We start from the raw sequence: 57,671 nt of genomic DNA on the forward strand, positions 1-57,671 counted from the left end.
TAGAAGTTTTCTCAATAGCAGATGTTTCTTTTAAACTAGAAGGTAAATCTGCAACAGGAGTTAGCTTTCTTGAGTCACAAGAGGTAGAAATTAATAATGTAAATAAGAGTAGGTATATATTTAAATTCATGATGTGTGTTTCTAGAATAAATTAAAGAGTTTTTCTTCGGAATAGAAAATTAAGACTCTTAAAGATTTGATAAAAATCATAATGTTGATATTTCTAGGGTTGAATTTTATACTTTTATGCCTTATGCAAAAACGACTTAAAATAGGTCATAGAGGCGCAAAAAATCATGTTGCAGAAAATACCATAGAATCCATTGAGAAAGCTTTAGAATTTGGTGTGGATGGTATTGAGATTGATGTACATAAATGTGCCTCTGGAGAATTGGTGGTGTTTCATGATTTTACTTTAGATAGGATGACTAATGCCTCTGGAGAAATTGGAAAATATACATTAAAGGAATTGAAATCTTTTAAAATAGAAAACCGTTTTTTAATACCTACGCTTCAAGAAGTTTTAGATGTCATTGATAAAAAATGCATGCTAAATATTGAGCTCAAAGGAAAAGACACAGCTGCCGAAACGTGTAAAATCGTGTCACATTACATAGAGAATAAAGGATGGACTAATGATCCTTTTCTAATCTCTAGTTTTCAAGAAAAACAGCTTGAAGAGGTGTTTAAAATTAATAAAAATTTACGATTAGGTGTATTAACAAAAGCTAATGTTGCAGATGCTATGGAGTTTGCTAAAACAATAAATGCTTATGCGTTACATCCTAATTATACTTTATTATCTAAGGATAATGTTAAGTTAGCGCAAAAAGAAGGCTATAAAGTAATGACGTGGACAGTCAATGATGATGAGTCCATAAAACGTATGACATCTTATGGTGTGGATGCAATAATATCTGATAACCCAGATCGATTATGAAAGAATATGATGTAATAATAGTAGGAGGTGGAGCTGCAGGTTTTTTTGCTGCAATTAATGTTGCCGAACAAAACTCAAGCTTGAAAGTGGCCATTTTAGAGCGCGGAAAAGAAGGTTTGCAAAAGGTGAAAATTTCTGGAGGCGGACGTTGTAATGTCACACATGCAGAATTTATTCCTTCGGAATTGGTGCTCAACTATCCAAGAGGTGAAAAAGAATTACTAGGACCTTTTCATCAGTTTATGACAGGTGATACCATCCAATGGTTTGAAGATAGAGGTGTTGAGTTAAAAATTGAAGATGATGGAAGAATGTTTCCCATCACAGATAGCTCGCAAACGATAATTGATTGTTTTCTCAAGGAAGCTCAAAAACATAATGTAGATATTTTGTATAATCATGCTTTAAAATCTGTAAAACACTTAGAAACGAATTGGGTATTAGAAACGTCACAAGGCGATTTTTCTACAAATAAACTAATGATGGCAACTGGAAGTAATCCTAAAATATGGAAACTTTTGGAAGATTTAGGTCATACCATTTCTCAACCTGTACCATCCTTATTTACGTTTGATATTAAAGACGAACGTATTAAAGATATTCCTGGTGTAGTAGCTTTAGATGTTGAGGTTAAAGTGGTGGATTCAAATTTGTGGAGTGAAGGTCCTTTATTAATCACTCATGTTGGGATGAGTGCGCCATCCATATTAAAATTATCTGCTTTTGGAGCTATAGAATTGGCTAAACGCAACTATGATTTTGAAATTGAAGTGAATTTTATAAAACAATCTTTTGAGGATTGTATTGAGCAATTAAAAAATTTAAAACAAGATTTAGCTAAGAAAACAGTGCTTAAATCTGCTCAATTTGAATTGCCAAAACGACTATGGCAAAAACTAGTTTTAGCAGCACAAATGACTAGTGAAACACGTTGGGCAGATCTTAGTAAAATGCAATTAGAAGAACTAGCCTCTCAGCTTACACAAGCCATATTTCATGTCACAGGAAAAAGTACATTTAAAGAGGAATTTGTCACAGCAGGAGGTCTTAATTTAAAAGAAGTTAATTTTAAAACTTTTGAAAGTAAGCTCCATGAAAATTTATTTTTTGCTGGAGAAATTTTAAATATTGATGCAATAACTGGTGGGTTTAATTTTCAGAATGCATGGTCTGGTGCTTATATCGCAGCATTAGAAATGTCTAATGAGAATGGGCAACATTAGAATAAGACAAAATCGTATCTTTGAATTCTTCAAAATTATAAGGTTTGGTAATAACCTGATTTATGCCTACTTGATGCGCTTTTTCTTCAATTTCAGAAGAATTTAAAGCGGTCAATGCTAAAATAGGAATGTTAGGATTAAACATTCTGATATGCTTAGTAACCTCAAAACCATCCATGTCTGGCATATTTATATCCATTAAGATGAGATCAAAATTCTTTTCTTTTACAATAGAAATACTTTGACGACCATTAGATATGGTTTCACAAGTATGACCTTTAATTTTTTCAATGTTCTTTTTGGTAACAAGTAAGTTGATTTTATTATCATCAACAATAAGAATATGCGTTTCTGTGTTTTCTTGAGATATTTGAGTTTGAGAATCCTCAGGTCGTTTATTCACGATTTTAAAAGTAGCATCAAAAAAGAAGGTTGACCCTACACCTTTAGTTGAAGTGAAATCTATATCTGTATTATGACTTTTTAATAATGTTTTAACGATATAAAGACCTAATCCAGAACCACGACTATTTTGGTCTAAAAATGTTTTGTTTTCAAATGCATTAAAAACTATCGAACGATGTGACTCCTCAATACCAATTCCTGTATCTTTAATTTCAAATAAAAGAGTGACGTCGTCTTTTGTTCTAGTTTTTTCTTTTACACTAATAGTAACGTGGCCTTTTTTGGTGTAACGTATACCATTGTAAGCAAGATTAATTAATATTTGACTAAAGGCTACTTTATCAATTAAAATATACTCGTCCTCTTTAGAATCTTGTATTTCTGTATAGAATTTTAGTCCTTTATTTTTTGCTGCTATTTCTACGCTACTGGTTACATTTTTAATTAGATTATTCATCTTATCAGGCTTTAAGCGGAGATTTTTATCTTCAAATCTTAGTTTGGTTGCTTGTAAAACATTGTCAATAAGAATAGAGATGTAATTACTTGAAGAAATTAATGAGTTTAAATAGGATCGCTTTTTCTCAGTATCTTCTTCTTGTTTTATAAGTGTTGCTAAACCGCTAATTCCATAGATTGGAGTTCTAAGTTCGTGACTTAAGACTGAAAAGAATTGTAACCGCTCTTTGTCAATTTCAAGAAGCTTATTGTTAGTGTTTTTTAATTCACTATTAATTTTAGTAATATTTTTTCTAGCCTTGAAATAGAAATAGAAAATAAGAAGTGATAATAATAAAATGAAACTTACTATAATAGTAGATATCAGCAATATCTTAGATTTTTGCGCTTGATTTTTACGCGTTTTTTCTGTGAGTTGTAATTGCTGTTCTGTGTTGATTATCTTGTAAATAAGTTCACCATTTTTTTTATTTCTGTTTTCGTGAGTTTTAAGAGCTTCGTATTTGTAAGTGTCAGATTTTAATAAATAATTGACAGCAGAATCTAAGTTTTTTTCAATGTTTTGAAAGTAAAGGAACTTATAATAATTAAATGATGCCAGTTTTCGAGATTTATCATTCTCTTTAGATAAAGCCTTTTCGAGATCACTTTCATCTATTGTAAAAAAAAGGTCATAACCCTTTTTTTTAAAATTATTTAATCTCATTATTGCTATAGCATTGTGATATTTGTAATAGGTTTTTAATTGATCTTTATTAATTGAAAAACTATAATTTTTTGAAAAATTTAGTGTATTAAAGTTTGTGGTATCTAATTTTGAAATGGCATAATTGGTTGTGTATAAAAGGCTGTCATTTTCAAAATTATAATATTGTTTTTTAATTTTGTTTTCAAGATTTACAAATTGAAGTTCACTATTAAGTTTTGTTGAATGCGCTTGTGCAATTGGATAAATACTATCAAATTTTTTATAGTATTTACCGTTAGCATATACTGTTGTGAGACTAGCTAAAACAAGATCCTTTCCTTTGTTTGATTGTAAAGAATCAAAAATTGACAAAGCTCTATAATAATAATCCTCAGCATTTTTGTAATTTCCCATTTCGGCTAAAACATTACCTAGGTTGTAGTAGGTTTTAGCTTCAGAATCTTTGAGGTTATTGTTTTTAGCAAATGATAATGATTCGTTTAAAAGAATTGTAGCTTCATAAAGACTATCATTTTTAATAAGTCTGTCTAAGTGCTGGCTACTAAATGTGCAAATTGATTGTTCTTCTTTGTTTTCCGCTTGAGAAAAAGTATAAAAATTTGTAAATAGGAAAAATAAAAAAAAGACTGTTGAGTGTTTTCTTTCAGAAATTCGCATTATTTGTAGGTATTCAGGGATTTAGGAAGGGGCAAAATTACGATTTTTTTTAAAATCTTAGCATTTTAGTTTTCATAACGTGATAAATAGTGCCTTTTGTGATTAAGCCATGTGAATATTCTTACTTTTAAATTTATAAAGACTTACAAAAGATGATTAATTTTATTATACTTCTTAGAGGAATTAATGTTGGTGGACACAAAAAAGTGCCAATGGCAGAATTGCGTGATTTACTCGCTAAAACAGGTTTTGAAGCTATAAAAACTTACATTCAAAGTGGTAATGTTATTCTTCAATCTAAAGAAGATAAAAATGAAATAGAATCTAAAGTTAAAGCAGCAATACAGTCACATTTTGGATTTGATGTTCCGGTTATTGCTAAATCTAGAACTGAATTAAAGCGAATTTTTGATGCTTGTCCGTTTTCCGAAGAAAAAAAAGCAAACAGCTATTTTGTAATGCTGAGTGATATTCCTGAGGTAGAACTTATTGATGAGGTTAAGACAATAACTTATGATAATGAAGAATTTCAAATAGTCAACGACTGCATTTATTTTTACTCTTCTATTGGTTGCGGAAATTCTAAATTTAATACGAATGTATTTGAAAAAAAGCTAAATGTAAATGCGACGTCTAGAAATTATAAAACAATGGTAAAGCTCTTAAAATTAACTTCATAGATGAAAATTTGATTTCAACGAATAATTTACATGCTTTCTTAAGCATTACCTATATTTATTAAAAATAAAGTGAATTATGAAGATAAAATACAATTGGTTACTAAAAAGAATAACATTATTTACGTTATTTACATTAATAAGTTTGACTATTAATGCACAAGTTGGAGTAGGTACTACAACACCAGATGCACAGTTAGATATTGTTACTCTAGCAGCAACAGGAAATGCATTACAGGTTAATGACGATAATACATCAAATGCAAGTTCTTCGGCTTGGTTACTAAATTCTGGATTAGGGTTTGGCATCAACTTAAACACATTAAATGCAGCTAATAATGCTGCTAGTTTAAGAGTTTTGCAATTTGGAACTGGTGTATTAGCTCGAGGAATTGAAATTGATATGCAACCAGGAACAATTTCTGAAGGATTATCAATATTCAACAGTGGTAGTGGTTTTGGTATTTATAACCTAGTTGGTGGCGCATCTGTAGTTGGTATGTATAGTGATTTAAGTGACCATGGCGGTTTTGGCGAGTATATTGATTTAGACGTTAATGATGGGACGGGAGTTCTAGTCAATGCTGTAGATAATATAGGAGCACCAACAACTGGTGGAGATGTTTTTGCCTTTAATGGTACTGTGTATACAAGTACACCTACAGGTGCTTTTGTTAATGGTGCTGTTTTGTCAGGTCAACAATTGGGTACTGGACATGGAATAATTATAAATCACTCAGGTACAGCAGGTAGAAATGCAGAGTTTAATATAAATAATGCAGCCAATACAGATCCAGCAATCTTTTCTGTACATCTAGGACAAGGTTCAGCAATTCAAGCTCAAAATCAAAGTAATTTAATTACAGGTACTATTACTGTTGCAGATTTTGCTTATACCGGAACAGATATTGCTGATCATGTTGGTGCTTCTGGGTATTCTCAACCTACAGTGGGTTGGGGAATAGGAGTTTTAGGTGAAGGTGGTTGGTATGGTGTTGTTTCTCAGGGTGATTTTACCGCTACAGGGACTAAAGCATTTACTATAGATCATCCAGAAGATCCAGAAAATAAAATTTTAAAACACTTTTCAATAGAGTCTAATGAGGTTTTAAATATGTATAGAGGTGTTGAAACTTTTGATGCCAATGGTAAAGCTGTTGTGAGTTTACCAGATTATTATGATAGTATAAATAAAAATCCATCCTATCAATTAACACCAATAGGTGCTGCGATGCCAAACCTTTATGTAGAGTCTGAAATTGGTAATGGTCAGTTTGTGATTGCAGGAGGTGTGCCAAACAAAAAAGTGTCATGGCAAATTACAGCAGAACGTAATGATCCATACTTGCAACAAAATCCTGAAAAAAGAGAGGATGTGGTTACTAAAGAAGGAGAAAGAAATGGTAAATACCTTAATCCAGAACTGTATAATCAGCCTAAAGAAAAAGGAATGTTTTACAATGCTAATAATAGAAATCAAAAAGCAAGCAAAATTAAAACCTCTACGGTTAAGCAATTAGAGAATATAGAAGTGGTTCCTTCAGAAACAATTGAAGAGGAAACTGTTAAGAGTAAAATCTAATAATTGTTGACATTTATTTGTCTTTACATATGGCTCTAAAGACTTATATTTGAAAAAAAATTATATTGGATTTTAAATTTAAGTCAAGCACAAAAAAAATAAATGAGGGTAATGTTACTTGGTCTTCTCCAAGTAATATTGCTCTTGTTAAATATTGGGGAAAAAAGGAACACCAAATTCCTGAAAACCCATCCATAAGTTTTACTTTAAATAATTGTAAAACAACAACAACACTCAGCTATTCTAAAAAAGAAAACACAAATAATTTTTCGTTTGATGTATTTTTAGATGGAGATAAAAAAGAAGATTTTAAACCCAAAATAGAAACGTTTTTTAAACGTATTGAAGCGTATTTGCCATTTTTAAGAGACTATCATTTCAAGATTGAGACTTCAAACACGTTTCCGCATAGTTCTGGTATTGCATCGTCTGCTTCTGGTATGAGTGCTTTAGCATTGTGTTTAATGAGTATTGAGAAAGCGCTTTCCGAAGATATTTCAGAAGCATACTTTAACCAAAAAGCATCCTTCTTAGCACGCTTAGGTTCAGGAAGTGCTTGTAGAAGTATTGAAGGAGATTTAGTTGTTTGGGGAACTCATAAAGAAATTAATGGTAGTTCTGATCTCTTCGGAATTAAATATCCACATGACGTTCATGAAAATTTCAAGAATTATCAAGACACAATTTTACTAGTAGATAAGGGCGAAAAACAAGTAAGTAGTACTGTTGGTCATGATTTAATGTATAATCATCCTTTTGCAGAGAGACGTTTTGAGCAAGCTCATGAGAATATGTCTAAACTCATTTCAATTTTTAAAACAGGAGATTTAAATGCGTTTATCAAAATTGTTGAAAGTGAAGCATTGACGCTCCATGCAATGATGATGACAAGCATGCCTTACTTTATTTTAATGAAACCAAATACATTAGAAATTATCAATAAAATTTGGGCTTATAGAAATGAAACCAATTCTAAAATCTGTTTTACTTTAGATGCAGGTGCTAATGTTCATGTTTTATATCCTGAAAATGAAAAAGAGAATGTTATGGAATTCATTAAAGATGAATTGATTGTCTATTGCCAAAACGAACATTATATTAGCGACCAAATTGGCTTTGGCGCAAACCAAATACAATTATAATACGTATATTTGTTAAAGGAATTGCCCAAAACATATGAAAGGACCACTATTTTACTCTAAAATCTTACTCTTTGGTGAATACGGAATCATAAAAGATTCTAAAGGTTTATCTATCCCTTATAACTTTTACAATGGTGCTTTAAAGACTGATGAAAATCCGTCTCAAGAGGCTATAAAATCTAATGAAAGTTTAAGTCGATTTGTATCTTACTTAAGAGATATTGATGCAGAATTGGTGACTTTTGATATTGAGACTTTAGCGAGTGATGTAAAAGCAGGTATGTATTTTGATTCTTCAATTCCGCAAGGTTATGGTGTTGGGAGTAGTGGTGCTTTAGTAGCAGCTATTTACGATAAATATGCTCATGATAAAATTACAGTTTTAGAGAATTTAACGAGAGAAAAATTATTAAAACTGAAAGTTGTTTTTTCTGAAATGGAATCATTTTTCCACGGAAAATCGTCTGGACTAGACCCATTGAATAGCTATTTAAGCATTCCAATTTTAATCAATTCTCAAGATAATATAGAAGCCACGGGAATTCCTGCCCAACAAACAGATGGTAAAGGTGCTGTGTTTTTATTAGATTCTGGTATTATTGGAGAAACTGCTCCAATGGTTCGTATTTTTATGGAAAACATGAAGCAAGAAGGGTTTAGAAGCATGCTTAAAGACCAATTTATCAAGCATACAGACGCTTGCGTAGATGATTTCTTAAAAGGTGATGTAAAATCATTATTCAAAAACACAAAGCAATTATCTAAAGTCGTATTAAATCACTTTAAACCTATGATTCCACAGCAGTTTCATGAGCTATGGAAAAAAGGAATCGAAACCAATGAGTATTATCTTAAGCTCTGTGGTTCTGGTGGAGGAGGTTATATCTTAGGTTTTACAGAAGATATTGATACTGCAAAACAATCTCTTAAAGATTATAAATTAGAAGTGGTTTATAACTTCTAAAGCTTCTAAAAGAATTCTATTTAAATGAATTGTCAAATACTAAAATTTACAGACTAGTATGTTGTTCAATTCTTTAGAATTTGCGGTTTTTTTAACATTAGTCTTTATTTTGTATTGGTTTGTAATGCCAAAACAAGCAAAATTTCAAAATTTACTTGTTGTATTTTCTAGTTATCTGTTCTATGGATGGTGGGATTGGCGTTTTCTATTTCTAATACTTCTTAGCTCACTCATAGATTATATAATAGGTCTACAACTTCAAAAAAGCAATAATAAAAAAATACGAAAGCAGATATTGTTAATCAGTATTTTTGTTAATATAGGAACACTTGCTTTTTTTAAATATTATAATTTCTTTGCTCAAAGTTTTGTTGAAGCATTTACACTATTTGGTAAAACCATTGAATTATCTAGCTTAGATATTATATTGCCAGTAGGTATTAGTTTCTACACCTTTCAGAGTTTAAGCTATAGTATTGATGTCTACAAACGCAAATTAGAGCCTACCAATGATTTATTGTCATTTTTATGTTATGTTAGTTTTTTTCCTCAATTGGTTGCAGGACCAATAGAGCGAGCAAAAAACTTGTTGCCTCAATTTTATAAACTTCGGAAATTTAACTACAACCAAGCAACAGATGGAATTAGGCAAATGCTCTGGGGTTTTTTTAAAAAGATGGTTGTTGCAGATAATTGTGCTAGATATGTGAATCTAATTTTTGATAGTGCCGAAGATCAATCTGGAAGTACACTTCTATTAGGAGCTGTACTATTTTCTTTTCAAATTTATGGAGATTTTTCAGGCTATTCAGATATAGCTATTGGTAGCGCTAAACTATTTGGGTTTGATTTTAAGCAAAATTTTGCAGTACCCTATTTTTCTAGAAATATAGCTGAGTTTTGGCGACGATGGCATATATCTCTGTCTACTTGGTTTAGAGATTATTTATATGTTCCTTTAGGAGGAAGTCGAGGCTCAAAAACTCTGGCCTTAAGAAACATCTTTATAATTTTTATAGTAAGTGGTTTTTGGCATGGAGCAAATTGGACGTTTGTATTTTGGGGCTTTTTACACGCCTTGTTATTTGTGCCTCTATTTCTATTTAAGATTAACCGTAAGTATTTAGATGTCGTGGCACAAGGTAGGCTCTTTGCAAAACCTAAAGAATTAGTATCTATGCTTTGCACTTTTTCTGTTGTAACCATAATCTGGATTTTCTTTAGAGCAAATAGTGTTTCAGAAGCATTTATTTACATTACAAGAATATGCTCACGCTCTATACTCTCCATACCAGAATTTATATATGAAGAGAAGATGCTTATCGTACTCTTTTTTATCTGTGTTTTAATAGGTGTTGATTGGTTTGGAAGAGAAAATAACCATACCTTAGAACATATAAATAAACGATTTTCAAAACCAGTACGATATGTGTTTTACTATCTTTTGGTTATGACCATCTTTTTATTTGGCGCAAAAGATGAACCTTTTATATATTTTCAATTTTAAGATAGTAAGCTTGAAAAAATTTATAATAACAATATTGTTTTTTGGAATAGCAATTCTCGCTAGTATAGTAGGTGTGTTTTTAATGGCTGATGCTACAACAGATCCGTTTTATAAGAAATTCACCTCAAGTAAACAATCTTCATTGATTCTTGGATCATCTAGAATAGCAGAAGGAGTAAACCCATCAATAATAAATAAAGAATTAAAAGGAATCAATAGTTATAATTATGCATTTACATATAACACAAGTCCATATGGACCTACATATTTAAATAGTATAAAACGTAAACTAGATACCACTATTAAAAATCAAATTTTTATTTTAGGCGTAGATCCTTGGGTATTATCAAATGATAGTCATAATCCAAATGATTTAAAAACGTTTGAAGAGCAAGATGGCTTTTTAGGAACTTTAAAAACGGTGAATTCAAATCCCAATTTTGATTATTTAGTACATAACTATTCTGAACCTTACATCAAGATTTTATACAATAATTCACCATTAGTAGTACAGGATGATGGATTTACAAAATTGACTTTGACATTAACTGATGATTACATAGAAAATAAAAAAAAGGAAACACTGGTTAATTATATCGATAAATTAAAAGAATACAAATTTTCAACTCTACGATTAGATTATCTTAAGGAAACCATAACTTATTTACAAGCTTTTGGAGAAGTGTATCTTATAAGAGTACCAATAGATTTTCAGCTTTTAGAAATTGAAAATACTTTAAAGTCTAATTTTGATGAGGTAATAAATGATTTAACAACTGAATTAAAAGTACCATATTTTAATTTTTCAAATAGAGGTGATGAGTTTAATTATTCTGATGCTCATCATTTATTACCAGAGTCTGCAGATAAATTATCTATTGAAATTGCTACAAGAATTAAACAATTAAAGCATTAACATGAGCGCTATTTTTACAAGAAAACAAAAACACATCCTGCTAAAGTTTTTTAGCATGTTTTCTGTTGTTCGTGGTTATAATATTCTCGTTATTGTAATTGCTCAATATCTAGCATCTGTTTACATATTAGCACATGATAAACCTCTTAAAGAAGTTCTTTTTGACCTTAATTTATTGATGCTCGTTCTGGCATCTGCTTCAACAATAGCAGCTGGATATATCATTAATAACTTTTATGATTCAGAAAAAGATCTAATTAATCGCCCAAATAAGTCTAAATTAGATAAACTAGTGAGTCAAAATACCAAGCTCTCTTTTTATTTTGTGTTAAATTTTTCGGCAGTTGTGATGGCGAGTTATGTGTCATTTAATGCAGTGTTATTTTTCTCTCTTTATATCTTCTTGATTTGGTTTTACTCACACAAATTAAAGAAGTTACCATTTATAGGAAACCTTACTTCTGCCATATTAACGATTTTACCATTTTTTGCAATTTTTTTGTATTACAAAAACTTTGAACATGTCATTTTTGTACATGCTATTTTCTTATTTCTAATCATTTCTATGCGAGAATTGACAAAAGATTTAGAGAATATGAAAGGAGATTTGTTGCTCAATTACAAAACGATACCTGTTGTTTATGGAGAAAATGCATCAAAAATTATGCTTACGGTTTTAATCGGTTTAACTAGCGTTCCCGTGTATTTGTTGCTTAATCATTATGATGTAGGTCACATGTATTTATTTTTCTATCTCTCTGTAATTTTATTGCTTATTTTTCTACTATTACTTTGGAAATCGAAAACTAAAACCCATTACTTGATTTTGCATAATATTTTGAAATTTATTATTGTAGCTGGTGTATTTAGTATTGTTTTAATAAATGTGAATGTTGTATTAAATAGAATCTAGGATGAATCATAAACTCAAAGTTGCACTTGCTCAAATTTCACCAGTTTGGTTGAATAAAACAGAGACGCTTAAAAAAGTAGAGAACTCAATAAAGGTAGCTTCCGAAGAAAAAGTAGAACTCATAGTTTTTGGAGAAGGATTAGTTCCAGGATATCCATTTTGGTTAGCACTAACAGGAGGAGCAGAGTGGGACACGAAAGTGAATAAAGAGTTGCATGCGCATTATGTAAAAAATTCAATAACGATTGAAAAAGGAGATTTAGATAACGTTTGTAAATTAGCCAAGCATTACAATATGGCTATTTATTTAGGTATTATTGAACGTCCTATAGATAGAGGAGGTCATAGTATTTATGCGTCTTTAGTTTATATTAATCAAGAAGGTGAAATTCAATCTGTACATAGAAAATTACAACCTACCTATGATGAACGTTTAACTTGGGCTCCAGGAGATGGTAATGGTTTGCAGGTTCATTCACTTAAAGATTTTACTGTTGGTGGACTCAATTGTTGGGAAAATTGGATGCCTTTACCAAGAGCAGCACTTTATGGTTTAGGTGAAAATTTACACATAGCAGTTTGGCCAGGAAGTGATCACAACACCAAAGACATAACGCGTTTTATTGCAAGAGAATCACGCTCTTATGTGATTTCAGTTTCTAGTTTGATGTCTTCGGAAGATTTCCCAGAGTCAACACCACACATAGATAAAATATTAGAAAAGGCACCTAAAGTTTTAGCAAATGGCGGAAGCTGTATCGCTGGGCCAGATGGAGAATGGGTTGTAGAACCTGTATTACATAAAGAAGGATTGATTTATCAAACCATAGATTTTAATCGTGTACTTGAAGAACGCCAAAATTTTGATCCTGTTGGTCACTATTCAAGACCAGATGTTACTCAATTATCAGTAAATCGAGAACGTCAATCTACAATAAAATTTGTAGATTAGTTGAACTAATAGACTACCTTTGCGGAAAATTTACACATCATGAGCAGACAAGGACGAAACGGAAAAGCAAGCAGTAAGCCTACTAATAAAAAAGGAGGTAAAAGACGCGATGAAGCAAAAAGAGAAACTATTGCTCGTGAAAAAGCTCCAGTTAAGAAAAAGGTATCTAAGACAACTGAGCCAGCTATGCCAAAGAGAATTTCTGACTCTGATGAAATTAGATTAAACAAATACATTGCAAATTCTGGAGTGTGTTCTCGTAGAGATGCAGATATGCATATTTCTGTAGGGAGTGTAACCGTTAATGGTAAAATCATTAATGAAATGGGCTACAAAGTAAAATTTGAAGATGAAGTTCGTTTTGATGGAGCACGTATAAACCCAGAAAAAAAAACATACGTGTTGCTAAATAAACCAAAAGGTTTTGCAACAACAACAAGTGATAGTAAGGGTAAAACAGTTATGGATCTTGTCGCTAATTCAACTAATGCTCGTATAAAGCCTATAGGTAGATTAGGAAGAGGTTCAACAGGATTGTTGTTATTTACTAATGATGATTTGATTGCGAAAAAATTCACGAATTCTAAAACAGGTGTATCTCGATTATTTGAAATTGAATTGGATAAAGATTTGAAATATGAAGATTTCAAAAAAATACAAGAAGGTATCAAGCCAATGGGTAAACTAGTGGCAGTTGAAGAAATTAGTTATATTGATGGAGCGCCTAAAACAACTATAGGTCTTAAAATTAAAAACACAGGGAATTCTATTTTACATACTATTTTTGATCATCTTAGTTATGAAATTGTACGTGTAGATTGTGTGCAAATAGGTCAGCTAACTAAAAAAGATTTACCTCGTGGTCACTGGAAGCATTTGACAACGCAAGAAGTGAATACATTACAAATGATGTAATGAGTTTTCTTAACCTTTTACTTTAAAGGTGTAAGTAGAAATCAAATCGTCACCAATATATAGATGAACATCATAAAATCCATTAGTATCAAATTGATGTTCTAGTGTTAGTGATTGTTCATCAATACTTATGGAGTTTGGTTTGGTTCTCTTGTTACTATATCCATCATCAATTAAAAAACTTACGCTTTCTACATTAATAGTTTTTTGAAGTTGATATTTAAAGCTTATTTTTTCATCTTTATGTAACAAATGATGCATTTGTTTAGGTGTATCGTGTTCTACTAAGTTAGTGTATGCTTTTCCGTAGAGAATAGGTGCAGCTAGAAATTCATCAAATGAGTGTGTTTCGTTCTCTAAAAGTATCCATTTTTGGTCTTGTGGAAAGTGATTAATGATAAACAACTTTGGATTAGATAAAAAGTATCCATCATTATAATCAAATCTAAAAATATTGGTTTCGGGCTCAGGTATACCACTTGCCCAAGTTGGGTCACAGAGATACCATTTTCCGTCTAGTTTTATCGCATTCCAAGAATGGTTAGGAGGATCTAGTGATTCAATATTTGTCATACTCGTCTTACCATATCCATGAACAATCTCACAATCTAAATTAGCTAAATTAGCAAGTTGTTGAACAATGTAGGCGTAACCAGTACATATCGTTTTTTCTTGTTTTAAAAGCTTACGAAAAACATCTTTTTTAAAACGATCATTCCAAGCTTTGAGCTTAATGCTGTCATTTTTATACTTGTTTCTTTTACGCTTGTTTTTTAGATAAAGCGTGTAGTCATTTGCGATATTGTGGCAAACCCACATGTAGATAGCTCTAAAACGCTCAACATCTGTGTCTAATTCTGATGTGAGGTTGTACACGAGTTCAGGCATATTATCAAGCTCTTCGTTTTTGTGCATCAATGCTATTTGATCTGACTTTGAAAAATTAATATGATCAAAGTCAGATATTTGAGCATGAGACTGAAATGCAACTAAAAAGAGCAATAGATATCTCATTTTTGTATAATAATAAGTGAACGAATCCTTAATTAGAACGCTTAGATTTATAAGGCTTGTCTGTACTTGGAGCACCCATTATTTCAATAATATCATTAGACATCAACAAATTAATATAGGTAGTTTTACCATCAATTTTAATTTCTTGCTTATCATAACCCAAGAAGCTGAATATTAATACATCACCAGAACTTAATGACTTCGGAAATGTAAATTCTCCATTCACATCTGTTACAGCTCCAGTTTTACTTCCTTTAAGTACAATATTAACACCTGGTAATGGACCATTTTCATCCATAACTTTTCCTTTAATAGTGATGTCTTGACTTGTAACAGTTGACGAAGCAACATCTTTGTTCTGCGCATATATTGGATTAGAAAATAATGCTGTAATCATCATTATTCCTAAAAGCTGCGTGATTTTTTTAATTGTTAATGTTTTCATGATTATATATGTTTTGTTTACATCAAATTTAGGTGCTCATTAAAAGTTTTACTAAGTAGATTGAGTCAACAGCGAGTTTGACTTAGTGAAAACCCCTTTTAAATGAGGGAATTATAAAATTAAAGATTAAATAATAAATAGACTTAGTATTAGAGTTAAAAAATAATTCAAAAAAAAAGTAAAAATGATTTGTATGTCAAAAAATAAATTAAATTTGCGTCGCTTTTAGGGAAATTAAAATCTAAAGGTAAAGCACATAGCTGAACAAATTGAACAATGTTTATACGTTTGGGTTTTTGAAAATTAGGAAGTCATATTCAAAAGCAGCTTATAGGTTAAGTAACCAAATTTTAGAGCTAACTTCCGCTTACTACATTATTATGAGTCAACATCTGTTTGGCTTTATTCCTACGACTCATCCTCAACTGCAGGTATGATTATTCTTTTATTTTAGTTTTTTTTGATGTCAAAGTGATTTTATGTCATTATCTTGATATTAATTTTTTGATGGCTTAACACTATGTTATTTTTCATCACTTACATTTAACTTTTTTAAAAATAATAATGAATACTAAATATATTGACTTGGTGAATCAAACTTTTGATTTCCCTCAAGAAGAATTTAAACTTGAAAACAAAACATTAGAGTTTCACGGTATCAACCTTATGAAATTGGTTGAAGATTATGGAACACCTTTAAAATTTACTTATTTACCTCAAATTTCTAATAACATCAATCGTGCAAAAAAATGGTTTGCAGATGCTATAGAGAAGAATGATTATAAAGGTAAATACAACTATTGCTATTGTACAAAAAGCTCGCATTTTAAGCATGTCTTAGATGAAGCTTTATCTAATGATATTCATATAGAAACGTCTTCGGCTTTTGATATTGATATTGTAGAACGTTTAAAAGCTGAAGGTAAGATTACAGACGATACTTTTGTGATTAGCAACGGATTTAAACGTGCGCAATACGTCACAAATATTGCGAGACTGATCAATAATGGTCATAAGAATGCGATTCCTATAATTGATAACTATGAGGAGATAGAATTGCTTTCCGAAGAAATAAAAGGAAAATTCAATGTTGGAATTAGAATAGCTTCGGAAGAAGAGCCAAAATTTGAGTTTTATACGTCAAGGTTAGGTATTGGCTACAAAAACATTGTTCCTTTTTACAAGAATCAAATTCAGAAGAATAAAAAAGTAAAACTTAAAATGCTTCACTTTTTTATCAATACTGGTATTCGTGACAATGCTTATTATTGGAACGAACTTAATAAATGCCTCAAAGTTTATACGAGTCTTAAAAAGATTTGTCCATCATTAGATAGTTTGAATATTGGAGGCGGTTTTCCTATTAAAAACTCACTAGTTTACGATTTTGATTATGCTTATATGGTTGATGAAATCGTCAATCAAATTAAAACCGTTTGTGATCAAGAAGAGGTAGATGTACCAAATATTTTCACTGAGTTTGGAAGCTTCACAGTTGGTGAAAGTGGAGGCGCTATTTATGAGATATTGTATCAAAAGCAACAAAATGATCGTGAAAAATGGAATATGATTAATTCATCTTTCATTACAACATTACCAGATACTTGGGCAATTAACAAGCGTTTTGTGATGTTACCAATTAATCGTTGGTATGATAGTTATGAGCGTGTGCTTTTAGGAGGTCTAACTTGTGATAGCGATGATTATTATAATAGTGAACAACATATGAACGCTATTTATCTTCCTAAGTACAATAAAGACAAACCATTATACATAGGTTTCTTCAATACAGGAGCTTATCAAGAAACTATTGGTGGATTTGGAGGTTTGCAACACTGCTTAATCCCGTCGCCAAAGCACATTTTAATACAAAAGGATGATGACGGAAACATCACCACAAAACTATTTAGCGAACAACAAAAAAGTGAAGACTTACTTAAAATTTTAGGTTATGATGACACGAGCGATAGTAATAAATAAGGATAACTGTCAATTCATATTATCGCGAACTGCATTTTACATTAAAAAAACAATTAATATCAAAAATGAACAATAAAACTTACGCAGGAATAGAGGAGCAATATGCTAAACTAGATAATTCTAAAATTGTCTTAATCCCTGTGCCTTATGATGGTACAAGTACATGGCAAAAAGGATCAGATAAAGGGCCAGAGGCTTTTTTAAATGCTTCGGAAAACATGGAACTCTACGACATTGAAACTGAAACAGAAGTTTATAAGCAAGGAATTTACCTTGCTGATGCAATTACTGAAAATTCATCTCCAGAAAAAATGGTAGATGAAGTTCATCAAATAACTAAAAAGTATATCAAGCGCAATAAATTTGTGACGACTTTTGGTGGAGAACATTCTATTTCAATTGGTACTATTAGAGCATTTAACGAATGTTTTGATGATCTAACTGTTTTACAAATTGATGCACATGCAGATTTGCGTCAAGAGTATCAAGGTAGTACTTGTAATCACGCTTGTGCTGTTTACGAAGCAAGCCAAACTACAAACTTAATTCAAGTTGGGATTCGTAGTATGGATGTTATGGAAACGACTGTAATGGATAAGGAGAAAACATATTTTGCTCATGAAATGGCAGAAGATGACGCTTGGATGGATTCTGCAATTGATCAAATGACAGATAATGTATACATCACTTTTGATTTAGATGCTTTTGATCCTTCAATTATGCCATCAACTGGGACTCCAGAACCAGGAGGATTACTATGGTATGAGACGATTGAATTTTTACGTCAAGTATTTGAAGAGAAAAATGTAGTTGGATTTGATATTGTTGAACTGTGTCCAAACTCAAAAGAGAAATCTTCAGATTTTCTTGCAGCAAAGTTATATTATAAAATGCTAACTTATAAGTTTTTAAACGCAGTAGCAGGAGACGATTACGATAATACTATTAATGAATCTAAAGGAAACACGAATAAGGTTTCTAAATTTAACGACGACGATGACAACTAATAAAGGAGAAATTTCAAAATTTATAGAAAAGTACTACCTACATTTTAATGCAGCAGCTTTGGTTGATGCAGCAAAAGGGTATGAAGACCAATTAAATTCTGGTGCAAAAATGTTAGTATCACTAGCTGGTGCTATGAGTACTGCGGAATTGGGTAAGATTTTTGCAGAAATGATTCGCCAAGATAAAGTTCATATCATTTCTTGTACAGGAGCAAACTTGGAAGAAGATATTATGAATTTAGTCGCACATTCACATTACAAGCGTGTTCCAAATTATCGTGATTTGACACCTCAAGATGAATGGGATTTGTTAGAAAAAGGATTGAATCGTGTTACAGATACTTGTATTCCTGAGGAAGAAGCTTTCCGAAGAATTCAAGAACATATCGTAAAAATTTGGATGGATGCTGAAGCTAAAGGTGAACGTTACCTTCCGCATGAATATATGTACAAGCTTTTGCTTTCAGGAGTTTTAGAAGAGCATTATGAAATCGATTTAAAAGATTCATGGATGTATGCTGCTGCCGAAAAAAACCTACCTATTGTTTGTCCAGGCTGGGAAGACAGTACGATGGGGAATATTTTTGCAAGCTACGTGCTTAAAGGCGAATTGAAAGCAAGTACAATGAAATCTGGTATTGAATACATGACATTCTTAGCAGATTGGTACACAGCAAATTCTCAAAAAGGTATTGGTTTCTTCCAAATTGGAGGAGGTATTGCTGGAGATTTTCCTATTTGTGTAGTGCCAATGTTATACCAAGATATGGAGCGTACAGATACACCGTTTTGGAGTTATTTTTGCCAAATAAGTGATTCTACAACTAGTTATGGATCGTATTCTGGAGCTGTACCAAATGAAAAAATCACTTGGGGAAAATTAGATATTAATACACCAAAATTTATTATTGAAAGTGATGCAACCATTGTTGCGCCTTTAATTTTTGCTTATCTCCTTGATATGTAATGGAAGATCATAAAATTGAAAATATAGAATTAAAGTACCTAACGGTTGATGATTTTGAAGAGTTAAAATCTGCAACCTTAGAGTCTTATGGAGGTGTTTTAGATTCCTATTGGAAAAAGCATCACATAGAGCGCTTAACTACGATGTTTCCTGAGGGACAAGTCGTTATTAAAATTGATGGTAATATCGCAGGTTGCGCATTATCACTCATTGTTGATTATGATAAGATTGATGATCATCATACTTATGCAGATATTATCACTGGTGATTCTTTTAAAAATCATGATCCTCATGGAGATGTCCTCTACGGAATAGATGTTTTCATTAAACCTGAATATAGAGGTTTGCGATTAGGAAGACGTTTATATGATTACAGAAAAGAGATTTGTGAAAACCTGAATTTGAAAGGAATTGTATTTGGAGGTAGAATGCCAAATTTCCATAAACATAAGGACCTTACGCCAAAAGAATATATTGAAAAAGTTAAGCGTAAGGAAATTCATGATCCAGTTTTAAACTTTCAAATATCTAACGATTTCCATCCTGTTAGGGTTTTAAAAGGATATTTAGAAGGTGATACTGCATCTAATGAATATGCAGTTTTGATGGAATGGGATAATATTTATTATACCAAGAAAAGCAAAAAAGCGAGTACAGTAAAAACAATTGTGAGATTAGGTTTGATTCAATGGCAAATGCGTACTTACAATAGTTTGGAAGAACTCATGCAGCAGGTGGAATACTTTGTAGATAGTGTTGCTGCTTATAGATCTGACTTTGCATTGTTTCCAGAGTTTTTTAATGCACCATTAATGGCAAAGTACAATCACATGCACGAGCCAGATGCGATTAGAGAATTAGCAAAATACACTAAGATAATTGTTGAAAAAATGCAACAATTATCAATCTCATATAATATCAATATCATTACTGGTAGTATGCCAGAGGTTATTGATGATAAGTTGTTTAATGTTGGTTATTTATGTCGTAGAGATGGGAGTTTAGAGCGTTATGAAAAAATTCATGTAACTCCAGATGAGGCAAAGATTTGGGGAATGCAGAGAGGTCATAAACTACAGACTTTTGAAACTGATGCAGGTAAAATCGGAATTCTAATTTGTTATGATTCTGAGTTTCCAGAGCTTTCTAGATTATTGTCAGATGAAGGTATGGATATCTTATTTGTACCATTTTTAACAGATACTCAAAATGGATATTCGCGAGTGCGTTTATGTGCGCAAGCTAGAGCAATAGAAAATGAATGTTATGTTGCCATTGCTGGTAGTGTAGGTAATTTACCAAATGTGAATAACATGGATATTCAATACGCTCAATCAGCTGTATTTACACCTTGTGATTTTTCGTTTCCTAGTAATGGAATTAAAGCAGAGGCAACTACAAATACAGAAATGATATTGGTTGCAGATGTGGATTTGAGTTTGCTAAGAGAACTTCATTCTTTTGGAGCTGTCAAAAATTTGAAAGATCGTAGAAAAGATGTTTACGATGTTATACGTGTAGAAAAATAAATAGTATATTTAGGCTTAATTAGCTCCAATTATTATATAAAAATAATGAAACGTAACGATCAAAATTTAAAACGTGTTATTGTTGACTTCAAAAAGTTAACACCAGAAATTTTAGCTTTATTAGTGCAAAAGTATCCTGATGGATATGATGATGATAATGTCATCTCATTCAAAAATGCTAAGAATGAAAAAATAGAAGCAGTAGAGGTCATAACAGAAGATACTAAATATCTAGTCAAAGTGAGTACAAAACTCGAAATGACAATGGAAAATTATGACGAAGATGACTATGAGGATTTTGAGGATGATGATCCAGATGCGGTCACAGACCCAGGTTTAGAACCTTCGGAAGAAGATCCAGATTTTGACGAGGACTAATCAAAATTATATTTAAATTTTCAATAAGTAATTAATTAAAACCATCTTTTTTAAAACTCATTTGATCTAAATAGCTGTATAATACGTATATATGATATTCCACGTGTAATTCATAAGATGAAATTACTAAAAGCGCTCTCGGACTTGTAGTGGCAAATTTCCGAAGAAAATAAATTAATTTTCAACGCTTAAATTTTATTATCATGAAAATAAAATCAGTTTTATTTACAGGCTTATTGGGTGTATTTTTATTTGTGTTAACATCTGCAAATACATTACAAGACACAACAACTTTTGAAGGTGTTTATGATGGACACGAAGATTATGGTTACAATTTCATCGAAACTAATGAGGATGGAGATGAATATACTATGACACTTCAAAATATTGATGAATCGTTATTGAAATCGTTTGATTTAAAGAATGATAAATTAATAGGTTCAAAATTTTCAGTTACTTACAGCACTGAGATAGTAACGGAAAAAGATGAAGATGGATACGAAGATGAAATAGAAGTTTACACAATTGTAGCCTTAAAAAAACTATAATTTTTTTACCAAATTATGATTTAGCCAGCTCATTCGAGCTGGCTTTTTTGTGATTACAAATGACGTTCCTCACTCTATTTAACATTTTTTGTAAATTATTTATCATTAAAGTGTGACTTTTTTGATGAGTTGGTGTTTTAATAGTACTAACAACTACTAAATTGAAAACGATAACAGATATCAAGAATCTCACAGATGTGGAAATTGTTGATATTATTAAAAGCAAAAAGAACACTCAATATTTTGGAGAGCTTTATGACAGATATGTCAATAAGGTTTTAAATAAATGCCTTGGATTTTGTAAGTCAATTCAAGAGGCAGAAGATTTAACTCAAGACGTATTTATACATGCTTACACTAAACTTCACACGTTTAAATCACATATAAGTTTTAGACAATGGTTATTTGTTTTAACCTATAATTTTTGTGTCAATTACGTAAATAGGGATAAGAATAGAAAAATGAGCAGAGCCTCTGTTGAGCTTACAGATGCTAATGAATTACTTATAGATGTTGATGATAACAGCCTCTTTCAATTAAAAGAACAACAACTAGAAAAGGCGCTTGAGATAATTACTCCAGAAGATAAAATGATTGTGTTATTAAAGTATCAAGACGATTTATCCATTAAAGAACTTCAAATCATTTTTGATTTAGGTGAAAGTGCTATAAAAATGCGATTGAAACGTGCAAAATCAAGATTAATTCAAGCTTATAATACATTATAAAATGCAGAATAAAAACCCTTTTAAAAACCTAGGTCAGCCACCTGTTGAAGCTTCGGAAAAACTTAAGAAAAAAGTGATGGATGGTGTAGAAAGCATTGAACTTTTACGAGACTTAACAACACTTTTTACTGTTAATTATGGTTCTGCTTTGATTGATCTTTTCAATATTACAGAGGATAATAAAAAAAATAATAATAAAAATAATAATTCAAAAAATGAAAATTCATAAATTAATTACAGTATTGGGATTAACTCTTTTTATGCTACCGGTAATGGCTCAAAAAAAAGAAAAAATTAAAGGAAATAAGGAAACTGTTGATGTCTTTGAAAATTTAGAAGCCTTTAATGAAATTGAAATTAATGATGGGTTCGATGTGTTATTAATGCAAACCAGCTCTAATAGCTATTCTTTAAAAACAGATTCTAATTTAGTAGATGTTATAAAATTTGAAGTCATTGACAGTGTTTTAAAAATATATCAAACGAAAAGAATTACGTCTAGTAAAAAACTAGAGATATCTGTGACTTTTGATAAGATTAAAAAATTAACATTAAGACAAGGTTCTAAAATTGAGGGGCAAAATAAGTTCTTATTAGATACATTAATGTTAAATGTATTTGATGGTAGTGATTTTGAATTGGATGTTAATTCTAAAAAAACGGTAATTAATATTAATAATAATTCAAAAGGTAAACTTCAGCTTAAAAGCTATGAATCTATAATAACTTTAAATGATAACGCATATCTCAAAGGAAGTCTATCAATAGAAGATTTAAAAATGATTATAAATAAAAAGGCAGACATAAACATTGAAGGTAATGCTGATCAACTAAATCTAATAACAACAGGCTCAACAGATATAAAAGCTAAAGATTTGAAGGTTACTAATGCTAGTTTAAATGCTTCAAATTCATCTGATATTTATTTATATGTAAGTAAAGAACTTAATATTTATGCTAAAGGTAAAAGCTATATCTATGTTTATGGTACACCTCATATTACAGTAGAAGGGCTTAATGATAAATCACAAATTATTAAGAAATAAGATGAAATTAAAATTAATAATAGCAATAATTTTTGCAACTGTAATTGTTGTCTTTTCAATACAAAATGTGGAAGTAACAGATGTTAAGTTTCTGTTTTGGAAACTATCAATGTCTAGAGTATTAATCATCTTAGGTAGTTTTGTGTTTGGAGTTATGGTAGGTGTATTAGTTACAATGAAACGAAAATTAATCTCATCAGAAAAATAAGAATAACGGAATTAATAATAAATTATGGCTAAAATTTTAAATGTTAGTTTGCAGTCTATACCAGAAGTTATCATTATCAATGATGACGATAATGACTTAACCATTTTAACCGAAGTTGAGTTTCACGATTTAGATATTAAATTAAAAATGGAGTACTATCTACATCTTTTTGTTTACGATATTCATGGTGATGTAGATGCTCCACTTGTTATTCCTAATTGGGATGATGTAGAAGTGTTGTCAATTGCATTAGATAGAAAAGATGATTATTTAGGAGTAGCAAACGTAAGTGTTACAGCAGATAAAAAAAGAGTTTCAATAAAAACAGCTATGCGTTTAAAACTTGGGAAGCAAAGTAATACGAGTTCTCATTTTTCAAAAAAATTAAAAGTTTTTGCAACAATCGCACCTGCTATTGGTAGATCTTCAAAATGGTCTCTACCATTTGAGTCTCAAATTGAATATTGATTTCTAAATAACAATAAATCTTTTTGTTATTCCCGATTAGTAATGAAATAATAATAACTATCTTTTAAGGAAATTTTTTTAATAAATGATAATGTGTTAGAAGAACCAAAAACAGCTACTATAAATAGTTTTGAAACATACTGCGAGTCATACAAAGAAGCTATTTCCAAACTTGAAAATAGACAGGCTTTAAAATTGTCAATTTCTAAAGATTATGATACGCTTATTAGTGAATATGTAACTTTAGGAGATGAGATTAATGAAGATCATTTAGCATCTGTTGATGTATATATGATACATTATGAATTATCTCAACAATTTAAAGATCTCACAATTTTACATCGTGATGTATATTTAGAGCTAGTTAAAGGTGATGTTTATGAAGCTGATTTACAGATTTCTAGTCGAAAATTAGAAACTCATTTCTTGAGTTCAAAGACTCTTGTTTTAAATGCATTAGAAACATTTATTAGTGCAATGCAGCAAGCTCAATCTCGAAATAGTAAAGACAAGAATTTTCAAAAAAAAATATTGAAAATACAGTCGCTTCAAAAAGATCCTTGGGATATTTATAAAGTTCAACTTCAAACAATCCAAGAGCAATTAGTGATGCTTGAGAGTCGTAAAAAAGAATTATTAGAAGCGAGTTCCATATTTAATAAATTAAAAGATGTCGTTAAAGATGTCAATAAAAAGCATGATGTTTTTCAGGAAAAAATATTTGAAAGCATTAATTTTTTAGCAATTAAGGCAAAAGAAAGTACAACCTTTAAAGAGTTTTTAGTTCATGTTGAAGATCGGTTAAATAACCAAAAGTTTAGTTTAGAGAATAATCATCAAACGTTTTCTGAAGCAATTAATAACCATATTGCTGACCTTAAAAAAATTGAGGTACCTATCAAGACTCAGGAAGGATTGATAATGATGCGGGAAATTGATTTTAATAAACGTACCAATAAATGGTTCGATTATCAAATCTTACCTGGTTTTATGGATTTAGAAGGGTTAGAAACAAATCTATTGAGTCTATATAATGTTAACTTACTTAATCTTAAAAACACCATTCAACTTACAAAAAGTAATGATACTAACAATCATTTTGATAATGTTGTAACATCGTTATCACATTTGCAGGAAAATGTAGAAGATGTAAAGTTACAAGCAAAAAGTATTGCTAAAAAACTACATGAAGAAGTTAATAATGAACTTATAGTGTCTAATGCTTTTAAGAATAAGCCATTTATAGAAGTTCCTCTTAACTCGTCTTTATCAATTGAGGGTAATACAATTCTTAAAACTTTAATGGAGAAATGGAATAGTAGTTTGTCCTTTTTCAATTCAAAATATGAGAAATCAAAAAGCTATGAATCCCTATCAAACCTGGAGATTTCAACTCAATGTATGGCGCATCGTATGCATAAAGATGACAGTCAACATTATGACTCTTTGTTTCTGAATAAAAATTTTATTGGTGACTTGTTTTTAGTGTCTAGACAACTCCAAGAAGAAAAATTAGAAACAATTGTCAATCAATGGCAGAAAGGGTTTAATAAATCTGTTTTAGTTATTGGTAATAGGCTCTCTGGGCGAAGTACATTTTTAAACTATAGTTCAAAAAAGCGTTTTGGTAAACATACAGTGATATTAAAGCCAAATAGTACTGCAACTATTGACGGACGAAAATTCACGGTAACCTATGATTTGAAAGAAGCATTACAATATGTGAAAAACAACAATATAGAAAGTACAAAGCCAGCTTTAATAATTGATGATATTGAGCTATGGAGAGATAAAGAACATAGCTTATTGAGTAATATCCGTTCGCTTATAAATTTTATTGAAACAGAGTCTGATGATGTTTTTGTCATGATTTCAACATCAATTATGATGAAAGATCATTTGGATCAACGTCTAAATTTTTCTAATGCTTTTAGTCATGTATTAGATTTAAATCAAGCAGATAAAAATGAAATTTCACAAGCTATTTTGTTAAGACATGGTGCTGCTCATAGAGAATTGGTTGATGAAAAATTAGAACCAATAACACCTCAAAAAGTAATGCTTTTAGCTGCTAAAATGTCTAAAATAAAGCATTATAACTTTGGCGATACTTTGCAATCCTGGACCTACAATACCTTTGTTCAAGATGATGAAAAAGTAGTGTTTAAAGAATCGTATTTAGAATTTGTAGACTTTTTTACCAAATCAGAACTTATTATTTTAAAACAAGCTCTAATATTTAAAAATATTACCGAATACGGTTTAAAACGTGTTGTGTCAAATGCGTTTGATCAGGATTATAAATCTGCAATTAGACGTTTGGTAAATGTAAAGATATTACTAAGAGATCCAGATGGCACCTTGTTTATAAATCCAGTTGTAGTAAATAATATAAGTCGTATAATCAATAAAGAGCATTCAAATTAATTATGTTAGAAACATCTATTTCTTGGTTAGAATTTTTTAAGATTAATGGCATTCTCATTATTTTGTATGTGTTTATTAGCCTTTTTAGAAAATTTGTTCCTCAAATTTTTAATAGAAAATCAATGGTTGATAAGATTACAAATATTGTCAATCGTGTTTTAGAAATTTATAAACCAATTGCAATTTTAATAATCCTGCTAAGTTTTGTAACTATAAATTATAGAGTACATGGTATTTTGTTTTTACTGCTTATCATTGTCGCTTTTAATTATATTAAGAGCTATTTAAATGGAGTTCTATTTAAAATTAACCCACTAGTGTATTTAGGCTCTAATATCTCTACAGGTGAATTTAATGGTCGCGTAAGTAAGTTTTTGCATTTTGGATTTATTATAAATGAAACAGAAGGTGACCGTTTTGTTAACTACACCTATATTGATAAAAATGGATTTAGTGTAAGTCAGCATGATGAAAAGGCAATGCGAAAAACATTATACATTCATGATACCGAAGAAATCACTACTATTCTAGATTTGCTTTTTGATAATCCTTTAGTAGACTTCTCGCAGAAACCGTCACTTAAAAAGTTACCTGCTACTAACAAACTCCAACTCAATCTAACTTTAGAAAAAGGTGCTAAAATTGAAGCTTTAATTTCATATTTAGAGCAATATAAATTTAACGCTAGCCTAACCAAATAAACAATAACATGGAAATTTTATCATCATATAACCTCATAATAGAAGTATCTGTAATAATTATACTGTCTTTTGTGTTTAACGGGATATCAAAAAAAACCAATATTCCATCAGTTTTGATGCTCATTATTTTGGGTGTAGGATTGCAATATGCACTTAGTTATTTTTCTGAAGATAAAATTAATTTTTTCCCTATTTTAGAGGTTTTAGGTATTGTAGGTTTGATTATGATTGTCCTTGAAGCTGCTTTAGAATTAGAGTTAAAGCGAGAAAAATTGGTGCCAATTCTAAAATCTATGGCAATTGCCTTAATTGGTTTAATCGCTTCTGCATGGGTTGCTGCAATAATCTTGTATGAATTAATCCCAGAAATGACAATGCAATCTGCATGGTTATATGCAACACCTTTATCTATTTTGTCAAGTGCAATTATCATCCCAAGTGTGAGTGCTTTAAATGATAAGAAGAAAGAGTTTCATATTTACGAAAGTACGTTTTCAGATATTATGGGTATTATGATGTTCTATTTTTTAATAGGAAAATTAAACCCTTCAGAAGATTCTGGAGTTATAGGTTTTACTGGTAATATCCTTTTAACTATTGTTATTTCTTTAGTCGCCAGTTATGCTATAATTTTAATTTTTCAAAAAATTAAGAGTCAAGCAAAGCTCTTTTTATTGATAGCAGTATTACTCTTATTGTATGCTTTAGGTAAAAAAATGCACTTATCTTCTTTGATAATAATTCTAATCTTTGGATTGGTGATTGCAAATATGAAAGTGTTTTTTGCAGGAAAACTTAGCAAGTTTCTAGAATTTAAAAAAGCCCATCAAATTTATCACGAATTACACATTATCACTTTAGAAACTGCATTTGTTGTACGTACATTTTTCTTTGTAATATTTGGTTTAACAATCGCTGTAGGATCATTATTTAATGTAGATGTGGCATTGATTAGTATGTTAATTATAGCATCTATTTATGCTATTCGTTTTGTCATCTTACGTGTTTTTATAGGTACAGATATTTTGCCACAATTGTTTATAGCACCAAGAGGATTGATCACAGTATTATTGTTTTATGCAATTCCTAAAGAAGCAGAAATAGCAAGTTTTGAACCTGGAATTCTTCTTTTTGTTATCATAGGTACCAGTCTAATAATGACAGGAGCTATGATTTATGATAAAAAGCGAAATGCAAAAGCAACCGATATTGCCAATTCTAATAAAGTAGGTACTACAAAGTGGAAAGCGCCATCTATTGAAGATATTGCTGAGTAATTAACGTGGTTTTAAATCGTTTTTTTATACTTCGGAAATCGTCTCAAAAAGAACACTTCCCAAATAAAAACACCATAAACAATCACATACTCTAAAGCAATAATCCATAAATTTTCAGATTTATCTGCAGTATTAAGATTGATATAAGCCAAGTAGCTTAAAATAATAACGAAACTCCAAACCAAAGGGAATTTATAGTTTGTAAACACACTCAAAATTAAAAGTGTTGCAATATACCAAGGATGAACAGTAGTGCTTAAAAACAGATAAAAGGAGAAGGCAAAAAGCATGTGAGCAATCAATATTTTAGTATCTATTTTTCTTCGGAAGAACGTCAATCCCAAAACAAACAAAAACACCAAAATAGGCAAGATTTTTCCAATCACTGCAATCTCATTATAACCTGTAAACCAATAACCAATTTCACGAGCCAAATAATATATGCTAGCATTAAACTCAAAATTATTAAACCAAAGAGCCACGGTTTGAGAGTAGTTATCCACAAATTCCGAAGAGAAAAAGGGTGCGAATAATAGGATTGTGGTAATACCTATGATTGCATAAAATGAAATTAACTTTGTCATTCCTGCGAAGGCAGGAATCCACTTTTTGTTTCCATGATTAGATTCATTTTTAGAGGTCGAAACGAACCACCAAAACATTAAAGGTAAAAATAAAAGCGGTATCAACTTAACAGAAATAGACAAGGCAAAAACAACTGCAGCCCATTTCCATTTGCCACTATGTAAGAGATATAAACTCCACACTAAAAAGAAAATCATGACACCTTCAAAATGAAGATTCCCAGTCAATTCAATAATAATAAAAGGGTTGAGGAGATACCAAAATATGTTCTTTACAGGAATATTTAGTCTTTCTAGCAATCGCTTTCCGAAGAAAAAAGTTCCAAAATCTGCAGCTATGATGATAAGTTTAAAACCAATCACAGAACTTAAAATACTGTTTCCGGGAAAAAGATTACCTATAAAAAAGCATAATTGATTTATTGGTGGATAGTTCGTAAAATGACTTGCATTTAGAGCTCCCATTCCATTATATAATTCAACTTGATTAGGAAATCCAGAAAGCCCACCTAAACTCATTTGGTAATCTGGAGTGGTTAGATAAGGGTTAAATCCCATTGATAACATTTGTCCATCCCAAATAAAACGATAGAAATCCTGTGATAAATTCGGGATTGCTAAAATGAAAATTACTCTAGATATAAATGCAATTGCAGTTAAAAACTTGATGTTGTTTTTGGCGTATTTCAGCAATAAAATAAAGACAACCCAAACCGAACAGTATAGTATAATAAGTTTAGTATACTCGGTTCGTATTAAATCGTAAGCAAAAAGCCAATAGAGAAAAAAGCTAACAAATGTAAGCAGTAAAGGAACTTTGTTAAGTTTCCAGAATGGGATCAAACCTTAGACGTTATAGATTTAAAAAATACATAGCCAAAACCAATAAAAAGCATCAAGTGAAATGGGAATAATCCAAAATCACCACCTTGATCTCCAACCACGAAAGCACTATATAAACCAAATGCAAAATAAAGCATGAGAATGCCTTCTAAAATAACATGAGGAGATAATTTTTTCTTTAAATATTTATTGCCTTTCCAAGAATCTTTAAGAGTGCTGATATTGAATTTTGGTGTGCGTATAAATTCACTACGTTTACCAGCATGACCTTCTAAAACAGCAATTGAATTGTGTAGTGAAAAGCCCATGGCTATTGAGAAAAAAGTAAAAAACATAGCAATGTAGCTAAAGAATTTTTTGAATCCGCCACCATAAATTTCTTTGTACATAAACCAATAGCAAACAAAGAAAATCACTGTACTCATTACAAAGAAACTCATAAAGTAAAAGTAGAATCTCAGGTGTTCATATTCATTTTTGATGTACAACATTGGAATACTCAAAACAGCAACAATAAATACATTTAAAAACATGGTACTGTTTAGTAAATGAAGTAGACCATGTACTTTAGTTTTGGCAGAGATGTTTTTAGATTTGATAACACGAGAAAACATTTTTCTAAAGTTTTCTGCACCACCTTTATTCCATCTAAACTGTTGAGAACGAGCAGCACTAATTACTACTGGTAATTCTGCAGGAGTTTCTACATCTTCTAAATACTTAAACTTCCAGTTTTTAAGTTGAGCTCTATAACTAAGGTCCAAGTCTTCTGTAAGTGTGTCTCCTTCCCAGTTTCCAGCATCAATAATGCATTCTTTTCTCCAAACACCTGCTGTGCCATTAAAATTGATGAAATGACCTTTACTGTTACGTCCTACTTGCTCTAACGTAAAATGAGCATCTAGTGCAAAAGCTTGAATTTTTGTGAGTAAGGAGTAGTTTCTATTAATGTGTCCCCAACGTGTTTGTACAACACCAATTTGAGGATCTTTAAAATAAAGTATGGTTCGTTTTAACCAGTTTTTCTGCGGAAGAAAATCGGCATCAAAAATAGCAATGTACTCACCTTTAGCAATTTTAAGCCCTTCTTTAAGTGCTCCAGCTTTAAAACCACTACGATCTGTTCTCGTAATGTGAACAATATCAAGTCCAGTACTTTTAAGTCTTTCTATCTGCTCACGAGTCGTGTTCACCGTTTCATCTGTAGAATCATCAAGTACTTGAATTTCTAATTTATCTTTTGGGTAATCGATAAGCGCAATATTATCAAGCAAACGCTCCATAACATACATCTCATTAAATACAGGAAGCTGTATCGTTACTAACGGGATTTCATCTGCATTAGAAAAATCAAATGTCTCACAATCTTTGTTAGCTTTTTTAGATGATAAATAATTAAAAAGCAAGTTAAGTTGTGCCAATGCATACATGAAGATGAGCAGAATAGCAATAGTGTAAATAACGATTATAGTCGTTTCAAGAATCATTTTTTAAAACTGTATTTAAAAATCCAACCTAAGATTTTTACGCCTGCAAATATAGCACCTTTTACCGTACCTGAAACTTTTGAAACACCTATTCTATTTCGGTAGTTTACAGGCACTTCGGTGTAATTAAACTTTTTACGTAAGACTTTGAGTTGCATTTCTACTGTCCAACCATAAGTTTTGTCTTCCATTTTTAATTCTAGAAGGGTATTGTATTTGATGGCTCTAAAAGGTCCTAAATCTGTAAATTTTGCTCTAAATAGAATCGTCATTAATGTTGTTGAGAGCCAGTTTCCAAATATTTGAGGAACTGTCATCGATCCTTTTTCTCTGAGTTCTTTTACTCGTGATCCAATTACAAAATCAACATCATCGTTGATGATTGGAGCTATTATTTTTGTCAATTCTTCAGGATAATCACTATAATCACCATCCAAAAAGACAATAATATCTGGTCGCTCATTTTGATTAGCAATATAATCCATGCCTTTTAAGCACGCATAGCCATAACCTCTGTTGTTTTCTACGAGTACTGTTGCTCCTGCATTTTTTGCATTGATTTCGGTATCATCATTAGAATCATTGCTTACTACAATAATTTCATCAACAATTTTAGGGATATCATTAATAACATGAGCAATAGAATCTGCTTCATTATATGCTGGAATGATGACTTTTATTTTGGTCATTTAAAGAATTTAATCTGTTTTTCTATGCTAAAAAGTTTCAAAGCTAGCAATATGCATTTTTATATTATTTTTTTATAGTGATATCTGTATTTTTTTCTTCGGAAATTTTATAACTCATCCATTTATTACTTTTTCAGACTATTTTGAACGAAGCACATTTCAGAAATAAAAAAATAATTTAAGACAATTAGTGAAACTTATTTCTGATTCACAAAATCCATCAAGTCAACATCATTACCTAATAAAATTTCAGTTGGATTGATTCTTCCATCCTCAGGACCATTTTCTAATTTTAAAACGCCTCTTGGACAAACAGCACTACAAACACCACAACCAACGCAACTAGATCGTACTATGTTTTCTCCTTTTTGAGCATAAGCTCTTACATCAATACCTTGTTCACAATATGTTGAGCAATTACCACAAGAAATACATTGACCACCATTAGTTGTAATTCTAAATCTTGATTTAAAACGTTGTACAAATCCTAAATATGCAGCAAGCGGACATCCAAAACGACACCACACACGATTTCCAAAAATAGGATAGAAACCTGTACCAATAACACCTGCAAAAATAGAACCTATCACTAAACTGTAAATACTCTGTACGGTTGATGTTTTAATACCTAAAACAGTACCTGTATCGCTAAAAAAGCTATACAGAGTCATAGCAGTCATTACTAGAACAAAAAGTAAAACAGTATGAATTAAATAGCGTTCAACTTTCCATGCAAATAACGATTTGTCTGAATGTTGTCTGTAAGGATCACCAAGAGTTTCTGCTAAACCTCCACAACCACAAACCCATGAACAGTACCATCTTTTACCAAAGAAATAAACCATTATTGGTACGATGATTAAGGTTAGAACAATACCCCAAACGAGAATAAAAATTCCTATACCACCAGTTTCTATTAGAGAATTTAGATTCCACTGAAAAAAGAAATCGTAATCTAAAGGAAACGCATTTTTAAAATCATAATAAGGCATTTGCAGTCTTACCATGATCTCAGGAATGATAAAAGCAAAAACAATTTGAAAGAATAAAACCGATGTGGTTCTAAATACTTGGTAAATATTATGACGGTATTTTATATACATTCTTACTGCCATTACAGTCATAACTGTACAATACATAAAACCATAAACAAACCAATGTCCTGCAGGATTACCGCTTAGAGCTTCACTAATTGGATCGACTAGAAGTGTCCAATTGGTAGCATATTCTGATGCAAAATAAAGGACTAAATAAAATGAGACTAAAAAGATAAAAACCATCCAGCCAATCCAGCCACGATTAGTAGCACTATCATGATATATTCCATCGTTTTTGATGCCTTTTTTACCTAGTAAAATGACATTTGGTAAAATGAACATTAATGCACCAATGATACCTAAACCAAAGGTTAATAACCACATTAATCCCTTGTTATTAGCAATAAATCCATTTGCAGATTTCTTCCCAATCATAGCTGCCATATCACTAGATTTGGTGTAGATTTTCTTATCCCATTCCTTGTTTTTTGTATGTGCTTCATTGGCATTATCTAATGCTTTTGAAATTATTGGTGATAAGGTTTGCATGCCTTTAAAATCTTGACCTACGACATTTGTTTTTATATCGTTTATAAAAACCTCACTTTTAATATTTTGCTCCTTAACGATATTGTTAAAATCAGCTTCGTTTAAGTTGAAGGTTCCTAGAAGAGGTAAAGCGGTGAAAATGGCTAATCCTATTAAGAAAATAACCAATCCTATGTTTTTAATTGCTTTCATGTATTTCTGTAATTTAAAGAAGTTATCAAACGTTTTAATTAGGCTTTGCTAAAAATGCGTTTCCAACTCTTTTTATGTGATGTAAGATTGGTGTTAAAAGTATCGTTGTACTGTTTTAGAATTTCGTCTTCATAAACTTTATAGAATTCTGGATCAAAATTGGCATCTTTTAAATAGCTCATGACATATTCCATATCTCGTTTTTCGGTTAACCACTTATCAAAAATTTCATGGCGCATTCTAATTCCGAAGGTGTTAATCCCTATAAATTCTTTAGTGTCTTTATTAAAAGCGACTGTAATACAAATATCTTCTTTATGATGTTTCCAGTGAAAATGAGCTTCATGTTCTCTTGGTTGTGCAAACACCCAACCGTAAGTTTGATATTCAATATCTAAAAACTTAGCTGAGTTGAACCAATGGCCTGGTTTGTAAGCGAGACGATTTCCGCAGATAGTTTGAGCGAGCGTTTCTCCCATCATACGTCCTGTATACCAAACAGCTTCAATAGGTCTGCGATTTCCAATAGCTTCATGTTGCTCTGCACAATCTCCAATGGCATACACATCTGGAATGTTAGTTTCTAAGTAACGATTCACTTTTACTCCTCGACCTAACTCTATTTTTGAAGATTTTACAAAATCAATATTTGGTGTTACACCTGCAGTTAATCCAACAACATTACAAGCGATTTCCTCTCCAGTTTCTTCTATAATAACCGATTTTACTCTGCCATTCTCATCGCTTTTTATCTCCTTTAGATTCGTAGATAAACGTAAATCAATATGATGATTTTTAATGTGATTGTTTATCATTTGGCTTTCGCCTTCAGGTAAGACACCATTCCAGAAACTAGATTCTCTCACTAGAAAGGTTACAGGGATTTTTCTAGAATTCAACATTTCAGCTAATTCAATACCAATCAATCCACCACCAACAATGACAGCACGATTACAAACCTTATTATTTGGAGCGTAAGCTTCAAGATTATCTAAATCTTGTTTATGATACATGCCCAAAGCACCATCTAAATCTTGTCCTGGCCAACCAAATTTATTTGGTTTACTTCCAGTTGCAATGACGAGTTTGTCGTAATTAAGATTTCCACCATCGGCAAATTCTAGTACTTTTTGGTCTGTATCTATATTTTTAACAAAGGCTTTGAGGAGTTCTATTCTGTTTTTTTTCCAAAACCAGTTTTCATAAGGTTGTGTGTGTTCAAACTTCATATGTCCCATGTAAACGTACATGAGTGCTGTTCTTGAGAAGAAATAATCAGTTTCTGCAGAAATAATTGTGATTTTTTTGTCAGAGAGTTTTCTAATGTGTCTTGCTAAAGTAACACCAGAAATTCCGTTTCCAATAATGACGATATGCTCCATAAATTTGGTTTGGTATTTTAACTCAGTCGAAGGTTTTGTTAAAACCTTAACCAACTATTGGTTTTTTGTTTAAATTTAAAAATTAAATACTAGGTATGAGACTGTTTGTTGTATTGTTTGTGTCGTTATTGCTCTCTAATTGTGCGATGTCAAAACCTCCATTAGAAAAAATTAATGGCGTAAGTTTTGTTGCATCACGAGATATAGTTAACGAAACACATACTAATCCAGTAGTTAATGTTGGTGCTAATTATGCAGCAATAATGCCTTTTGGTTTCCTCAAAAATTTAGACCATCCAGAGATTACTCACAATACAGAAAGACAATGGTTTGGAGAAACTAGAGCAGGAGGTAAGCAATATATAGAAGCGTTAAGAAAAAAGAATATTAAAATAATGGTCAAACCTCAAATTTGGGTTTGGAATGGTGAGTTCACAGGTAATATAAAAATGACCAATGAAGAGAATTGGAAAGCATTAGAAGTGTCTTACTCTAGTTTTATTCTAGAATATGCAGAGTTAGCTCAAGAAACTAAGGCAGAAATTTTATGTATTGGTACAGAATTAGAAAATTTCGTTAAAGAACGACCAGACTATTGGCATGATTTAATCACCAAAATTAAAACCATCTATAAAGGGAAATTGACTTATGCAGCCAATTGGGACGAGTTCAAGCGCACACCATTTTGGGGAGAATTAGATTTTATTGGAGTTGATGCCTATTTTCCAGTGAGTGAAAAACAAACACCAAGTATTGCAGATTGTAAAATTGGATGGCAAAAACATAAGCCCGTGATTAAATCAATATCTAAAACATATGACAAACCTATTTTATTCACAGAATACGGTTATAGAAGTGTAGATTTTACAGGGAAAGAACCATGGCAAAGTGATCACACTTTAAAGTCATTGAACTTTGAAGGACAATCTAACACAACGCAAGCCTTGTTTGAAGAATTTTGGGATGAAGACTGGTTTGCAGGAGGTTTTGTTTGGAAATGGTTTCATGCACATGATAAAGTTGGTGGTGATCAAGACAATCAATTTACACCACAAAATAAACCGGTAGAAACAGTCATACAATCATTTTATAAATCTTAATTTTAATTAATCCCGTAAGGATTTGTGATGTAGACGACAAAAACAGTCTAACAATCATAACATGAAAACTCTATCAATATTTTTCTTTTTATTAACGAGCCTTGCTTATGCTCAAGATGCTACTGTAGCAGATTTAAAAGTTCAAGGTAATAAAAAGCTAAAATCCTCATTTGTTAAAAAGCTATCTAATATCAAAGCTGGTGCTAAATTAGATTCTACTATAATTGAAGCAGATATTAAACTTTTAAAACGTTTGCCATCTATCGCAAATGCAACTTATCAAGTTTTTCCTGTTTTAGATAATACCTATAATGTGGTTTATAATATTGAAGAAAACTTTACCATTATTCCATCAGCAAATGTATATACAACTAATGATGATGAGTTTGCCTATCGCTTGGGATTGTATGAGTTTAATCTCTTCGGAAGAAATATGACCTTTGGAGGTTTTTATCAAAAGGATATTTACAGTTCTTACGCTCTAAAATTTAAAGCACCATATCTATTTTCGAGACAGTTTGGATTAGCAGTAAACTATCAGGATTTGACCACTCAAGAGCCTGTTTTTTTTGATAATACCACAGCAGATTATAAGTATAATAACCAGTCAATTGAAGTTTTAGGCTTATTTCAGCTCGATTTTAAAAACAGTTTTGAACTTGGACTCAATTACTTTACAGAAGATTATGAGTACAAATTTGGAGCAACAAGTCCAGATGTACCACAAGACTTACGAGTGCATAAACTACTTTACAAGCTGATCTACGAGTATAATAATCTCGATTATGATTTTCAATATGTAGAAGGTTTTAGAAGCATTTTAAATTTTCAATATGTATCCTCAAGAAATGAAGCGCAATTGCCTTCGTTTTTGATTGGATGGAATGATTTCCAATATTTTAAACGCTTCGGAAATAAAGGCAATTGGGCAAGTCGTTTAAGGCTAGGGCTCGCTACAAATAACGATACTCCATTTGCGCCTTTTTCCGTAGATAATAATTTGAATATTAGAGGTGTTGGAAATTCAATTGATCGCGGAACAGCAGCCATAGTTCTAAATACCGAATATCGCCATACACTCTACGAAAAAGATTGGTTTGTTCTCCAAGGAAATGCATTTGTTGACGCAGGAAGCTGGAGAAAACCAGGAGGTGATTTTGGGAATTTTGGCCAGTCTAAAAACGTGCGAGTGTATCCAGGAGTTGGTGTGCGATTTATTCATAAAAAAATCTTCAATGCTATTTTTAGAATCGATTATGGAATTGGAGTTTCAGAAGGTGCTACTCAAGGATTGGTGTTCGGGATTGGGCAATACTTTTAATGAGACCTAAAACAAACAAGAGCGCTGCTCATAAATTGTTTTATTGGTTGAATTAATCCCATTGCAAAACTAGACCTCTTTCAAGATTTCCTTCCAAATTATTTATTTAGATAACAATAATATTTTATCAACCTCTTAGAATTATCTATATATTTGTGTCAATACTACACAAAATAAAATGGCATTACAACAAGATATCAAAGTAGCTGTAGACGCAGTTGTTTTTGGTTACGAATCAAAAGGAAATTTATCGGTTTTATTAATTCGACGAGGTGTTGATCCTTTTAAAAACACTTGGGCTTTACCTGGAGGTTTGGTTTTAGAACATGAATCTTTGGAGGCAGCTGTAAAACGAGAGCTTAAAGAGGAAACAGGTGTGACCATGGATTATTTGGAGCAACTTTATACCTTTGGAAAACCAAAACGCGATCCTAGAAATAGAGTTGTATCTGTGAGTTATTTTGGACTTGTGCGTCCCAATCATTTTAAAATCAAGGCAGATACAGATGCAGATGAAGCCAAATGGTTTCCTGTAAATGATTTGCCTAAACTAGCCTTTGATCATAAAACGATTTTTAATACTGCGGAAAAGCGCCTCAAAGGAAAATTGTTATACCAACCTATCGGTTTTGATTTGCTAAGTGCTGAATTCCCGTTTTCAGATTTAGAACATTTGTATGCTACTATTCTTGGTCAAGATATTGACAGACGAAACTTCCGGAAAAAAATAATGAGCTTTGGTTTTGTAGAAGAAACCAATAAAATACAGCAAGTAAGAAGTGGTAGACCAGCAAAACTCTTCAAGTTTAATAAGCAAAAATATGATGCGTTATTAGACAACGGATTCTACTTCGATATTAAGTTTGTGTAATTTTTACACAAAATATTTTGTCAATTAGTTTATTCCGTTTACATTTGCGTAAAATTAACGCAAATGATTTTAAATTTAGACCCTTCGTTTCAACCTTTAGGAAAAGAGAATACTATTCAATTTGAAAGTTTTACATTTTCAGGAGGAGAGCCACATATTAAGATTCAATCAGACTTAGATGAGATTACAGAAGTTACAGTAACTACAAGAATTCAGTCTTTTAAAGATATGGGATTGTTATTGATTGCGGTAGATGCATTGCGTAGAATGGATGTGAAAATAATTCATCTGTTTTTACCTTATATGCCAGCTGCTCGTCAAGATCGTGTGATGATTCCTGGAGAAAGCCTAACGGTAAAAGTCTATGCAGATTTGATTAATGGATTGGATTTAGAATCGGTTACGGTTTTTGATCCGCATTCTGAAGTCACTCCAGCGTTACTCAATAATTGTAAAGTGATTTCAAATCATATCTTTATTGAGCATGTGATTCAGGATATAAATTTCGAAGTCATTCTCATTTCACCAGATGGAGGAGCGCTTAAAAAGATTTATAAAGTATCTGAGTTTTTAGGAGGATTGCCAGTTGTAGAATGTTCTAAAAAACGAAATGTCAAAAACGGAAAACTCGAAGGCTTTAAAGTTTACGAGAATGATCTCTCAGGTAAAGATTGTCTCATCGTAGATGATATTTGTGATGGAGGCGGAACATTTATAGGATTAGCAGAAGAATTAAAAAAGAAAAACGCAGGTAATTTATACCTAGCAGTAAGTCATGGTATTTTCAATAAAGGTGTTGAGGTGTTAAATCAATGCTTTACTAAAATTTATACGACGGATAGTTTTAAGGATTTAGATGAAAAAGGTGTTGTGCAAATGAAGTTAACAGAATTAATAAAATGAAACTTAACATAAAACCATATATAGAACAACAAAAGGATTGGCCACAAACAGGTCATCACATCATGGCACAATATGATGACAATGAAATTGTAGTGTATCAATCCTACAGACCAGAAATTGGAAACTTTGCAGCACAAAATCAATATTTTGGAGGTGCATTTAGTCTCAATCGTATGACATGGATCAAACCCAATTTTCTATGGATGATGTATAGAAATGGTTGGGGACAAAAAGTAGGGCAAGAAGTCGTTTTGGCCATACATTTAAAGAGAGAAGCTTTTGAGCGTTACTTAAAACAAGCAGTTTACTCTAGCTATCAAAAAGATTTATATGAAACAAGAGAAGCTTGGCAAGAACAAGTGCAAAATTCATCCATACGTTTACAATGGGACCCAGATCATGATCCTTATGGAGCGAAACTTGAGCGTCGTGCGATGCAAATTGGTATAAGAGGTGAAGAAATAAAAAAATATGCGAAAGATGATATTTTAGAAATAGAAGATATTTCAACTTTTGTGAATGAGCAATATCAATTTGTTTTAAATAATCAACTAGATCAATTGTTGGTTCCTGATGAGCATCCGTTAATTTTAGAAGATGAAAGTTTAAAGCAACAATTAAGATTATAATGAAAACAATAACAAATATGTTTCTTGGATTATCCTTAGCAGATGCTTTAGGTGTTCCAGCAGAGTTTAAACCTAGAAAACACTTTACTGCTTTTCCGGTTGACACGATGTTGGAGTTTGGGACACATCATCAACCAAAAGGAACATGGAGTGATGATAGCTCGCTAACATTTTGTTTGGCAGAAAGCTTAATTCAAGGTTATAACCTTAAAGACATTGCTCTTAATTTTATTAAATGGAAACGTGCGCAACTTTGGACACCTCATGGAAGCGTTTTTGATATAGGAATTCAAACTAGAGGCTCAATAGATACACTTCAACGTATTATAGATAATGAAGATTTTGAAGCTTTAAATTTTTTAAAGTATGAAGCAGATGAGTTTACAAATGGTAATGGTTCATTAATGAGAATTTTACCACTCTTGTTTCTTATAAAAGGAAAACCAATCAAAGCACAATTTGATATAGTGTGGGAAGTTTCTGCATTGACGCATGGTCATATTAGAAGCGCTATTTCCTGTTTGATTTATCTGAAATTTGCTGAATACATTATTAATAATATTGAATTAAGAGAAGCTTATAGTCTCATGCAAAACGACATCAAGCAGTTTTTTAAAGAGGAATCTATTTCCGAATATGAAATCAAACATTTTAATAGAATCATTAATAATGATATTTCAATTTTAGAAGAAAGTGATATTAGTTCTGATGGTTATGTGATCAATACACTCGAAGCCAGCTTTTGGTGTTTGTTGACCACTAATTCTTATTTAGAATCGGTTTTTAAAGCTATAAATCTTGGAGAAGATACAGATACTACAGCTACTGTAGTTGGAGGAATTGCAGGAATGGTTTACGGTTTAGATGATGTTCCAAAGGATTGGATAAATGCTTTGGCACGAAAAAATGATATTTTAAAATTGAGCGAACAGTTTTCAAAAACATATTTACAATGAAAAGAACACTAGCAATAGGAGACATCCACGGAGGATTAAAAGCTTTAAAACAACTTTCAGAAAAACTTAAACTTACCAAAGATGATGAACTCATTTTCATGGGAGATTATGTAGATGGTTGGAGTGAATCTGCTCAAGTGATTCAATATGTGATGAACTTGTCAAAAACGAACAAATGCATTTTTATAAAAGGAAATCATGATGTGTGGTGTGAGCAATGGTTAAGAACTGGAGACATAAATGGTGTTTGGTTTAATCATGGAGGAAAAGAGACGATAGAGAGTTATAAGACGATTTCCGAAGCAGATAAAAAACAGCATTTATACTTTTTTGAAGATATGGATTTGTGTTACATTGATGAACAAAATAGATTATTTCTGCATGCAGGATTCACATCTATGCATGGTGTAGAACGAGAAATACATAAAGAGAATTTCTATTTTGACCGTACACTTTGGGAAATGGCTTTAACGATGGATAAGCGTATTAAGAAACACTCAGAGTTATATCCAAACCGATTAAAACATTATAAGGAAATCTACATTGGTCATACACCAACAACAAACTTTAATCAAGATCAACCTATGAACGCAATCAACGTTTGGAATGTTGATACAGGAGCTGCATTTACAGGTAAATTGTCTGCTTTAGATATAGAGACTAAAGAGGTGTTTCAAAGTGATGCTGTGATGTCATTTTATCCAGAAGAAACTGGAAGGAATAGCCAAACTTATAATGAAAAGAAGACTAAACTCTGAATGAAGATTATGAAATATACTATAAAGAGTATTCAAAATACAGGTAAGCCAATTAAATATTTACTGTTTTGGGGACATCAAAAAAGTAAAGACGGAAGCATAACTAAAAGTTGTTTTAGTCAATGGTGGGAAGCATATTTTAAAGTTGATGGCATTTTATACAAGACTGCTGAACATTATATGATGGCAGAAAAAGCAAAGCTATTTAATGATGGAGAGATATTTCAAAAAGTCATAGTGAGCAAATCTCCAGCAGCTGCTAAGAAATTAGGTAGACAAGTCAAAGACTTCAATCAACAACTATGGGAAGACCAAAGATTTGAGATTGTTAAGAAAGCCAATTATTTTAAATTCTCACAGAACCCAGAATTAAAAGATTTTTTATTAAAAACTAAAAAAAGAATTTTAGTTGAAGCAAGCCCAGTAGACAAGATTTGGGGAATTGGTTTAGCTTCAGATCACAACGATTCCGAAATTCCAAGTAAATGGAAAGGACTTAATTTATTAGGCTTTGCACTTATGGAAGTAAGAGATGAATTATTAAATGAAAAGATTACTAACTAAAAAATAGATTCCTGCTTTCACAGGAATCACAAAGCCCATGAATCCACTACTATACACAGACGGTTACAAAGTTGACCACAGAAGACAATATCCAGAAGGTACAACATTAGTATATTCCAACTGGACACCAAGAAAAAGTAGAATTGAAGGAGTTGAAGAGGTTGTGTTTTTCGGACTGCAATACTTCATCAAAAAATATATGATTGAAGATTTCAATGCTAATTTTTTCAACAAACCAAAAGCTGAAATTTGTAAACGCTACACAAGACGCGTCAATAATTATTTAGGTCCAAACCAAGTTGGGATTGAACATATAGAAGCACTTCATGATTTAGGCTATTTGCCAATGGTCATCAAAGCATTGCCAGAAGGTGCTCAAGTGCCAATTCGTGTGCCCATGGTAACGATGTATAATACAGAATCAGAATTTTTCTGGCTCACAAATTATTTTGAAACCTTATTGTCTACAACACTTTGGATGCCTTGTAACTCTGCAACGATTGCGAAGGAGTATCGTAAAATATTAGATGGTTATGCTGAGCAAACATCATCAGTTCCTGAGTTTGTAGATTGGCAAGGTCACGATTTTTCAATGCGAGGAATGGCTGGTTTGGAAGCTGCAGTCATGTCATCTGCTGCGCATTTATTAAGTTTTACAGGAACAGATACCATTCCAACCATTGACTTTTTAGAAACGTATTACAACGCCAATTCAGATACAGATTTAGTTGGAGGTTCTGTTGCGGCGACCGAACATTCTGTAATGTGTATGGGAACAAATTTAGGTGAGGAGGAAACCTTCAAACGTTTAATTACTGAAGTTTATCCTAACGGGATTGTATCCATAGTTTCTGATACTTGGGATCTCTGGAAAGTGCTCACTGAGTATCTTCCTAATTTAAAAAATGAAGTGTTAGCTAGAGATGGAAAAGTTGTGATTAGACCAGATTCTGGTGATCCTGTAGATATTATCTGCGGAAATGTAAAAGGCAAAACTTCCGAAGAGAAAAAAGGAGTCATAGAACTACTTTGGGAGATTTTTGGAGGGACAATAAATAGTAAAGGCTACAAAGAATTAGATGCACACATTGGAGCAATTTATGGAGATAGCATCACTTTAGATCGAGCAACTCAAATATGTGAACGACTCAAACAAAAAGGTTTTGCTTCAACAAATGTGGTTTTAGGGATTGGTTCATTTACCTATCAATATAATACGCGTGATACGTTTGGATTCGCAATGAAAGCAACGTATGGCGAAGTTAATGGCGAAGGTCGTGAAATCTACAAAGATCCAATTACAGATGACGGAACAAAGAAATCTGCAAAAGGTTTAATCAAAATTGAACTCCAAAATGGAGCCTATAAATTGATAGATCAAGTTTCTTGGGACGAAGAGCAACAAGGCGAATTAAAAGAAGTGTTTCGTGATGGTAAATTAGTCTTAGATGCGAGTTTGACAGATATTAGAAATCGAGTGAAATCTTAAAACTAATTGTCATTCTGAAGGAATAACAAGGAGGAGTCTCATTAGAGAAGTTTTTTAAATTTTAAAATTGTGAGCGATAATATCCTGCAAGGTTTCTAAAACCTTGTAGGTATCTTTAATAGGAAATAACATTTTATTTTTTCAATAGAAGTATGATTTGAATTTATAGCTTCAAACTTTAATTTATAGTCTTCAAACTACAAGGTTTTAGAAACCTTGCAGGAAAGAGGAAGTTTTAAATTCTAACAAATATACTTCTTATAATAAACCAATAATTCATCTGCACTAGCACCAAACCATTTTTTAACATAAATCGTCCAGAAGTGATATTGCAATTTCCAAACACCATGTTTACGATAGAGTCTTGCTGAGGTTTTTATTTTTTTATTAATGACCACAAATTCTTTTCTAGCATAGAGTTCGTTGATTAAAATATTGTCTTCATAGATAATATAATTCTCATCATAACCTCCAATCTCATCAAAAAGAGCTCTTGTAATAAACTGACTTTGGTCACCACCACGACAAGCTCTCCAAGAAAATTGGGTGAGCCAACTCGCTAATCGTAACCACCAATGATTACTATCAAATTTTAAACGAAAGCATCCAGCATTATTCCCTTTTTTTACTTCGGAAATGATCAATTCATCAAAATGTAGAGGCGGAAAAGAATCTGCATGCAAAAAATAAAGAATGTCGCCTGTTGCCATTTTTGCACCAAGATTCATTTGTTTGGCTCTACCTTTTGGAGATGAACGGATCTTAATTTTTAAATCTAAATTCTTAATAACATCTTGAGATCCATCAGTACTGCCTCCATCAACGACTATAATTTCTGAAATATTCATCAAAGACGAATGGTCTATTAAATGAAAAAGAAGATCTTCAATCGTTTCAGCTTCGTTTAAAATGGGAATAATAATACTTATCATAGTTCTATCTACGCAAAAATAGGATCCTTAGTTTTGTTCATTTAAACTCCAATTGTAATCCTTGTAACTCTTTTTTGCTTTTGAAGAAATCTTAACGTCAGTATACTTATTGAAAAAATCAATTAAATCTTGACCATCGTTTTTAAAGTCACCACCATACCATTTAAATATTTTTGATATTTCAATAGAGTCCTCACTAAACTCATTTTTTGTTGGATCATTTAAAAATCCTCGAGTTAATAAGTCTAAGTCAGTTTCCAAATTTTTTGAGGTAAACGCTTTATTGTATAATCTTGGGCAAGACACAGCAGCACATACTAAAGCAAAATGAATTCTAGGTTCATCCATTTTCCTAATAATTTTATGCTCAACATCATTTAATGTATACCATTTTTCACCTATTTTAATAAAACGTTGATTCCAAGGTCCATCAATATCTTTAATGCTTTTTGTTGGATAATTATCTAATATGAGCTTAACCGTAAATGCATTGTAAACATTCATCCAATAGGCTAAAGTTTCATCTTTAGTCCAAGAATCTTGAGGTGGATTTTTAGAAAGCATATCTAAGTACGTATTAAACTTTGTTTTGTCAGCTTTAAAACCTTTGTAGTTCACATTTCCTTGGTTTGAAACATGTTTTTGTAATAAATCGTTCCATTGAGAATGGTCTATAATAAATTTACCTTGTGTTATATATAATGTACTGTCTCCTATAATAGTAACATAATCTGTTTGAACGTCATCTTTAATTTCAGTATCTAATAAAACCGTTTCTTCTACTTCAGTTTTAGTTTCTTCTATAACTTCAGTAGCAGTTTGGGTTGAGGTTTCAATAACAGTTGTTTGTGCTTGAGTGTTTTCAGAAATAACAGTCTTTGCAGAGCAACAACCATATGTGCTGATACTCATAAATAAGACTGCAAAATGTTTTAAATAGTTCATGTTTGAATTTTATTATTGTCATAAACACTTACGATAAGCCTTAGCTTTTGGTTTTAAGCGGATATAACTCTTGGTGTAAAAAATCTTTCGGGAAGTGTTCATCACCTTCAAAACCTAATTCTATGTCTCGTCCATCATATGGAACATAGTTGGTTTTAAAGATGTAATCCCAAATACTTAACGTTAGTCCGTAATTTACACCAAACCTAACATGTTGAGGAAGTTCTTTTGCGTGATGCCAAATGTGCATCTTCGGATTATTAAAAATATATTTTAACTTTCCGTAATCCCAACCCAAATTAGCATGGTTGAGGTGACCAATAGCAATAGCGAAGAAATAGACAATAGCAACATCGTGCGAACTATAATTTGCGATGATCGCAAGAGGAATATATCTAATAGAATTATACATAACAGGCTCCATCCAGTGGTAACGCAAATGCGCAGCAAATCCCATTTCTTTAACGCTGTGATGTACTTTGTGGAAATTCCATAAAAAAGGAAAACGATGCAATAAACGATGTGTGTTCCATTGTACAAAGTCATTGACTAAAAAGAAAATAAGTAGACCCAACCACTTTGGTAAATCTGTAGAATCAAAAAGTTGAAAACTAGATAACGAAAGTCCAACAGCTCCAAGGATGTCATTAAGAAACTCTGCAACCGTATTTGATAAAGCGATGAGCACAATTAAATTGAGAATAAAAAAATTGAAGAACATGTAAAATGTATCCAACCAAAAATCTTTTCTAAATAAACTTTGATTTTTTCGCCACGGAAAAAGGGCTTCCAACAACCATACAATTAGTGAAATAGCAATTAGTCCATAGAAATAATTATCCCAATTGTTTGGTAGAAGAATCTCGTTCTTCAAATAATTCCAGTATCCCGAATAGGAGTTTTTTATGAGTTCAAGGTATTTTTCCACTTGATATTATAAATTTAATTTAAGTAATTGCTTTCGCATATTCCCTTGTCCTAAGATATGAATAATAGAATTAGATTTTACAGAGCTCTCAGCTCTAAATATAATTTCAGAATCTACATTTGGAAATACGATATTTGGTGCAATTATACCTTGTTCATTAACTGTAATATTATAAAAATTTGTCTTGTTAAGGCGTTTGTCTTGCTTTACAATAAGCTTTTCTTTATCAGGATCTATGTAACCATTAATAAAGATATTAATTTGATTGTTTGCAAAAAAGGTGAATGTAGAAGAATCTCTTTTATTAGATTTCGATTTTATTTTTTCTGTCTGTCTTAACTCTAGCACATTATCCCAATTGATAATACCTTGATCGTTTATTTTTCCGACTAAAATATCATCAAAAACCTTGTAGCTATAACTAATAGGGTTAATGGTTATAAATGCTGAAATAGCTCCAACACCAAACGATGCTATTGGAATCCCTATAGGTAAACTTTCTCTTTTTAAAATATAAAATTGACCTACAATATAGGTATTGAATTCATCGTCAATAAAAAGATTATTGATGTCTACACTGCGATTACCTATTAACCAACCAGAAAAATAATTTTTCGCTTTTTCATTGTAAAATTCAGACTGTTTTTGAGATTCCAATTCTAAAGATTCTAAATTGATTTTATAATAGGTAAAACCTTTATAACCTCCTTTTTTAGAATGAGAATATAAGCCAGCAATAATCATGTGATTATCTTTAACTTTAGAATTAATCAATTCATAACTGTCAACAGGAATTTCAATATCTAAAAAACGTTCTCCAGCCTGAGAACGCTCAATTAATCTGTAAAAGCGCAGATTGTCATCATTCTTGTCATGTAGTTGAAATAAAGCATAAACCTTGTTGTTTATAAATTTGGCATTGAGAAAACTGGTATTGCGATGTGATATATCTTCATCTGCAAATACATTGATTTGAGTGATTTCTTCTACATCTAAAGAAAACACTTTGACATAAGCAAACGTTGATTGATCCTCAACCACAGGGAAGTTTAAAACAAGGTTTGAAGATCGTTCTAAGTTAATGAGATAATTGTTTTTTAATGCTTTAAATAGAGGTTTATCGGTGTCTTTGTCTGTTTTTAATAGTTCTTTTTTTGTGAGTGATTTTGTTTTTAAATCTACAACATCCAATCTTAAACTTATGGTTTGATCTTCTCGTTCCTTAATGAAAATATGTGCTTTTTCGTTTAAAATAAACACATCTAAAATATCTGTTTCATTTTTTGTTTCTATTTCAAGACGCTCTGTGAAGTTAAGGCTATTAAAAAACTCAACATAATAATTTCGTAATGTGCCATTAATTCTATGTGGCCTAATTGAAATGAAGTTTCCTTGGTCGTCACTTGCGGTTATTTCACTTTTATCAATCAAAAATTGACGGTCTTTAACAATTTCTCCTTTTGCTATTTGTTGGGAAAACCCAAAGTAAAAACCAGAAAAAAACAATATAAAAATAAATGTCGTAAACTTCATGTGATTAGAGACTCTTAATCAATTCCTTAAATAGCGTAATCATATCTGGTTCTGCTTTACCAGCCATAGCAATGATTTCACTAATATTAACAGGTTTTAAATTATTTGGATCACATTCATCTGTTAAAACAGAAATTGCTGCTGTTTTTAAATTTAGATGATTAGCAACAATGATTTCAGGTACTGTGCTCATTCCAACAGCATCTGCACCAATTATTTTAAGCATACGATATTCTGCTCTGGTTTCTAATTGCGGACCAACAACACTTGCATAAACACCTTCATGTAGTTTGATGTTGTTTGCTTTAGCAATCGCTTTAAATTTTGTGTTAATCTCAAGATTGTATGGTGCGCTCATATCAGCAAAACGTTCACCTAATTCTTCAACACCTTTAAATGCTAGAGGAGAACTACCTTGCAAATTGATATGATCGTCAATTAACATTAATTCGCCTTTTTTAAAGTCTAAATTTATAGCTCCAGACGCATTTGATACTAATAAAGTGTTGATGCCTAATTGTTTCATGACACGAACAGGATAGGTCACATCTTGTAATGAATAACCTTCGTACACATGAAAACGTCCTTGCATCACAATGACTTTTTTGCCAGCTAAAGTTCCATAAATTAATTTCCCTTTATGAAATTCTACGGTTGCTGTTGGGAAGTTTGGGATGTGGTTGTAGCTCACTTCTGCAATCACTTCAATTTCATCGGTTAGTTGCCCTAGACCTGTACCAAGAATGATTCCAATTTCCGGATTCTCAAAACCTTTAGATTGTAAATATTCTGCTGTTTCTGTTATAAATTTAATCATGGATTTTGTAATATTTTTTTAGTTGATCATAATGCTTCATATCTTCAAAAGTATCAATATCGTTTAAAGATTCTAGTAAATGTACGTTACTATTTTGTAAATCATTCAAGGTGTCTTGTCTCACAGTTTCTGTTCCCCAATTTTTGTTTTTAAAAATAGCCTCTTTCATTTCTTTTAGACCTAATAAGTAATAGCCACCATCCTGAGCAGGACCAATAACCACATCATTAGTTTCTAGTTGATTAAACCCGTCTTCAATAAGGTTTTCATTTAAATCTAAAAGGTCACTGCCAATAATAATCACTTTTTTATAACCAGATTGTAATAAATCTAAAAATGCATGGTACATTCTTTCACCCAAATCATTACCAATTTGGAGTTTCCTATTAAATGTATCTTCACTCCATAAATCACTGGTATTTATTTCTTCGGAATAAAACACATAACGGTCAGCTTTTACTTTTTGTGCAACATTTGCAGTATGTTCTAGCAAGTGTTTATAAACATCTAAAGCAGCTTCGTCTCCAATTGTTTTAGCCAAACGTGTTTTACATTTTCCTAATTCTGGATTTCTAGTAAAAATGATAATGGCTTTTTGTGACGTCGGAAAGTGAAAATTAGCAACCAGATCTTGATCGCTATTTGTATTGTTATTGGATAAAATTCCCATATACTTTACTCAATTAATATTGTTTTTACAAAGGTCTATAAATGAAAGTAATTATGAGTTGGTTTTAACTTCATTTTCAGAATCATAAAAAGTTTTAAATTTAATATTTAACTCGAATATAAGCTCAATATACTTTTGTCCCTTTTAATAAGTATTTGCTCCAATGCTCAGAGAATGCATGAATACTATCGGTTTTTAGTTCTTCGGAATTATAGACTTCAAAATCTTTGTTTTTCCATTCAAAAATTCCTCCATAAAGGTTCTTAACGTTTGTATAGCCTGCTTTTTTAAGATGATTAGCAATGGTCTCAGATCTAATACCTAAAGAACAATACACGACAATAGTTTGATCTTTATCTTTTAGCTGTAACATTGTTTGTTCTAAGCTGAAATGATTGTATCCAACAAAAATCGCGTCTTTAAGATGACTTACTTCATATTCAGAGGGTTCTCTAGCATCCAGAATAATAGCTTCAGTTTTAGGCATTGCCAACTCTTGAACCGAAATATATGGCACACTATTTTTATTGTGTTGCTTCAATAAATCGTTTAAAGAATCTTGAGCTTGAAGTGAAAGCGATAGTATTCCGAAGAAAATGTAAAGTATTAATTTCATGTTTTTATAATTGAATCCCAAAACCTTGTAAACCGCTTTCTATTTCTGGTAAAATTTCGGTGTTATCCCAAATACCTGTGACAATTGTTCTTGCGTATTCTTGAGGTAATAATCCGTTGTCCATCAATTTACTTGTCAATTTGTAATTGTAATCTAAGGTATGATGTTTAAAGGTAAAGTTTTCTTGTGCATTGTCCAAAATAGCATACCAAACACTTGGGTTGCCATTATTAGCTGGCATACCAATTACACCAGGATTTAACCACAATTTATTGTCGTTTTCGTGATAAAAAGGTAATCCACAATGACCACCAATAATGACATCACTTTTTGTCGTTTCAAAGTTGGATTGCTTACGTTCCCAAGGAGTAGATTTAAATATAAACTCTGAAGTATTGTCGTAAGATCCATGAACCACAGTCACACGCTTTCCTGCATAATTAAATGTGATGTGATCAGGAATTGTTTCCATGAAATTTAATGAGCTCTTAGATAATTTGCTTTGCGCAAAAGGATACCATTGTTGAGAAAAGCCATCACAACGAGAACCTTTTCTAAAATCACATCCACAATCTTCTGCGCCTTCACGTAATTGGATTTCAACGTTGCCAGCAATACTTTTTGCTTTCCAAAGTTTAAATAATTGAACTGTTTCTTCAGGTTGCGCACAATAGCCAACAATATCTCCTGTGCAAATACAGTTTTCTGCGGAAATTTGTTCACGTTCAGCCACTTGCTTCAAAGCTTCTAAAGCTTGCAAATTACTGTAAACACCTCCAAAGAGAAGCACTTTCCCTTTTATGTTTCCTAATTTTTCTATTTTCTTATCCATTTCGGAATGATATATAAAATGATACAACTTAAAATTCCCCAAACATTTACCCAAAGCAAATCGGCATATTTACCTTTTGTAAATATTAATGAGTCTGGAAAAATCTCAAATACTAACATAAATCCAAAAACCAGTCCACAAATCACACTCAAGTAAAAACTAATTTTAGGGACTTTCATATTCCAAAACACAAAGACTGGAGTTAAACCAATAACCATAGTTCCAGAGATGGTTGTGGCAGATAAAATTGCAGCATCTAAAAATACCGGAAGTGTTCCTAAAACAGCAATTGCTGCCATAGATACACGACCAAAAGTCAAGTTTTTACCCATATTTAAATCGATCGCTAATAATTTAGAGAACGACGAAAATGTCGAATCTAACGTAGACGCAGCAGATGTAATCATGATAAAATTAATGACTAGTAAAATGACAACACCAAAAGCTTTTCCAACTTCTACAGCTGCCTGCCCTTTCATGCCTTGAGTTTGTGCGTAAACACCAATAAAACTAAATAATACAATACAAAGCGCACCCAAAATACTAGCTAGTAAAAAGCTTTTCCGTGTTACTTTTGGTGAGGTTATAAATGCACGATCTGTCAAAACAGGATCATGAAACGGATAACTAAACGATTGAATAATTGCAGCAAAAAATAAGTTTAAACCTAATTCAAAACTCCAAGTTCCTGAAGTTGCTATGTCTGTAGGTGAAAAGTCTTCCGAAGAAAAAATAGTGCCTAAAATGACAATCAACAATACCGAAAATAAAACCATCTGTATCACATCTGTAAATATCGAACTGCTCAATCCGCCTTTTATAGCATAAGCTAACGTTAATACAGTGAAAACAATAATAGCTAAATAATAAGGTTGGCTTCCGCTTTCTCCAAAGTAACTTCCAATAACCATCGTGTTACTCCAAACTTCATTAAATAAACGAATGGCGATCAAAATGGAGAAAATTGCCATGGCACCTTTTCCAAATTTAGAAGTCAAAAATTGGTGAATACTTTCAAATCCACCTTTAGTTCGCATTTGGTAAATCAAAATACCAGCAACTGCAAAAGATAAATAATAACCAGCATAGGCGACACCACCTACAATCCCGTAATCGAGACCTAGGTTTGCAGCATTAGTGATACTTTTGGCAAAAATCCATGAGATAATTAAGCTCCCAGTCAACACCAAAGTACTTGGTGGCTTACGATTGCTCACAGCTTTAAAAAACTGATCTCTTGTTCTTGCTAAAGGCGACAAGAAAAATAGTATCAAGCTTGATACGATAATTAATGTCCATTGCCAGTGTATTGTTTCCATATTATTTACTCATTCCACCAAACCGGAACATTAATACTATTATCATTAGTAGCTGTTGCAGCTAAATTATAATTCTCGTTATTTAAAGCTTCCTCTTCAGCAGGATAAGGCATGCGAACTGGGATCAAATCATTATTGAAACTTGCAGAAATAGTTTGTAATTGAGGGAATCCTGTTCTGCGATATTCTACCCAACCTTCATAACCATTGATGACGTTAGCAATCCATTTTTGAGTGATAATTTGTTGTATAGGTGTTGTTTCTGGTGCATTAAAAGCAGCGTTTCCTGCGAGATATGTAGCAGGTAATTCAGTATTCCAATAGTCAAAAGCCAAAGCAACTCCTGTTTCATATAAAATTTGAGCATCTGCTGTAATCAAGTTTCTTGCAGCAGCTTCTGCTAATGCAAATTGTACTTCCCAAGCTGTGATAAAGTTAGCATCAAGTGTTGAGGTATCTTCTCTAAACGATGTACCAGCTAATGAATAATCTGCTAAGGTTACAGAGGTTTCCGAAGGGTCAATTCCGTTTAGTAATCCGTTAAATTCTTCTGTAGTTGAGTTTGAGGATGGTCTAAAAAAAGTTCCAATTCTCGTGTCATTTAAATTGGTTAGAATGTCATCCATCGTTTCAGACATTACAAAGTTATTGAAATCACCAATACGTAATTGTGCTAATCGAAAACTGTTAGGATCTGTATTCGTGAAATTAAAAATTGCATTTTGTGCATTTGAAGTAATGTAATTTCCTTCATCAAAAAGAGTTTGAAGTGCTTCGGAAACATCAACTTGACCAGAAATGCGGAGCAAATGTTTAATTTTTAGGGAATTTGCAAAACGCACCCAAGCGCTTAAATCTCCATTAAATAAAATATCACCTTCTAACGGAATTACATCGTTATACGCTTCAATCGCAGCAATCCCTTTATCAAGATTGTCTAAAATTCCGTTTTCGTTTTGATAAATGTCCTCTTGTAAATCGTATGCAGGAGTAACGGTTCCGTTGACACCATTAAAGGCTTCAAAATAGGGAACATCGCCAAATAGATCTGTTAATCCTGCAGCCATGTAGGCTTTTAAAATTAATGCAGGACCTTCGTAAACCGAGAAAGTTTCTATAGTTCTCGATTGATTTAAAATAATCTCATTATCCCGAAGATTTGTATAAAATATTGGCCAAGGATTACCACCTAATTGTGGTGATTTTAAGTCGTGACGATCAAATAGATTAAAATCTAAAGCGGTTCTATGTTGTGATAATAAATCTCCAGCAACAAAACCTTCGTAACTCATGTTTTCTCCAAAATCATAAATGACTTGGCGCAACAATAAACTAGGCTGAACAGTTACTGGTGAATTTGGGTTTGTATTAATCTCCTCAAAATCTTTGGTGCAACTAACCGTTGTTAAAAGACTAATGAATGTAAATATGTAGAGTATGTTTTTCATTATTTCTATTTTATCCTGCAAGGTTTCAAAAACCTTGTAGGTATCTTAAATTTTATATTACACTTAAACTTTTCAAACCTACAAGGAGTCCTCGTCCCTCGGAAACGCCTTGCAGGTTGAGATTAAAAATTAAATCCAGCTTTAAATCCAATGCTTCGTGTTGAAGCATAACTCATATCTTCAACTCCACTTATAAAACCATTGCCTTGAACAGCGAGTTGCTCTGGATCAAAATGCGGATTCTCAGTAATCACAAATAAGTTGTTACCAATTAATGATAAACTCAAATCTGCGCCTTCTTTTAATCCTAAAAAACCATTTTTTAATTGAAAATCATAGCCAATAGAAAACTGACGAAGCTTTAAAAAAGACGCATCATATACATTGTTTTCTTCGTGGTTTCTATCATAAAACTGCCTGTAATAACTTTCTGCAGATACAGCAACTGTATTTGGTTCTCCTGTACTTTGATTCACACCTTGAGCAATAATACCTTCTTCTGGTCTATAAGCAGTTTCTGCTAATTGACCACCAACATTACCTAAAGCACGAGTTCTAGAAACGATTTCTCCACCTTGTCTCCAATCGAATAAGAAACTCATGTTCCAGTTTTTATAACTGAAATTATTGTTCCATCCTAAAGTGAAATCAGGATTGTAATTTCCTATTTTTTGAAGATTGTTATCTGCTATGAATTGTCCGTTATCATTAATCAAGAAATCACCATTGTCGTTTCTCAAATAACCTGTACCATAGATATCTCCAATGCGTCCACCTTCTTCCACTTGAAACCAAACAGTTTGGTTGGCACTATCGTAAATTCTACTGTAGGCTAATGTTAGTCTGCCATCTTCTTGTGGTAAATCTTTTATAGTTGCGCGACTTGTTGCAAAATTGAATAATGTATTCCATCTAAAGTTTTGAGTTCTAATTGGAGTCACACCTAAAATGATTTCAACACCTTGTGTGTTTACTTTTCCTCCATTGACCACTTGTTGATTGTATCCAGAAGACGAAGCAATAGGTAAAGAAATGATTTGATCTTTAGTTGTTGCGTTATAATATGTTAGGTCAAATTTTAAACGGTCTTTAAAGAAACGCAAATCTGTTCCTACTTCAAATGATGTGGTTTGTTCTGGCTTAAGGTTTGAATTTGGTATAAAATTCTGATCACTAAATGTTGGCTGACCATTAAAAGGTGTTTGTGATACAAAAGCACCAGACGTTTGATAAGCTCCAGTGTCATTACCAACTTGAGCGACACTTGCTCTTAATTTAGTAAATGAAAAAACCTCAGGTAATTCAGTCACATTAGATAAAATAAAACTCGTTGAAACCGAAGGATAAAAAAAAGAAGTCCCATCTACAGAGAAAGGTGTAGCTAAAGCACTAGACCAATCATTACGACCTGTAATATCTAAAAAGAGATAATCTTTATAACCAAATTTTGCGATTCCGTAGAGTGAATTGATTCGTTTTCTACTTTCAAACTGAAACGCCTCAATTGGTGATGCAGCATTGTTTAAGTTGAAAATTCCTGGTTGTGCTAAGTTGACCGTTTGTAATTGTTTGGTTGACGCATTTTGGTCTAGACGATTTCCGCCTAAAGAGATATCAAAAGAGATGTCACCAAATTGGTTGTTGTAGTTGACTAAAAAATCGGTGTTGACTTCTCTAAATGTTACGTCATGCTCAGCATAGCCTCCATTTTGAAAACGGTTACTACTAAAATTACGACGTAGTTGTCTGGTTTCGCTACTATAATCCATTCCTGTACGAAGCGAAACACTTAAATTATCTGTGATTTTATGATGAATTCTAATGTTTCCGAAGACACGATCACGTTCAAATGAGTTTCTGTTTTCTTCTAGAATAAAGAAAGGATTATCAAAAAATGTATAGTTAAAAGAATACTGTTGTAAACCTTCTAAGCCAGGTTGCCAGTAGTTTCGTAAACTATTAATATCCAGTGAACGTGGTCCCCAAGCAACCAAAGAATAATTGGCGTTTTCACTACCATAACCATTTGAAGGCCTGTTGTCACTACTTGAGTTGACATAATTTATTGAAGTATTGATTTCGGTTTTATCACTAGGATTGAAATTTAATTTTGCAGCCACTGTTTGTCTGTCGAGATTAACACCAGGAATGATAGACTCACTGCGTAAATCTGTGAAAGATAAACGGTAATTACCAGTGTCAAATCCGTTAGAAATTGATAAGTTATTTATGGTTGTTACACCCGTTTTATAGAAGTCTTTGAGGTTGTTTGGGTTTGATCTAAATTCGGTTGCAGTAATTGGAATTCCAGAATATAACGATGTGTCACCACCACGAACAAAAATGCCATTGCCTAAATCTACAGGACTGTCAAATTGCGGAATTAAATTTCCTGCATCCAATCGTGGTCCCCAAGAATAGGTGATGTTGTCGCTAATTCCGCCACCAAGACCATCAACATATTCAAACTCTCCAGATTGTCCTTGACCATATTGATTTTGAAAATCTGGTAAACGAAATGCAGAATCCACAAAAAGCGACGTGTTAAAACTAACACCTAAACCTTTTTTATTACGACCATCTTTTGTTTTTATAACGATAACTCCGTTTGAAGCTCGTGTTCCATAAAGTGCAGCAGCATTAGCACCTTTTAAAACGGTTACAGATTCTATGTCGTCTGGATTGACTTCCATGGCACCATTTCCAAAGTCTATTTCTTGAAAACCTGCAGCAGCTTCATTAGTAAAGTTGAACACAGTTTCGTTGTTAATTGGTGTACCATCAACAATAAACAAAGGGTTGTTATTAGAAAAAGAGGACTCACCACGAATTGTAATTTTTGAAGATGACCCAACACCTGTTGCACCTTGAGAAACGGTTACACCAGCTAACTTTCCTGCGATATTGTCAAGGAAATTCACTGTTTTGACCTCGGTTAAGGCTTCAGAATTCAATTCTTGTACGACATAACCCAATTCTTTAGTTTCACGTTCAAGTCCTAAAGCTGTGATCACAACTTCATCCAGAGAAGAGGTGTCTTCGGTTAACTCAATGTCTATGATAGTTTGTGTTCCAACGACTACAATTGTCATATTGTAGCCTAAGTAAGAGTATCTAATTTGGTCATCTGGTGAAGATGCTTCAATAGAATATTTTCCGTTTTCATCAGAAATAGTACCACTTCCAGATAATGTGGTAATATTAACATAAGCCAAAGGTTTTTTGTCAAGCTCGCTAGTAATAGTTCCGGTTACTGTAATTTGTGCATAGCTAAAACTAGAAAGTAATAGCAACATGCAAACATAAATTTGCTTCATTTAATGAGTAATAAGTGTGATTCTGAAAAATATCAGAAATTAAAATCTTCTATATATGAATGAATAGAGGAGAACCCTTATTGAAAAGAAGCGTTTGTGTTGAAGTTTCAATAGAAGAAAAAAGAGAACTTATAATCTTTTTCTCTACGGAAATGTACTGTTGTAAAAGTTGTTTGATGTATTTAGAAATACTTCTAAAACTATCAATAATAGTTTTTGCATCTAAAATGGTATCAATATCTGAAAGTGTTTCTAAATAAGATAAATTGATATTTT

55 protein-coding genes (2 of these 55 running past the window's edge) are annotated in these 57,671 nt (G+C 31.9%); 34 read left to right on the forward strand and 21 right to left on the reverse strand.

From position 1 onward, the window contains the following. On the reverse strand, positions 1 to 130 hold the 5' end (the start) of the coding sequence (locus IM744_RS03040; protein ID WP_194506610.1) for a hypothetical protein. The gene continues 677 nt to the left of window position 1, outside the view; 130 of the gene's 807 nt are visible here — the first part of the coding sequence; it begins with the start codon at positions 128 to 130; the stop codon falls past the left edge of the window. A 123-nt stretch (positions 131 to 253) separates the two neighbouring features. Here IM744_RS03040 and IM744_RS03045 point away from each other — a divergent pair, with 123 nt between their 5' ends. Together IM744_RS03045 and IM744_RS03050 are read left to right on the forward strand one after the other, a co-directional pair. After that, on the forward strand, positions 254 to 940 hold the full coding sequence (locus IM744_RS03045) for a glycerophosphodiester phosphodiesterase (RefSeq protein WP_194506611.1): 687 nt from the start codon (positions 254 to 256) through the stop codon (positions 938 to 940). Further along, complete coding sequence (locus IM744_RS03050) at positions 937 to 2,163, forward strand: BaiN/RdsA family NAD(P)/FAD-dependent oxidoreductase (RefSeq protein ID WP_194506612.1); 1,227 nt, start codon at positions 937 to 939, stop codon at positions 2,161 to 2,163. Before IM744_RS03045 ends, IM744_RS03050 begins: the two co-directional genes overlap by 4 nt. Here IM744_RS03050 and IM744_RS03055 read toward each other — a convergent pair. Beyond that, on the reverse strand, positions 2,141 to 4,393 hold the full coding sequence (locus IM744_RS03055; RefSeq protein WP_194506613.1) for a response regulator: 2,253 nt from the start codon (positions 4,391 to 4,393) through the stop codon (positions 2,141 to 2,143). The two genes, IM744_RS03050 and IM744_RS03055, sit on opposite strands and share 23 nt — an antisense overlap. 152 nt (positions 4,394 to 4,545) lie before the next feature. Here IM744_RS03055 and IM744_RS03060 point away from each other — a divergent pair, with 152 nt between their 5' ends. From IM744_RS03060 to IM744_RS03100, 9 genes are all read left to right on the forward strand, one after another. Beyond that, on the forward strand, positions 4,546 to 5,073 hold the full coding sequence (locus IM744_RS03060) for a DUF1697 domain-containing protein (protein ID WP_194506614.1): 528 nt from the start codon (positions 4,546 to 4,548) through the stop codon (positions 5,071 to 5,073). Positions 5,074 to 5,149: 76 nt separating this feature from the next. After that, positions 5,150 to 6,652, forward strand: a complete 1,503-nt coding sequence (locus IM744_RS03065) for a hypothetical protein (protein ID WP_194506615.1) — start codon at positions 5,150 to 5,152, stop codon at positions 6,650 to 6,652. 62 nt (positions 6,653 to 6,714) lie between these two features. Continuing rightward, positions 6,715 to 7,794 (forward strand): diphosphomevalonate/mevalonate 3,5-bisphosphate decarboxylase family protein, encoded by a 1,080-nt coding sequence (locus tag IM744_RS03070; RefSeq protein WP_379660202.1) that lies wholly within the window; start codon positions 6,715 to 6,717, stop codon positions 7,792 to 7,794. 34 nt (positions 7,795 to 7,828) lie between these two features. After that, positions 7,829 to 8,758, forward strand: a complete 930-nt coding sequence (locus IM744_RS03075) for a mevalonate kinase family protein (RefSeq protein ID WP_194506616.1) — start codon at positions 7,829 to 7,831, stop codon at positions 8,756 to 8,758. 124 nt (positions 8,759 to 8,882) lie between these two features. Continuing rightward, on the forward strand, positions 8,883 to 10,265 hold the full coding sequence (locus tag IM744_RS03080; protein ID WP_317175379.1) for an MBOAT family O-acyltransferase: 1,383 nt from the start codon (positions 8,883 to 8,885) through the stop codon (positions 10,263 to 10,265). Positions 10,266 to 10,275: 10 nt separating this feature from the next. Further along, complete coding sequence (locus IM744_RS03085; protein WP_194506618.1) at positions 10,276 to 11,181, forward strand: hypothetical protein; 906 nt, start codon at positions 10,276 to 10,278, stop codon at positions 11,179 to 11,181. Between the two features lie 10 nt (positions 11,182 to 11,191). After that, positions 11,192 to 12,094 carry a geranylgeranylglycerol-phosphate geranylgeranyltransferase gene (locus tag IM744_RS03090; RefSeq protein ID WP_194506730.1) on the forward strand — a complete coding sequence of 301 codons (903 nt, stop codon included), beginning with the start codon at positions 11,192 to 11,194 and terminating at the stop codon, positions 12,092 to 12,094. Position 12,095: 1 nt separating this feature from the next. Beyond that, positions 12,096 to 13,046: a carbon-nitrogen hydrolase family protein gene (locus IM744_RS03095; RefSeq protein WP_194506619.1), complete on the forward strand. Its 951-nt coding sequence runs from the start codon at positions 12,096 to 12,098 to the stop codon at positions 13,044 to 13,046. 39 nt (positions 13,047 to 13,085) lie between these two features. Then, entirely contained in the window at positions 13,086 to 13,961 is an 876-nt protein-coding gene (locus IM744_RS03100; protein ID WP_194506620.1) for a pseudouridine synthase, read from the forward strand. A 9-nt stretch (positions 13,962 to 13,970) separates the two neighbouring features. On the opposite strand, the gene IM744_RS03105 is transcribed toward IM744_RS03100, so the two are convergent. Continuing rightward, positions 13,971 to 14,975 carry a transglutaminase domain-containing protein gene (locus tag IM744_RS03105; protein ID WP_194506621.1) on the reverse strand — a complete coding sequence of 335 codons (1,005 nt, stop codon included), beginning with the start codon at positions 14,973 to 14,975 and terminating at the stop codon, positions 13,971 to 13,973. 28 nt (positions 14,976 to 15,003) lie between these two features. Beyond that, the gene (locus tag IM744_RS03110) at positions 15,004 to 15,420 is read right to left on the reverse strand and encodes a carboxypeptidase-like regulatory domain-containing protein (protein ID WP_194506622.1); all 417 of its coding nucleotides are present in this window, start codon (positions 15,418 to 15,420) and stop codon (positions 15,004 to 15,006) included. Positions 15,421 to 15,984: 564 nt separating this feature from the next. Between IM744_RS03110 and IM744_RS03115 the strand changes: the two genes are divergently transcribed. The 14 genes from IM744_RS03115 to IM744_RS03180 all read left to right on the forward strand — a co-directional run bounded on the left by IM744_RS03115 (position 15,985) and on the right by IM744_RS03180 (position 28,684). Beyond that, positions 15,985 to 17,400 carry a type III PLP-dependent enzyme domain-containing protein gene (locus IM744_RS03115; RefSeq protein ID WP_194506623.1) on the forward strand — a complete coding sequence of 472 codons (1,416 nt, stop codon included), beginning with the start codon at positions 15,985 to 15,987 and terminating at the stop codon, positions 17,398 to 17,400. A 65-nt stretch (positions 17,401 to 17,465) separates the two neighbouring features. Then, entirely contained in the window at positions 17,466 to 18,407 is a 942-nt protein-coding gene (gene speB, locus IM744_RS03120; protein WP_194506624.1) for an agmatinase, read from the forward strand. Continuing rightward, positions 18,397 to 19,374, forward strand: coding sequence for a deoxyhypusine synthase family protein (locus IM744_RS03125; protein WP_194506625.1), 978 nt, complete (start codon positions 18,397 to 18,399; stop codon positions 19,372 to 19,374). Before speB ends, IM744_RS03125 begins: the two co-directional genes overlap by 11 nt. Continuing rightward, complete coding sequence (locus IM744_RS03130) at positions 19,374 to 20,903, forward strand: bifunctional GNAT family N-acetyltransferase/carbon-nitrogen hydrolase family protein (protein WP_194506626.1); 1,530 nt, start codon at positions 19,374 to 19,376, stop codon at positions 20,901 to 20,903. The genes IM744_RS03125 and IM744_RS03130 overlap by 1 nt, the downstream gene beginning before the upstream one ends. Before the next feature lie 45 nt (positions 20,904 to 20,948). Next, the gene (locus tag IM744_RS03135; protein ID WP_194506627.1) at positions 20,949 to 21,281 is read left to right on the forward strand and encodes a hypothetical protein; all 333 of its coding nucleotides are present in this window, start codon (positions 20,949 to 20,951) and stop codon (positions 21,279 to 21,281) included. Between the two features lie 203 nt (positions 21,282 to 21,484). Then, positions 21,485 to 21,829 (forward strand): hypothetical protein, encoded by a 345-nt coding sequence (locus IM744_RS03140; protein WP_194506628.1) that lies wholly within the window; start codon positions 21,485 to 21,487, stop codon positions 21,827 to 21,829. 161 nt (positions 21,830 to 21,990) lie between these two features. Continuing rightward, positions 21,991 to 22,557, forward strand: a complete 567-nt coding sequence (locus IM744_RS03145; protein ID WP_194506629.1) for an RNA polymerase sigma factor — start codon at positions 21,991 to 21,993, stop codon at positions 22,555 to 22,557. A gap of 1 nt (position 22,558) precedes the next feature. Continuing rightward, positions 22,559 to 22,786 (forward strand): hypothetical protein, encoded by a 228-nt coding sequence (locus IM744_RS03150; RefSeq protein ID WP_194506630.1) that lies wholly within the window; start codon positions 22,559 to 22,561, stop codon positions 22,784 to 22,786. Then, positions 22,773 to 23,603, forward strand: coding sequence for a head GIN domain-containing protein (locus tag IM744_RS03155; protein WP_194506631.1), 831 nt, complete (start codon positions 22,773 to 22,775; stop codon positions 23,601 to 23,603). The genes IM744_RS03150 and IM744_RS03155 overlap by 14 nt, the downstream gene beginning before the upstream one ends. Position 23,604: 1 nt before the next feature. Beyond that, positions 23,605 to 23,811: a lipopolysaccharide assembly protein LapA domain-containing protein gene (locus IM744_RS03160; RefSeq protein ID WP_194506632.1), complete on the forward strand. Its 207-nt coding sequence runs from the start codon at positions 23,605 to 23,607 to the stop codon at positions 23,809 to 23,811. 24 nt (positions 23,812 to 23,835) lie between these two features. Continuing rightward, positions 23,836 to 24,279, forward strand: coding sequence for a hypothetical protein (locus tag IM744_RS03165; RefSeq protein WP_194506633.1), 444 nt, complete (start codon positions 23,836 to 23,838; stop codon positions 24,277 to 24,279). Between the two features lie 93 nt (positions 24,280 to 24,372). Further along, positions 24,373 to 26,706: a hypothetical protein gene (locus tag IM744_RS03170; RefSeq protein WP_194506634.1), complete on the forward strand. Its 2,334-nt coding sequence runs from the start codon at positions 24,373 to 24,375 to the stop codon at positions 26,704 to 26,706. Positions 26,707 to 26,708: 2 nt separating this feature from the next. Next, the gene (locus IM744_RS03175; protein ID WP_194506635.1) at positions 26,709 to 27,407 is read left to right on the forward strand and encodes a hypothetical protein; all 699 of its coding nucleotides are present in this window, start codon (positions 26,709 to 26,711) and stop codon (positions 27,405 to 27,407) included. 8 nt (positions 27,408 to 27,415) lie between these two features. Beyond that, positions 27,416 to 28,684, forward strand: a complete 1,269-nt coding sequence (locus IM744_RS03180) for a cation:proton antiporter domain-containing protein (RefSeq protein WP_194506636.1) — start codon at positions 27,416 to 27,418, stop codon at positions 28,682 to 28,684. Between the two features lie 11 nt (positions 28,685 to 28,695). Here IM744_RS03180 and IM744_RS03185 read toward each other — a convergent pair whose 3' ends face one another. From IM744_RS03185 to IM744_RS03205, 5 genes are all read right to left on the reverse strand, one after another. Next, positions 28,696 to 30,111 (reverse strand): glycosyltransferase family 58 protein, encoded by a 1,416-nt coding sequence (locus tag IM744_RS03185; RefSeq protein ID WP_206694455.1) that lies wholly within the window; start codon positions 30,109 to 30,111, stop codon positions 28,696 to 28,698. Then, positions 30,108 to 31,598 (reverse strand): cellulose synthase family protein, encoded by a 1,491-nt coding sequence (locus IM744_RS03190; RefSeq protein ID WP_194506637.1) that lies wholly within the window; start codon positions 31,596 to 31,598, stop codon positions 30,108 to 30,110. The genes IM744_RS03185 and IM744_RS03190 overlap by 4 nt, the downstream gene beginning before the upstream one ends. Further along, positions 31,595 to 32,287 carry a glycosyltransferase family 2 protein gene (locus IM744_RS03195; RefSeq protein ID WP_194506638.1) on the reverse strand — a complete coding sequence of 231 codons (693 nt, stop codon included), beginning with the start codon at positions 32,285 to 32,287 and terminating at the stop codon, positions 31,595 to 31,597. Before IM744_RS03195 ends, IM744_RS03190 begins: the two co-directional genes overlap by 4 nt. Before the next feature lie 197 nt (positions 32,288 to 32,484). After that, the gene (locus IM744_RS03200; protein WP_194506639.1) at positions 32,485 to 34,065 is read right to left on the reverse strand and encodes a 4Fe-4S binding protein; all 1,581 of its coding nucleotides are present in this window, start codon (positions 34,063 to 34,065) and stop codon (positions 32,485 to 32,487) included. Positions 34,066 to 34,103: 38 nt separating this feature from the next. Next, a complete protein-coding gene (locus tag IM744_RS03205) occupies positions 34,104 to 35,447 on the reverse strand; it encodes an NAD(P)/FAD-dependent oxidoreductase (RefSeq protein ID WP_194506640.1) in 1,344 nt (447 codons plus the stop codon). A 95-nt stretch (positions 35,448 to 35,542) separates the two neighbouring features. Here IM744_RS03205 and IM744_RS03210 point away from each other — a divergent pair, with 95 nt between their 5' ends. The 9 genes from IM744_RS03210 (at position 35,543) to IM744_RS03250 (ending at position 44,038) form a co-directional block, all read left to right on the forward strand. Beyond that, positions 35,543 to 36,547 carry a glycoside hydrolase family 113 gene (locus IM744_RS03210; RefSeq protein WP_194506641.1) on the forward strand — a complete coding sequence of 335 codons (1,005 nt, stop codon included), beginning with the start codon at positions 35,543 to 35,545 and terminating at the stop codon, positions 36,545 to 36,547. 61 nt (positions 36,548 to 36,608) lie between these two features. Continuing rightward, positions 36,609 to 37,868 (forward strand): POTRA domain-containing protein, encoded by a 1,260-nt coding sequence (locus IM744_RS03215; protein WP_194506642.1) that lies wholly within the window; start codon positions 36,609 to 36,611, stop codon positions 37,866 to 37,868. Positions 37,869 to 38,046: 178 nt separating this feature from the next. Further along, positions 38,047 to 38,739, forward strand: a complete 693-nt coding sequence (locus IM744_RS03220; RefSeq protein WP_194506643.1) for an NUDIX hydrolase — start codon at positions 38,047 to 38,049, stop codon at positions 38,737 to 38,739. Positions 38,740 to 38,802: 63 nt separating this feature from the next. Further along, positions 38,803 to 39,642: a ribose-phosphate diphosphokinase gene (prs, locus tag IM744_RS03225; protein ID WP_194506644.1), complete on the forward strand. Its 840-nt coding sequence runs from the start codon at positions 38,803 to 38,805 to the stop codon at positions 39,640 to 39,642. Beyond that, a complete protein-coding gene (locus IM744_RS03230) occupies positions 39,639 to 40,271 on the forward strand; it encodes a DUF4291 domain-containing protein (protein WP_194506645.1) in 633 nt (210 codons plus the stop codon). The genes prs and IM744_RS03230 overlap by 4 nt, the downstream gene beginning before the upstream one ends. After that, positions 40,271 to 41,227, forward strand: coding sequence for an ADP-ribosylglycohydrolase family protein (locus IM744_RS03235; RefSeq protein ID WP_194506646.1), 957 nt, complete (start codon positions 40,271 to 40,273; stop codon positions 41,225 to 41,227). Before IM744_RS03230 ends, IM744_RS03235 begins: the two co-directional genes overlap by 1 nt. Next, positions 41,224 to 41,985 (forward strand): metallophosphoesterase family protein, encoded by a 762-nt coding sequence (locus IM744_RS03240; RefSeq protein ID WP_194506647.1) that lies wholly within the window; start codon positions 41,224 to 41,226, stop codon positions 41,983 to 41,985. Before IM744_RS03235 ends, IM744_RS03240 begins: the two co-directional genes overlap by 4 nt. 9 nt (positions 41,986 to 41,994) lie before the next feature. Further along, positions 41,995 to 42,549: an NADAR family protein gene (locus IM744_RS03245; protein ID WP_194506648.1), complete on the forward strand. Its 555-nt coding sequence runs from the start codon at positions 41,995 to 41,997 to the stop codon at positions 42,547 to 42,549. Between the two features lie 37 nt (positions 42,550 to 42,586). Then, positions 42,587 to 44,038, forward strand: a complete 1,452-nt coding sequence (locus tag IM744_RS03250; protein ID WP_194506649.1) for a nicotinate phosphoribosyltransferase — start codon at positions 42,587 to 42,589, stop codon at positions 44,036 to 44,038. Positions 44,039 to 44,280: 242 nt separating this feature from the next. Here IM744_RS03250 and IM744_RS03255 read toward each other — a convergent pair whose 3' ends face one another. The 12 genes from IM744_RS03255 to IM744_RS03310 all read right to left on the reverse strand — a co-directional run. Next, positions 44,281 to 44,970, reverse strand: coding sequence for a TIGR04283 family arsenosugar biosynthesis glycosyltransferase (locus IM744_RS03255; RefSeq protein WP_194506650.1), 690 nt, complete (start codon positions 44,968 to 44,970; stop codon positions 44,281 to 44,283). A gap of 27 nt (positions 44,971 to 44,997) precedes the next feature. Continuing rightward, positions 44,998 to 45,915 (reverse strand): DUF547 domain-containing protein, encoded by a 918-nt coding sequence (locus tag IM744_RS03260; RefSeq protein WP_241738274.1) that lies wholly within the window; start codon positions 45,913 to 45,915, stop codon positions 44,998 to 45,000. A gap of 40 nt (positions 45,916 to 45,955) precedes the next feature. Then, positions 45,956 to 46,843 carry a sterol desaturase family protein gene (locus IM744_RS03265; protein ID WP_194506651.1) on the reverse strand — a complete coding sequence of 296 codons (888 nt, stop codon included), beginning with the start codon at positions 46,841 to 46,843 and terminating at the stop codon, positions 45,956 to 45,958. Between the two features lie 6 nt (positions 46,844 to 46,849). Continuing rightward, positions 46,850 to 48,376, reverse strand: coding sequence for a hypothetical protein (locus tag IM744_RS03270; RefSeq protein WP_194506652.1), 1,527 nt, complete (start codon positions 48,374 to 48,376; stop codon positions 46,850 to 46,852). Between the two features lie 4 nt (positions 48,377 to 48,380). Further along, complete coding sequence (locus IM744_RS03275; RefSeq protein WP_194506653.1) at positions 48,381 to 49,193, reverse strand: purine-nucleoside phosphorylase; 813 nt, start codon at positions 49,191 to 49,193, stop codon at positions 48,381 to 48,383. Then, positions 49,186 to 49,863, reverse strand: a complete 678-nt coding sequence (locus IM744_RS03280) for a TIGR04282 family arsenosugar biosynthesis glycosyltransferase (RefSeq protein WP_194506654.1) — start codon at positions 49,861 to 49,863, stop codon at positions 49,186 to 49,188. The genes IM744_RS03275 and IM744_RS03280 overlap by 8 nt, the downstream gene beginning before the upstream one ends. A 124-nt stretch (positions 49,864 to 49,987) precedes the next feature. After that, positions 49,988 to 50,479 carry a rhodanese-like domain-containing protein gene (locus IM744_RS03285; protein ID WP_194506655.1) on the reverse strand — a complete coding sequence of 164 codons (492 nt, stop codon included), beginning with the start codon at positions 50,477 to 50,479 and terminating at the stop codon, positions 49,988 to 49,990. Between the two features lie 4 nt (positions 50,480 to 50,483). Beyond that, positions 50,484 to 51,311, reverse strand: a complete 828-nt coding sequence (locus IM744_RS03290; RefSeq protein ID WP_194506656.1) for a metallophosphoesterase family protein — start codon at positions 51,309 to 51,311, stop codon at positions 50,484 to 50,486. After that, on the reverse strand, positions 51,296 to 52,630 hold the full coding sequence (locus IM744_RS03295) for a sodium:solute symporter family transporter (RefSeq protein WP_194506657.1): 1,335 nt from the start codon (positions 52,628 to 52,630) through the stop codon (positions 51,296 to 51,298). The genes IM744_RS03290 and IM744_RS03295 overlap by 16 nt, the downstream gene beginning before the upstream one ends. A gap of 5 nt (positions 52,631 to 52,635) precedes the next feature. Continuing rightward, positions 52,636 to 54,078, reverse strand: a complete 1,443-nt coding sequence (locus tag IM744_RS03300; RefSeq protein ID WP_194506658.1) for a SusD/RagB family nutrient-binding outer membrane lipoprotein — start codon at positions 54,076 to 54,078, stop codon at positions 52,636 to 52,638. A 122-nt stretch (positions 54,079 to 54,200) separates the two neighbouring features. Continuing rightward, positions 54,201 to 57,395 carry a SusC/RagA family TonB-linked outer membrane protein gene (locus IM744_RS03305; protein ID WP_194506659.1) on the reverse strand — a complete coding sequence of 1,065 codons (3,195 nt, stop codon included), beginning with the start codon at positions 57,393 to 57,395 and terminating at the stop codon, positions 54,201 to 54,203. 49 nt (positions 57,396 to 57,444) lie between these two features. Continuing rightward, positions 57,445 to 57,671, reverse strand: the 3' portion of a protein-coding gene (locus IM744_RS03310) for a TIGR04282 family arsenosugar biosynthesis glycosyltransferase (RefSeq protein ID WP_194506660.1). The gene runs 460 nt beyond the window's last position; only the last 227 of its 687 coding nucleotides appear in the window; its start codon lies off the right edge, out of view; the stop codon is at positions 57,445 to 57,447.

The organism is Psychroserpens luteus, assembly GCF_015319355.1.
GTDB classification, from domain to species: Bacteria; Bacteroidota; Bacteroidia; order Flavobacteriales; family Flavobacteriaceae; genus Psychroserpens; species Psychroserpens luteus.

What these genes read in the sequence shown, in the direction of transcription:
- IM744_RS03100 (WP_194506620.1), top strand. Translation starts at nt 13,086, where the DNA reads ATGAGCAGACAAGGACGAAACGGAAAAGCAAGCAGTAAGCCTACTAAT.
- IM744_RS03215 (WP_194506642.1), top strand. Translation starts at nt 36,609, where the DNA reads ATGAAAACTCTATCAATATTTTTCTTTTTATTAACGAGCCTTGCTTAT.
- IM744_RS03105 (WP_194506621.1), bottom strand. Translation starts at nt 14,975, where the DNA reads ATGAGATATCTATTGCTCTTTTTAGTTGCATTTCAGTCTCATGCTCAA.
- IM744_RS03235 (WP_194506646.1), top strand. Translation starts at nt 40,271, where the DNA reads ATGAAAACAATAACAAATATGTTTCTTGGATTATCCTTAGCAGATGCT.
- IM744_RS03125 (WP_194506625.1), top strand. Translation starts at nt 18,397, where the DNA reads ATGACAACTAATAAAGGAGAAATTTCAAAATTTATAGAAAAGTACTAC.
- IM744_RS03080 (WP_317175379.1), top strand. Translation starts at nt 8,883, where the DNA reads ATGCCAAAACAAGCAAAATTTCAAAATTTACTTGTTGTATTTTCTAGT.
- IM744_RS03060 (WP_194506614.1), top strand. Translation starts at nt 4,546, where the DNA reads ATGATTAATTTTATTATACTTCTTAGAGGAATTAATGTTGGTGGACAC.
- IM744_RS03255 (WP_194506650.1), bottom strand. Translation starts at nt 44,970, where the DNA reads ATGATAAGTATTATTATTCCCATTTTAAACGAAGCTGAAACGATTGAA.
- IM744_RS03095 (WP_194506619.1), top strand. Translation starts at nt 12,096, where the DNA reads ATGAATCATAAACTCAAAGTTGCACTTGCTCAAATTTCACCAGTTTGG.
- IM744_RS03280 (WP_194506654.1), bottom strand. Translation starts at nt 49,863, where the DNA reads ATGGGAATTTTATCCAATAACAATACAAATAGCGATCAAGATCTGGTT.
- IM744_RS03290 (WP_194506656.1), bottom strand. Translation starts at nt 51,311, where the DNA reads ATGGATAAGAAAATAGAAAAATTAGGAAACATAAAAGGGAAAGTGCTT.
- IM744_RS03305 (WP_194506659.1), bottom strand. Translation starts at nt 57,395, where the DNA reads ATGAAGCAAATTTATGTTTGCATGTTGCTATTACTTTCTAGTTTTAGC.
- IM744_RS03180 (WP_194506636.1), top strand. Translation starts at nt 27,416, where the DNA reads ATGGAAATTTTATCATCATATAACCTCATAATAGAAGTATCTGTAATA.
- speB (WP_194506624.1), top strand. Translation starts at nt 17,466, where the DNA reads ATGAACAATAAAACTTACGCAGGAATAGAGGAGCAATATGCTAAACTA.
- IM744_RS03130 (WP_194506626.1), top strand. Translation starts at nt 19,374, where the DNA reads ATGGAAGATCATAAAATTGAAAATATAGAATTAAAGTACCTAACGGTT.
- IM744_RS03245 (WP_194506648.1), top strand. Translation starts at nt 41,995, where the DNA reads ATGAAATATACTATAAAGAGTATTCAAAATACAGGTAAGCCAATTAAA.
- IM744_RS03205 (WP_194506640.1), bottom strand. Translation starts at nt 35,447, where the DNA reads ATGGAGCATATCGTCATTATTGGAAACGGAATTTCTGGTGTTACTTTA.
- IM744_RS03250 (WP_194506649.1), top strand. Translation starts at nt 42,587, where the DNA reads ATGAATCCACTACTATACACAGACGGTTACAAAGTTGACCACAGAAGA.
- IM744_RS03065 (WP_194506615.1), top strand. Translation starts at nt 5,150, where the DNA reads ATGAAGATAAAATACAATTGGTTACTAAAAAGAATAACATTATTTACG.
- IM744_RS03275 (WP_194506653.1), bottom strand. Translation starts at nt 49,193, where the DNA reads ATGATTAAATTTATAACAGAAACAGCAGAATATTTACAATCTAAAGGT.
- IM744_RS03045 (WP_194506611.1), top strand. Translation starts at nt 254, where the DNA reads ATGCAAAAACGACTTAAAATAGGTCATAGAGGCGCAAAAAATCATGTT.
- IM744_RS03150 (WP_194506630.1), top strand. Translation starts at nt 22,559, where the DNA reads ATGCAGAATAAAAACCCTTTTAAAAACCTAGGTCAGCCACCTGTTGAA.
- prs (WP_194506644.1), top strand. Translation starts at nt 38,803, where the DNA reads ATGATTTTAAATTTAGACCCTTCGTTTCAACCTTTAGGAAAAGAGAAT.
- IM744_RS03140 (WP_194506628.1), top strand. Translation starts at nt 21,485, where the DNA reads ATGAAAATAAAATCAGTTTTATTTACAGGCTTATTGGGTGTATTTTTA.
- IM744_RS03220 (WP_194506643.1), top strand. Translation starts at nt 38,047, where the DNA reads ATGGCATTACAACAAGATATCAAAGTAGCTGTAGACGCAGTTGTTTTT.
- IM744_RS03165 (WP_194506633.1), top strand. Translation starts at nt 23,836, where the DNA reads ATGGCTAAAATTTTAAATGTTAGTTTGCAGTCTATACCAGAAGTTATC.
- IM744_RS03210 (WP_194506641.1), top strand. Translation starts at nt 35,543, where the DNA reads ATGAGACTGTTTGTTGTATTGTTTGTGTCGTTATTGCTCTCTAATTGT.
- IM744_RS03110 (WP_194506622.1), bottom strand. Translation starts at nt 15,420, where the DNA reads ATGAAAACATTAACAATTAAAAAAATCACGCAGCTTTTAGGAATAATG.
- IM744_RS03200 (WP_194506639.1), bottom strand. Translation starts at nt 34,065, where the DNA reads ATGAAAGCAATTAAAAACATAGGATTGGTTATTTTCTTAATAGGATTA.
- IM744_RS03175 (WP_194506635.1), top strand. Translation starts at nt 26,709, where the DNA reads ATGTTAGAAACATCTATTTCTTGGTTAGAATTTTTTAAGATTAATGGC.
- IM744_RS03300 (WP_194506658.1), bottom strand. Translation starts at nt 54,078, where the DNA reads ATGAAAAACATACTCTACATATTTACATTCATTAGTCTTTTAACAACG.
- IM744_RS03285 (WP_194506655.1), bottom strand. Translation starts at nt 50,479, where the DNA reads ATGAAATTAATACTTTACATTTTCTTCGGAATACTATCGCTTTCACTT.
- IM744_RS03075 (WP_194506616.1), top strand. Translation starts at nt 7,829, where the DNA reads ATGAAAGGACCACTATTTTACTCTAAAATCTTACTCTTTGGTGAATAC.
- IM744_RS03190 (WP_194506637.1), bottom strand. Translation starts at nt 31,598, where the DNA reads ATGATTCTTGAAACGACTATAATCGTTATTTACACTATTGCTATTCTG.
- IM744_RS03155 (WP_194506631.1), top strand. Translation starts at nt 22,773, where the DNA reads ATGAAAATTCATAAATTAATTACAGTATTGGGATTAACTCTTTTTATG.
- IM744_RS03270 (WP_194506652.1), bottom strand. Translation starts at nt 48,376, where the DNA reads ATGAAGTTTACGACATTTATTTTTATATTGTTTTTTTCTGGTTTTTAC.
- IM744_RS03135 (WP_194506627.1), top strand. Translation starts at nt 20,949, where the DNA reads ATGAAACGTAACGATCAAAATTTAAAACGTGTTATTGTTGACTTCAAA.
- IM744_RS03195 (WP_194506638.1), bottom strand. Translation starts at nt 32,287, where the DNA reads ATGACCAAAATAAAAGTCATCATTCCAGCATATAATGAAGCAGATTCT.
- IM744_RS03115 (WP_194506623.1), top strand. Translation starts at nt 15,985, where the DNA reads ATGAATACTAAATATATTGACTTGGTGAATCAAACTTTTGATTTCCCT.
- IM744_RS03240 (WP_194506647.1), top strand. Translation starts at nt 41,224, where the DNA reads ATGAAAAGAACACTAGCAATAGGAGACATCCACGGAGGATTAAAAGCT.
- IM744_RS03050 (WP_194506612.1), top strand. Translation starts at nt 937, where the DNA reads ATGAAAGAATATGATGTAATAATAGTAGGAGGTGGAGCTGCAGGTTTT.
- IM744_RS03160 (WP_194506632.1), top strand. Translation starts at nt 23,605, where the DNA reads ATGAAATTAAAATTAATAATAGCAATAATTTTTGCAACTGTAATTGTT.
- IM744_RS03230 (WP_194506645.1), top strand. Translation starts at nt 39,639, where the DNA reads ATGAAACTTAACATAAAACCATATATAGAACAACAAAAGGATTGGCCA.
- IM744_RS03295 (WP_194506657.1), bottom strand. Translation starts at nt 52,630, where the DNA reads ATGGAAACAATACACTGGCAATGGACATTAATTATCGTATCAAGCTTG.
- IM744_RS03260 (WP_241738274.1), bottom strand. Translation starts at nt 45,915, where the DNA reads ATGAACTATTTAAAACATTTTGCAGTCTTATTTATGAGTATCAGCACA.
- IM744_RS03055 (WP_194506613.1), bottom strand. Translation starts at nt 4,393, where the DNA reads ATGCGAATTTCTGAAAGAAAACACTCAACAGTCTTTTTTTTATTTTTC.